This window comes from Streptomyces sp. NPDC051913 (assembly GCF_044593635.1).
In the GTDB taxonomy this organism is placed as follows: Bacteria; Actinomycetota; Actinomycetes; order Streptomycetales; family Streptomycetaceae; genus Streptomyces.
This window is the reverse complement of the sequence record NZ_JBIUCI010000011.1, coordinates 221259-278511: the sequence shown is the minus strand read 5'-3', so window position 1 is coordinate 278511 and position 57253 is coordinate 221259. Positions and strand designations below refer to the sequence as shown.

At 70.2% G+C, this 57253-nt stretch carries 48 protein-coding genes and 1 tRNA gene (2 of these 49 only partly in view); 31 read left to right on the top strand and 18 right to left on the bottom strand.

Features of this window, described 5'->3' with window-relative positions; genetic code table 11:
• The 3 genes from ACIHIX_RS31080 to ACIHIX_RS31070 form a co-directional block, all read left to right on the top strand.
• Positions 1-1672 carry the 3' portion of a glycoside hydrolase family 3 N-terminal domain-containing protein gene (locus ACIHIX_RS31080; protein ID WP_399961919.1) on the top strand. Its footprint begins 107 nt before the window's first position, so the window shows 1672 of its 1779 coding nt (coding positions 108-1779); its start codon lies beyond the left edge, outside the window; it ends in the stop codon at positions 1670-1672.
• A gap of 115 nt (positions 1673-1787) precedes the next feature.
• On the top strand, positions 1788-2423 hold the full coding sequence (locus ACIHIX_RS31075; protein WP_399961917.1) for a hypothetical protein: 636 nt from the start codon (positions 1788-1790) through the stop codon (positions 2421-2423).
• A gap of 95 nt (positions 2424-2518) precedes the next feature.
• Positions 2519-3946 carry a S28 family serine protease gene (locus ACIHIX_RS31070; RefSeq protein ID WP_399961915.1) on the top strand — a complete coding sequence of 476 codons (1428 nt, stop codon included), beginning with the start codon at positions 2519-2521 and terminating at the stop codon, positions 3944-3946.
• 45 nt (positions 3947-3991) lie between these two features.
• On the opposite strand, the gene ACIHIX_RS31065 is transcribed toward ACIHIX_RS31070, so the two are convergent.
• From ACIHIX_RS31065 to ACIHIX_RS31050, 4 genes are all read right to left on the bottom strand, one after another.
• Positions 3992-4393, bottom strand: a complete 402-nt coding sequence (locus ACIHIX_RS31065; protein ID WP_399961913.1) for a hypothetical protein — start codon at positions 4391-4393, stop codon at positions 3992-3994.
• A 93-nt stretch (positions 4394-4486) separates the two neighbouring features.
• Positions 4487-8215, bottom strand: coding sequence for an ABC transporter ATP-binding protein (locus ACIHIX_RS31060; RefSeq protein ID WP_399961911.1), 3729 nt, complete (start codon positions 8213-8215; stop codon positions 4487-4489).
• Between the two features lie 162 nt (positions 8216-8377).
• On the bottom strand, positions 8378-9181 hold the full coding sequence (locus tag ACIHIX_RS31055; protein ID WP_399961995.1) for an endonuclease I family protein: 804 nt from the start codon (positions 9179-9181) through the stop codon (positions 8378-8380).
• A gap of 187 nt (positions 9182-9368) precedes the next feature.
• The gene (locus tag ACIHIX_RS31050) at positions 9369-11591 is read right to left on the bottom strand and encodes a glycosyltransferase family 39 protein (protein ID WP_399961909.1); all 2223 of its coding nucleotides are present in this window, start codon (positions 11589-11591) and stop codon (positions 9369-9371) included.
• Positions 11592-11767: 176 nt separating this feature from the next.
• Between ACIHIX_RS31050 and ACIHIX_RS31045 the strand changes: the two genes are divergently transcribed.
• Both ACIHIX_RS31045 and ACIHIX_RS31040 read left to right on the top strand, forming a co-directional pair.
• Entirely contained in the window at positions 11768-12616 is an 849-nt protein-coding gene (locus ACIHIX_RS31045) for a serine hydrolase (RefSeq protein ID WP_399961907.1), read from the top strand.
• 48 nt (positions 12617-12664) lie between these two features.
• Entirely contained in the window at positions 12665-13702 is a 1038-nt protein-coding gene (locus ACIHIX_RS31040) for an esterase-like activity of phytase family protein (RefSeq protein ID WP_399961905.1), read from the top strand.
• 46 nt (positions 13703-13748) lie between these two features.
• On the opposite strand, the gene ACIHIX_RS31035 is transcribed toward ACIHIX_RS31040, so the two are convergent.
• Genes ACIHIX_RS31035 through ACIHIX_RS31025 form a run of 3 tightly spaced genes read right to left on the bottom strand, consistent with a single transcriptional unit; the run spans position 13749 to position 17920 of the window.
• Positions 13749-15437 (bottom strand): thiamine pyrophosphate-binding protein, encoded by a 1689-nt coding sequence (locus ACIHIX_RS31035; protein ID WP_399961903.1) that lies wholly within the window; start codon positions 15435-15437, stop codon positions 13749-13751.
• On the bottom strand, positions 15434-16405 hold the full coding sequence (gene speB / locus ACIHIX_RS31030) for an agmatinase (RefSeq protein ID WP_399961901.1): 972 nt from the start codon (positions 16403-16405) through the stop codon (positions 15434-15436). The genes ACIHIX_RS31035 and speB overlap by 4 nt, the downstream gene beginning before the upstream one ends.
• Before the next feature lie 57 nt (positions 16406-16462).
• The gene (locus ACIHIX_RS31025; RefSeq protein WP_399961899.1) at positions 16463-17920 is read right to left on the bottom strand and encodes a sodium:solute symporter; all 1458 of its coding nucleotides are present in this window, start codon (positions 17918-17920) and stop codon (positions 16463-16465) included.
• Positions 17921-18043: 123 nt separating this feature from the next.
• Here ACIHIX_RS31025 and ACIHIX_RS31020 point away from each other — a divergent pair, with 123 nt between their 5' ends.
• Both ACIHIX_RS31020 and ACIHIX_RS31015 read left to right on the top strand, forming a co-directional pair.
• On the top strand, positions 18044-19507 hold the full coding sequence (locus ACIHIX_RS31020) for a PucR family transcriptional regulator ligand-binding domain-containing protein (RefSeq protein WP_399961897.1): 1464 nt from the start codon (positions 18044-18046) through the stop codon (positions 19505-19507).
• A 62-nt stretch (positions 19508-19569) separates the two neighbouring features.
• Complete coding sequence (locus tag ACIHIX_RS31015; RefSeq protein ID WP_399961895.1) at positions 19570-20358, top strand: phosphatase; 789 nt, start codon at positions 19570-19572, stop codon at positions 20356-20358.
• Positions 20359-20375: 17 nt separating this feature from the next.
• On the opposite strand, the gene ACIHIX_RS31010 is transcribed toward ACIHIX_RS31015, so the two are convergent.
• From ACIHIX_RS31010 to ACIHIX_RS30995, 4 genes are all read right to left on the bottom strand, one after another.
• Positions 20376-21353 carry a cation diffusion facilitator family transporter gene (locus tag ACIHIX_RS31010; protein WP_399961893.1) on the bottom strand — a complete coding sequence of 326 codons (978 nt, stop codon included), beginning with the start codon at positions 21351-21353 and terminating at the stop codon, positions 20376-20378.
• A 5-nt stretch (positions 21354-21358) separates the two neighbouring features.
• Positions 21359-22231, bottom strand: coding sequence for an acyl-CoA thioesterase (locus ACIHIX_RS31005; protein WP_399961891.1), 873 nt, complete (start codon positions 22229-22231; stop codon positions 21359-21361).
• Positions 22232-22289: 58 nt separating this feature from the next.
• On the bottom strand, positions 22290-23447 hold the full coding sequence (locus tag ACIHIX_RS31000; protein ID WP_194075874.1) for an acyl-CoA dehydrogenase family protein: 1158 nt from the start codon (positions 23445-23447) through the stop codon (positions 22290-22292).
• A 110-nt stretch (positions 23448-23557) separates the two neighbouring features.
• Complete coding sequence (locus tag ACIHIX_RS30995; protein ID WP_399961889.1) at positions 23558-24151, bottom strand: TetR/AcrR family transcriptional regulator; 594 nt, start codon at positions 24149-24151, stop codon at positions 23558-23560.
• A 95-nt stretch (positions 24152-24246) separates the two neighbouring features.
• Between ACIHIX_RS30995 and ACIHIX_RS30990 the strand changes: the two genes are divergently transcribed.
• The 4 genes from ACIHIX_RS30990 to ACIHIX_RS30975 are packed head-to-tail and all read left to right on the top strand — an operon-like array spanning position 24247 to position 29888.
• Complete coding sequence (locus tag ACIHIX_RS30990; RefSeq protein ID WP_399961887.1) at positions 24247-25863, top strand: carboxyl transferase domain-containing protein; 1617 nt, start codon at positions 24247-24249, stop codon at positions 25861-25863.
• A 6-nt stretch (positions 25864-25869) separates the two neighbouring features.
• Positions 25870-27792 carry an acetyl/propionyl/methylcrotonyl-CoA carboxylase subunit alpha gene (locus tag ACIHIX_RS30985; RefSeq protein ID WP_399961885.1) on the top strand — a complete coding sequence of 641 codons (1923 nt, stop codon included), beginning with the start codon at positions 25870-25872 and terminating at the stop codon, positions 27790-27792.
• On the top strand, positions 27789-28721 hold the full coding sequence (locus ACIHIX_RS30980) for a hydroxymethylglutaryl-CoA lyase (RefSeq protein ID WP_399961883.1): 933 nt from the start codon (positions 27789-27791) through the stop codon (positions 28719-28721). The genes ACIHIX_RS30985 and ACIHIX_RS30980 overlap by 4 nt, the downstream gene beginning before the upstream one ends.
• Before the next feature lie 6 nt (positions 28722-28727).
• Complete coding sequence (locus tag ACIHIX_RS30975; RefSeq protein WP_399961881.1) at positions 28728-29888, top strand: acyl-CoA dehydrogenase family protein; 1161 nt, start codon at positions 28728-28730, stop codon at positions 29886-29888.
• Between the two features lie 55 nt (positions 29889-29943).
• Here ACIHIX_RS30975 and ACIHIX_RS30970 read toward each other — a convergent pair whose 3' ends face one another.
• Entirely contained in the window at positions 29944-30192 is a 249-nt protein-coding gene (locus ACIHIX_RS30970) for a hypothetical protein (RefSeq protein ID WP_399961879.1), read from the bottom strand.
• A gap of 337 nt (positions 30193-30529) precedes the next feature.
• Between ACIHIX_RS30970 and ACIHIX_RS30965 the strand changes: the two genes are divergently transcribed.
• The 6 genes from ACIHIX_RS30965 to ACIHIX_RS30940 all read left to right on the top strand — a co-directional run bounded on the left by ACIHIX_RS30965 (position 30530) and on the right by ACIHIX_RS30940 (position 37800).
• Positions 30530-31579 carry an ABC transporter substrate-binding protein gene (locus ACIHIX_RS30965; protein ID WP_399961877.1) on the top strand — a complete coding sequence of 350 codons (1050 nt, stop codon included), beginning with the start codon at positions 30530-30532 and terminating at the stop codon, positions 31577-31579.
• A 119-nt stretch (positions 31580-31698) separates the two neighbouring features.
• Positions 31699-32553, top strand: a complete 855-nt coding sequence (locus ACIHIX_RS30960) for a siderophore-interacting protein (RefSeq protein WP_399961875.1) — start codon at positions 31699-31701, stop codon at positions 32551-32553.
• Positions 32554-32785: 232 nt separating this feature from the next.
• Positions 32786-34228 carry a lysine decarboxylase DesA gene (gene desA, locus ACIHIX_RS30955; protein ID WP_399961873.1) on the top strand — a complete coding sequence of 481 codons (1443 nt, stop codon included), beginning with the start codon at positions 32786-32788 and terminating at the stop codon, positions 34226-34228.
• Entirely contained in the window at positions 34212-35489 is a 1278-nt protein-coding gene (locus tag ACIHIX_RS30950) for a lysine N(6)-hydroxylase/L-ornithine N(5)-oxygenase family protein (protein ID WP_399961871.1), read from the top strand. Before desA ends, ACIHIX_RS30950 begins: the two co-directional genes overlap by 17 nt.
• Positions 35486-36031 (top strand): GNAT family N-acetyltransferase, encoded by a 546-nt coding sequence (locus tag ACIHIX_RS30945; protein WP_399961869.1) that lies wholly within the window; start codon positions 35486-35488, stop codon positions 36029-36031. The genes ACIHIX_RS30950 and ACIHIX_RS30945 overlap by 4 nt, the downstream gene beginning before the upstream one ends.
• Complete coding sequence (locus ACIHIX_RS30940) at positions 36028-37800, top strand: IucA/IucC family protein (RefSeq protein WP_399961867.1); 1773 nt, start codon at positions 36028-36030, stop codon at positions 37798-37800. Before ACIHIX_RS30945 ends, ACIHIX_RS30940 begins: the two co-directional genes overlap by 4 nt.
• Before the next feature lie 138 nt (positions 37801-37938).
• Here ACIHIX_RS30940 and ACIHIX_RS30935 read toward each other — a convergent pair whose 3' ends face one another.
• A complete protein-coding gene (locus tag ACIHIX_RS30935; RefSeq protein ID WP_399961865.1) occupies positions 37939-39525 on the bottom strand; it encodes a beta-N-acetylhexosaminidase in 1587 nt (528 codons plus the stop codon).
• A gap of 144 nt (positions 39526-39669) precedes the next feature.
• Here ACIHIX_RS30935 and ACIHIX_RS30930 point away from each other — a divergent pair, with 144 nt between their 5' ends.
• Both ACIHIX_RS30930 and ACIHIX_RS30925 read left to right on the top strand, forming a co-directional pair.
• Entirely contained in the window at positions 39670-41127 is a 1458-nt protein-coding gene (locus tag ACIHIX_RS30930) for an RICIN domain-containing protein (RefSeq protein ID WP_399961863.1), read from the top strand.
• Between the two features lie 34 nt (positions 41128-41161).
• The gene (locus tag ACIHIX_RS30925) at positions 41162-42055 is read left to right on the top strand and encodes a DUF4429 domain-containing protein (RefSeq protein WP_399961861.1); all 894 of its coding nucleotides are present in this window, start codon (positions 41162-41164) and stop codon (positions 42053-42055) included.
• Positions 42056-42072: 17 nt separating this feature from the next.
• Here the strand turns inward: ACIHIX_RS30925 and ACIHIX_RS30920 are convergent, their stop codons facing one another.
• Positions 42073-43629 (bottom strand): fibronectin type III domain-containing protein, encoded by a 1557-nt coding sequence (locus ACIHIX_RS30920; RefSeq protein WP_399961859.1) that lies wholly within the window; start codon positions 43627-43629, stop codon positions 42073-42075.
• Positions 43630-43814: 185 nt separating this feature from the next.
• Here ACIHIX_RS30920 and ACIHIX_RS30915 point away from each other — a divergent pair, with 185 nt between their 5' ends.
• Positions 43815-44072 carry a hypothetical protein gene (locus ACIHIX_RS30915; RefSeq protein WP_399961857.1) on the top strand — a complete coding sequence of 86 codons (258 nt, stop codon included), beginning with the start codon at positions 43815-43817 and terminating at the stop codon, positions 44070-44072.
• A gap of 12 nt (positions 44073-44084) precedes the next feature.
• The gene (glmS, locus tag ACIHIX_RS30910) at positions 44085-45902 is read left to right on the top strand and encodes a glutamine--fructose-6-phosphate transaminase (isomerizing) (RefSeq protein ID WP_399961855.1); all 1818 of its coding nucleotides are present in this window, start codon (positions 44085-44087) and stop codon (positions 45900-45902) included.
• 115 nt (positions 45903-46017) lie between these two features.
• Here the strand turns inward: glmS and ACIHIX_RS30905 are convergent, their stop codons facing one another.
• Together ACIHIX_RS30905 and ACIHIX_RS30900 are read right to left on the bottom strand one after the other, a co-directional pair.
• Positions 46018-46575 carry a GPR1/FUN34/YaaH family transporter gene (locus ACIHIX_RS30905; RefSeq protein ID WP_399961853.1) on the bottom strand — a complete coding sequence of 186 codons (558 nt, stop codon included), beginning with the start codon at positions 46573-46575 and terminating at the stop codon, positions 46018-46020.
• A 151-nt stretch (positions 46576-46726) separates the two neighbouring features.
• Complete coding sequence (locus ACIHIX_RS30900) at positions 46727-47254, bottom strand: universal stress protein (RefSeq protein WP_250078890.1); 528 nt, start codon at positions 47252-47254, stop codon at positions 46727-46729.
• Positions 47255-47566: 312 nt separating this feature from the next.
• Here ACIHIX_RS30900 and ACIHIX_RS30895 point away from each other — a divergent pair, with 312 nt between their 5' ends.
• The 4 genes from ACIHIX_RS30895 (at position 47567) to ACIHIX_RS30880 (ending at position 50379) form a co-directional block, all read left to right on the top strand.
• Positions 47567-47872 (top strand): hypothetical protein, encoded by a 306-nt coding sequence (locus tag ACIHIX_RS30895; RefSeq protein ID WP_399961851.1) that lies wholly within the window; start codon positions 47567-47569, stop codon positions 47870-47872.
• 377 nt (positions 47873-48249) lie between these two features.
• The gene (locus ACIHIX_RS30890; RefSeq protein ID WP_399961849.1) at positions 48250-49443 is read left to right on the top strand and encodes a helix-turn-helix domain-containing protein; all 1194 of its coding nucleotides are present in this window, start codon (positions 48250-48252) and stop codon (positions 49441-49443) included.
• 145 nt (positions 49444-49588) lie between these two features.
• Positions 49589-50191 (top strand): oligoribonuclease, encoded by a 603-nt coding sequence (orn, locus tag ACIHIX_RS30885; protein ID WP_399961847.1) that lies wholly within the window; start codon positions 49589-49591, stop codon positions 50189-50191.
• A 115-nt stretch (positions 50192-50306) separates the two neighbouring features.
• Positions 50307-50379: transfer RNA gene (locus ACIHIX_RS30880), tRNA-His, on the top strand.
• 33 nt (positions 50380-50412) lie between these two features.
• Here ACIHIX_RS30880 and ACIHIX_RS30875 read toward each other — a convergent pair.
• Positions 50413-50817 carry a nuclear transport factor 2 family protein gene (locus tag ACIHIX_RS30875; RefSeq protein WP_399961845.1) on the bottom strand — a complete coding sequence of 135 codons (405 nt, stop codon included), beginning with the start codon at positions 50815-50817 and terminating at the stop codon, positions 50413-50415.
• Positions 50818-50927: 110 nt separating this feature from the next.
• On the opposite strand from ACIHIX_RS30875, the gene ACIHIX_RS30870 reads away from it, so the two are divergent.
• Positions 50928-51500 (top strand): TetR/AcrR family transcriptional regulator, encoded by a 573-nt coding sequence (locus ACIHIX_RS30870; protein WP_399961843.1) that lies wholly within the window; start codon positions 50928-50930, stop codon positions 51498-51500.
• A 13-nt stretch (positions 51501-51513) separates the two neighbouring features.
• Positions 51514-52020 carry a GNAT family N-acetyltransferase gene (locus ACIHIX_RS30865; RefSeq protein WP_399961841.1) on the top strand — a complete coding sequence of 169 codons (507 nt, stop codon included), beginning with the start codon at positions 51514-51516 and terminating at the stop codon, positions 52018-52020.
• 93 nt (positions 52021-52113) lie between these two features.
• Here the strand turns inward: ACIHIX_RS30865 and ACIHIX_RS30860 are convergent, their stop codons facing one another.
• On the bottom strand, positions 52114-53169 hold the full coding sequence (locus ACIHIX_RS30860; protein WP_399961839.1) for a LacI family DNA-binding transcriptional regulator: 1056 nt from the start codon (positions 53167-53169) through the stop codon (positions 52114-52116).
• Between the two features lie 509 nt (positions 53170-53678).
• Here ACIHIX_RS30860 and ACIHIX_RS30855 point away from each other — a divergent pair.
• From ACIHIX_RS30855 to ACIHIX_RS30840, 4 genes are all read left to right on the top strand, one after another.
• Entirely contained in the window at positions 53679-54995 is a 1317-nt protein-coding gene (locus ACIHIX_RS30855) for an ABC transporter substrate-binding protein (protein ID WP_399961837.1), read from the top strand.
• Positions 54996-55000: 5 nt separating this feature from the next.
• Positions 55001-56008 (top strand): carbohydrate ABC transporter permease, encoded by a 1008-nt coding sequence (locus tag ACIHIX_RS30850; RefSeq protein WP_399961834.1) that lies wholly within the window; start codon positions 55001-55003, stop codon positions 56006-56008.
• A gap of 11 nt (positions 56009-56019) precedes the next feature.
• Positions 56020-56916 (top strand): carbohydrate ABC transporter permease, encoded by an 897-nt coding sequence (locus ACIHIX_RS30845; protein ID WP_399961832.1) that lies wholly within the window; start codon positions 56020-56022, stop codon positions 56914-56916.
• Between the two features lie 99 nt (positions 56917-57015).
• On the top strand, positions 57016-57253 hold the 5' end (the start) of the coding sequence (locus ACIHIX_RS30840) for a GH1 family beta-glucosidase (RefSeq protein WP_399961830.1). The gene runs 1202 nt beyond the window's last position; 238 of the gene's 1440 nt are visible here — the first part of the coding sequence; the start codon lies at positions 57016-57018; the stop codon falls past the right edge of the window.

Below are 57253 nucleotides of genomic sequence, written 5' to 3'. Positions count from 1 at the left end.
CCGTATGACCCTGCCGGAGAAGGTCGGCCAGCTCTTCGTGATGCGGGTCTACGGCCACTCCGCCACCACCCCCGACCAGGCCGACATCGACGCCAACCTCAAGGAGATCGGCGTTCGCACGGCCGCCGAGCTCATCGCCAAGTACCGCGTGGGCGGCGTCATTTACTTCACCTGGGCGCACAACACCCGCGACCCGCACCAGATCGCCGACCTCTCCAACGGCATCCAGAAGGCGTCCCTCACCCAGCCCCGGGGTCTGCCCGTCCTGATCTCCACCGACCAGGAGCACGGCATCGTCTGCCGGGTCGGCGAGCCCGCCACGCTCTTCCCGGGCGCGATGGCGATCGGCGCGGGCGGCTCGCGCAAGGACGCCCGCACCCTCGGCCGTATCGCGGGGCGGGAGCTGCGGGCCCTCGGCATCCGGCAGAACTACTCCCCCGTCGCCGACGTCAACGTCAACCCCGCCAACCCGGTCATCGGCGTCCGTTCCTTCGGCGCCGACCCGCACGCGGTGGCCGGGCTCGTCGCCGCCGAGGTCGCCGGGTACCAGCACTCCCGGCAGGTCGCCGCCACCGCCAAGCACTTCCCCGGACACGGCGACACCGCCGTCGACAGCCACTACGGCTTCCCCGTCATCACCCACACCCGCGAGCAGTGGGAGCGGCTGGACGCGCCGTCGTTCCGGGCCGCGATCGCCGCCGGCATCGACTCGATCATGACCGCGCACCTCATGGTCCCGGCCCTCGACGACTCCGGCGACCCGGCCACCCTCTCCCGCCCGATCCTGAACGGCATCCTGCGCGAGGAACTGGGCTACGACGGGGTGATCGTCACCGACTCCCTCGGCATGGAGGGCGTCCGCACGAAGTACGGCGACGACCGCGTCCCCGTGCTCGCCCTGAAGGCCGGGGTGGACCAGCTCCTCAACCCGCCGGATCTCGACGTCGCCTGGAACGCCGTGCTGAAGGCCGTCCAGGGCGGAGAGCTGACCGAGGCGCGGCTCGACGAGTCGCTCCTGCGGGTACTGCGGCTGAAGGCGAAGCTGGGGCTGTTCAAGGAGCCCTACGTCAGCCAGGCGGGCGTCACCCGCACCGTGGGCGTCCCGGCGCACCTCGCCGAGGCCGACCGGATCGCCGAGCGGACGACGACCCTGCTGGTCAACAAAGGCGGTCTGCTGCCCCTGTCGCCCCGCAGGCTCCTGGTGTGCGGCGCCGATCCGGCCTCCCCGTCCGGGACCACCGGGCCGCCCACCGGGGTCCTCGCGACCGCGTTCACCGAGCTCGGCTTCACGGCCACGGCCCTGTCGACGGGTACGGCACCCGCCGCCGCCACCATCGCCAGGGCGGTCGCGGCAGCGCAGGAAGCGGACGCGGTCGTCGTGGGGACGTACAACCTGAGCGCCGCCCAGAAGACGCTCGTCGAGCAGCTGGTGGCGACCGGGAGGCCGGTGGTCGCGCTCGCGATCCGCAATCCGTACGACGTGGCCCAACTGCCCGGCGTCCCGGCCTACCTGGCGTCGTACTCATGGACCGACGTCGAACTGCGGGCCGCCGCGCGGGTGATCGCGGGTGCGGTGGCGCCGCGCGGGAAGCTGCCGGTGCCGGTGCAGAAGGCGGACGATCCGGCGAAGGTGCTCTATCCGATCGGGTACGGACTCTCGTATCCGGCGTAGCGCGGGTACGCCACGCCCCCGGCGCACGCCCGCCAAAGGGCGCAAAGCACCCCGCACGTCTGGCGTGTGCCCGCCACGGCGGGTCACGCTGGTCCGGGGTGTCCGGGGGGATGCGATGCGCGAGAGATGGTCGGTGGGGGCGGTGTGCGCACTGCTGGCTGCGCTGCTCGCGGCCCTGCTCACCGGGTGCCAGGGCACCCCGGACGACGGCACGGAGAGCGACGGCCGGATCAGCAACGAGGTGACACCGACCCGGCCCTCGGGGTACGGGACGGTGTTCCTCGGCGTCGACGAGTGCAGCTCCTTCGGCACCACCAGCTTCACCGAGGTGCCCTGCGCCGGTGAGCGGGCGGCGGCGCGGGTCGTGGCGCGCTTCGACGGCACGACCGAGGACGGTCCGCTCTGCCCGGGGACCACCGACTTCGTGCTGCACATCAGCGAACAGGCCAGGACCGCCGACGAGGACGGCGACGGGGAGGTCCCGCAGGGCTACGCCTGTATGCGCAACCTCACCGCCCCGCACCCCGGCGACCCGGGCGGCGGGGGCGGGCCGCGCACCATCGTCGGGGACTGCGTCTACAGCTCCGGCGACGGCCAGGTCCGCGAGACCGCCTGCGACGGGAAGGGCGCGAAGAAGCCGGAGTTCAAGGTGACCAAGGCCGTCGGCAAACGCAGCCGGTGCCCGCTGTCCACGGCTCTGTACGTCCAGCTCGGTGGCCAGGAACCGGTCGGCTGCGCCCGGCCGCTCTGACCTGTCCTGATCCACCTTTTCCTGATCTCCCCTGGTGCACACGGGAGTTGCTCCGATAGCTTCCGCTCGCACATCTGTCTCACAGGGGAGGGTGCATGCGCAAGGCGCTCAGATGGCTGCTGGCGCTCACGGTGCTCATAGGCACGTTGAGCACGGCAGGGGCGGCCACCGCCGCCGAGCCGGAGGCCACCACCACCGATATCAAGGAGCAACTGCTCTCCATACCGGGCATGAGCCTGATCGAGGAGAAGCCGTACACCGGGTACCGCTACTTCGTTCTCAACTACACCCAGCCGGTGGACCACCGGCACCCGTCCAAGGGCACCTTCCAGCAGCGGATCACCGTGCTGCACAAGGACGTGAGCCGCCCGACGGTGTTCTACACCGGCGGCTACAACGTCTCGACGACACCGAGCCGCCGCGAGCCGACCCAGATCGTGGACGGCAACCAGGTCTCCATGGAGTACCGCTTCTTCACGCCGTCCCGGCCCGACCCGGCCGACTGGAGCAAGCTGGACATCTGGCAGGCGGCCAGTGACCAGCACCGGATCTTCAAGGCGCTGAAGAAGATCTACGCGAAGAACTGGATCGCCACCGGCGGTTCGAAGGGCGGCATGACCGCCACCTACTACGAGCGCTTCTACCCGAAGGACATGGACGGCGTGGTGGCCTACGTGGCCCCGAACGACGTCGTCAACGACGAGGACTCGGCCTACGACCGCTTCTTCGCGTCCGTCGGCACCAAGGAGTGCCGTGACCGGCTCAACGCCGTGCAGCGCGAGGCGCTGGTGCGCCGGGAGCCGCTGGAGAAGAAGTACGCGGCCTACGCCGAGGCGGAGGGCTTCACCTTCGACACCATCGGCAGCCTCGACCGGGCGTACGAGGCGGTCGTCCTCGACTACGTGTGGGGCTTCTGGCAGTACAACCTGCTGGCCAACTGCGCCGACGACGAGCTGATCCCGCCGGACGCGAAGACCGCGACCGACGACCAGATCTGGAACTCGATCGACACGGTCTCCGGGTTCTCCTTCTACACCGACCAGGGCCTCACGCCGTACACGCCGTACTACTACCAGGCGGCCACCCAACTCGGCGCCCCGACCATCCACTTCCCGTACATCGAGAAGAAGTACGTCCGCTACGGCTACCAGCCGCCGCGCAACTTCGTCCCGCGCGACATCCCGACGAAGTTCCAGCCGTACGCGATGCGGGACGTCGACACCTGGATCCGGCACAACGCCCGGCACATGCTCTATGTCTACGGCCAGAACGACCCGTGGGGCGGCGAGCGGTTCCGGGTCGACAAGGGCGCGAAGGACTCCTACGTCCTCACCGCCCCCGGCATGAACCACGGCGCGAACGTGGCCGGTCTGGTCGCCGACCAGAAGGCCTTCGCGACGGCCCGCATCCTCGACTGGGCGGGCCTGTCGGCCACCGCGGTCGCGGAGGCGAAGCCGCTCGCGACGTTCGACCGGAAGCTGGACGTGCGTGACGTGGAGCGGGAGCCCACGCTGCGTCCCTGACACGGAGGCCGGCTCCGGTGCGCGCCGCGCGCCGGAGTCGGCCGGTCAGTACCGCTTCCAGCTGCTGGACTCGTAGGCCCCCCGGCCCACCTGGCCCTTGATCCACACCTTGCGGGTGCCGGCGTACGTCCGCACCGGCCCGGCGTGATGGGCGTACTTGCCCTTGTCGACGACGGCCCCGAAGCCGCGCGCCTGGATGCTGACCATCATGGTGCGCTTGGCGCCGCCGCTCTTCGGGAACGTCATCGCGCAGAGCCAGCCGCCGTCCTTGTAGAGCTTGACGGCGCCGGTGGAGAACGTGAACGTGCGGATCTTCCGGCCCTCGCAGGAGTCCGCCGAGAACGCCTGCGCCTGGCCCGGCACCGCGACCGCGAGCAGCCCGGAAGCGGTCAGCGCGGCGAGCACGACCGCGGCCCGCCGCCGTATCGCACCAGTCCCTCGGTCCACTGTGGTCCCTCCCGTACCCCGGCGATGAGCGTACTGGTGTACGGACGCACGACGTATGTCGGATGGTTGCACGACCGTCACGAGATCAGGCCATCACGCGACCACCGGCTCGTCCTCCCCCACGAACGTCCGCCACAACGTGGCGTAGAGGCCATCGCGTTCGATCAGCTCGTCGTGCGTCCCGTCCTCGGCGACGCGCCCGTGATCCATCACGACCACCCGGTCCGCGCGCGCCGCGGTCGTCAGCCGGTGGGCGACGACGAGGGTCGTGCGGCGGCCCGCGAGGCGGTCGGTGGCCTGGTTGACCTGGGCCTCGGTGGCCAGGTCGAGGGCGGCCGTCGCCTCGTCGAGGAGCAGGATGTCGGGGTCGACGAGTTCCGCGCGGGCCAGCGCGATCAGCTGGCGCTGGCCGGCCGAGAGGTTGCGGCCGCGTTCGGCGACCTCGTGGAGGTAGCCGCCGTCGAGGGTGGCGATCATCTCGTGCGCGCCGACCGCGCGGGCCGCCGCCTCCACCTCGGCGTCGGTGGCCTCGGGGCGGCCGTAGGCGATGGCGTCGCGGACGGTGCCCTGGAAGAGGTACGCCTCCTGCGGGACGACACCGAGCCGGTGCCGGTACGAGGTGAGGTCGAGGGCCCGCAGATCCGTGCCGTCGACCGTGACCCGGCCGCCGGTCGGGTCGTAGAACCGCGCCACCAGCTTCACCACGGTCGACTTGCCGGCGCCGGTCTCGCCGACGAACGCGACGGTCTGCCCGGCCGGGATGCGCAGGTCGATCCCGCCGATGGCCTCCTCCCCTTCTGCCTCTTCGGCGGAGCGGTACGCGAAGTGGACGCCCTCGAAGGCGACCTCGCCTCGGAGGGAGAGGACCTCAAGCGGCTCGTCCGCCGCCTTCGTCGACGTCGGCTCCTGGAGCAGTTCCTGGATGCGGCCAAGGGAGACGGTGGCCTGCTGGTAGCCGTCGAAGACCTGGGAGAGCTGCTGCACGGGCGCGAAGAACAGGTCGATGTAGAGGAGATACGCGACCAGCGCGCCGGTGGTGAGGGTCGCGTCGTCGATCCGCCCGGCGCCCGCGACGAGGACGGCCGCGGCGGCGACCGACGACAGCAGCTGCACGAAGGGGAAGTAGACCGAGATCAGCCACTGCCCCCGGATACGGGCCTGCCGGTAACTGTCGCTGCGCTCCGCGAACCGCGCCCCGCCGTCCCGCTCGCGCCGGAAGGCCTGCACGATCCTGAGCCCGGCGACGGACTCCTGAAGGTCGGCGTTGACCACCGAGACGCGCTCACGGGCGAGTTCGTACGCCTTCACGCTCGCCCGGCGGAAGAAGAACGTCGCGACGATCAGCGGCGGCAGCGTCACGAAGACGACCAGGGCCAGCCGCACGTCGAGGACGAGCAGGGCGCCCATGATGCCGAAGAAGGTGACGACGGAGACGAAAGCGGTGACGAGCCCGGTCTGGAGGAAGGTCGAGAGCGCGTCGACGTCCGTGGTCATCCGCGTCATGATCCGGCCGGTCAACTCGCGCTCGTAGTAGTCGAGTCCGAGCCGCTGGAGCTGCGCGAAGATCTTGAGCCGCAGCGAGTACAGCACCCGCTCGCCGGTCCGCCCGGTCATCCGCGTCTCACCGATCTGCGCGGCCCATTGCACCGCCACGGTGAGCAGCCCGAGCAGCGAGGCCGCCCACACCGCGCCGAGCGCCATCTCGCCGACGCCGCTGTCGATGCCGTGCCGGATCAGGATCGGCAGCAGCAGCCCCATGCCGGCGTCCACGGCGACGAGCCCGAGGCTGATGAGGAGGGGGGCGCCGAACCCGCGCAGCAGGCGCCGGAGCCCGTACGACTCCTCGGGCGTGACCGCCCGCGCCTCGTCGATGTCCGGGGTGTCGGTCGCCGGGGGCAGCGCCTCCACCTGGGCGAGCAGCTCGGGCGTGGCCGGGGTGCCGGAGAGCGCGGCGTCCTTCGGCTCCCGGTCGCCGGTCCACAGCCGCGGGGTGAGGCCGCGCTCGGCGTCGAACTCGGCGTCCAGTTCGTCGCGTACGGAGGTGTCCTCGGCCGGGGCGAGGGGCTGGGCGTGACCGGGTGAGACGCCGCCGAGCTCGTCGGGGTCGGTGAGCAGGCGCCGATAGAGGGCGGACCGCTTCTCCAGCTCGGCGTGGGTGCCGAGGTCGGCGAGCCGGCCCTGGTCGAGGACGGCGATGCGGTCGGCGAGGTTGAGGGTGGAGCGGCGGTGCGCGATGAGCAGCGTGGTCCGCCCCTCCATGACCTGCTTGAGCGCCTCGTGGATCTCGTGCTCGACGCGGGCGTCCACGGCGGAGGTGGCGTCGTCGAGGACGAGGAGGCGGGGGTCGGTGAGGATGGCGCGGGCGAGCGCGACGCGCTGGCGCTGGCCGCCGGAGAGGGTGAGGCCGTGTTCGCCGACCTTGGTGTCGTAGCCCTCGGGCAGCTCACTGATGAAGCGGTCCGCCTGGGCGGCGCGGGCGGCCTCCTCGATCTGTTCCCGGGTCGCCTCGGGGCGGCCGTACGCGATGTTGTTGCGCACGGTGTCCGAGAAGAGGAACGAGTCCTCGGGGACGAGCCCGATCGCGGCCCGCAGCGAGTCGAGGGTCAGCTCGCGGACGTCGTGGCCGCCGATGAGGACGGCACCGTGGGTGACGTCGTAGAAGCGCGGCAGGAGGAGGGAGACGGTGGACTTGCCGGAGCCGGAGGAGCCGACGACGGCGAGGGTCTCACCGGGCCGGATCTCGAAGGAGAGGCCGTCGAGAACCGGGCTGGTCTTGCCGGGGGCGCCCTCGTATCCGAAGGACACGTCGTCGAACTCGACGGTGGCCGGGGCGTCGGCGGGCAGCTCCTTGGGCCCGTCCTTCATCGACGGCTCGGTGTCGATCAGCTCCAGGACCCTCTCCGTACCGGCCCGCGCCTGCTGGGCCACGGTGAGGACCATGGCGAGCATGCGCACCGGCCCGACGAGCTGGGCGAGATAGGTGGAGAAGGCGACGAAGGTACCGAGGGTGATGTGCCCGCGCACGGCCAGCCAGCCGCCCAGCGCCAGCATGGCGACCTGCCCGAGAGCGGGGACGGCCTGGAGCGCCGGCGTGTACTTGCTGTTGAACCGGATGGTCCGCAGCCGCCCCGCGAAGAGCCGCCGCCCGACCTCCCTCAGCTTCCCGGTCTCCTGCTCCTCCTGCCCGAACCCCTTGACCACGCGTACGCCGCCCACCGCGCCGTCGACCACCCCGGCGACGGCGGCGGCCTGGGCCTGGGCGTACCAGGTGGCCGGGTGCAGCTTGCTGCGGGAGCGTTTCGCGATCCAGGCCAGGGCGGGCGCGACCGCGAGGGCGACCAGGGTCAGCGGGATGGACAGCCAGGCCATGACGACCAGGGAGATCAGGAACAGGGCGAAGTTGCCGATGGTCATCGGCAACATGAAGAGAAGCCCCTGGATCAGCTGGAGATCGCTGGTGGCCCGCCCCACGACCTGCCCGGTCGACAGCTCGTCCTGCCGCCGCCCGTCCAGCCGCGTGATCGTCCCGTACATCTCGGTCCGCAGGTCGTGCTGGACGTCGAGGGCGAGACGCCCGCCGTAGTAGCGGCGGATGTAGGTGAGGACGTACACCAGCACGGCGGAGGCGATGAGAAGACCGGCCCAGGGGGCCATGTCCCGGCTGTGGTCACCGATGACGTCGTCGATGATCACCTTCGTGATCAGCGGCACGAGCGCCATGACGGCCATGCCGGCGAGGCTGGACCCCAGGGCCAGGACGACGTCCTTCGGATACCGCCAGGCGTATCCGGCCAGCCGCCGTGCCCATCCCCGCTGTCTCACGTGCCCGTCCTCCGCTCTGCTGGTGTGCCGGAAGGGCACAACACGGAGGGGCGGGGATTTCATCCCGCTGCAACAATTCGGGCGGCCCGGTCACCGTGCGTGAACGACCGAACCCCCCGGCGCACGGCACGGGGGGTTCGGTGGGGCGCTGTGTGCCGGGTTCTACCAGATCGCCTCGACCCACTCCGGGTGGTCGATGAACGGGTTGCGGTTGTGCTGGTAGGTGTCGTAGATGACCTGGTTGCGGCGCTCCTCGAAGGCGCTCGGCGGGTCCGCCTCGTTCCACGCCTTGAGGACGGAGAGCTTGCCCATGTACGGGTTGGAGCCGTTGCCGACCTTCTCGTTCGGCTCCAGGTCGGCGAAGCCGTCGTCACCCTCGTAGCGCACGGCCATGTAGAGGATCATGCGGGCCACGTCGCCCCGGTCCGCGGCGCGCGGCGCGAAGGAGTCGGAGTCGACGGTGGAGCCGCCGCCGTTGGTGACCGCGCTGCCGCCGTTGTCGAAGTCCAGGTTGCCGCGGGTGCTGTTGACCTGGACGTCGCAGGCGCGCAGATGGTGCAGGTCGGTGCCCGGACCGGTGACCTCGCCGAAGTCGCCGTGCGACTTGGCCCAGGTGTGCTCACGGTTCCAGTCGCCGACGTCACCGCCGTTGAGGGACTTGCTGCGGGACACGCCGCTGTACAGCAGCAGCACGTTGCTGGTGTTGTTCGGGTCCTGGTCGGTGACCTTGAGCGCGTCCCACACCGCGGAGTACGAGATCTTCGACTGGCTGCTGATGATCGTGTGCAGGGACGACTTCAGGCTCGTGCCCGTCTTGCCGATCGCGTTCTTGTAGTACGTCGAGTCGTACGCGGTCGTCGTGGCGGCGGCCGGGCTCGCGGTCACCACCGGAGCGGTGAGTCCGGCCATGACCGCGGCGGTCGTCAGAGCCACTGTCTTCCAGCGGCGTATGCGTGTCGCCAGCATAAGCGGGGGTCCCATCTACGCGGGTTGAATGGAGGCGGCAAGCGAGAGAGTGGCATGGACATGCAGCCGTGTAAATGGAATCCGCGTGTCCATTGGGTGACCCGAAACGGCAATTCGGGCGTTGTCTACGCGAGTTGACATGACAAAACGGCCCCCGACCGAAGGGTCGGGGGCCGTTGAGTGATCGTCAGTCGACGTCGGAGGCGTCCAAGCGGTAGATCGTCGAGGTGCTGCTCGACGAGGAACCGCTCGTGCTGTAGTCGCTCGCCTTCACCGCCGTGCCGTTCTTCTGCACCCAGCTGGTGATCTCCTGGTTGAGGCTGCTGTTGCCGCCCATGCCGCCACCGCCGAGCTGGATGTAGTGCAGCTCGCCCTTCTTCACCAGCTCCTTGAGCCTGGCCAGGGTCATCGCCTTGTCGGAGCCGGTGAAGCCCCACATGGAGATGACGGGCTTGTGGGTGCTGAGGATCAGCTGGCCGGCGCTCTGCGAGTTGGAGACCGCGAGCAGCCACTTGGCGCCGTCCTGATGCTTCTCCAGGTACGCGACCAGCTCACTGTCGACGCTGCCGCCCATGCCGCCACCGCCACCACCGCCGAAGCCGCCGCTGGGCGCGCCGCCCGTACCGCCGTTGCCGCCGGGGGCCGTACCGCCGCCCGGGAGCTCCCCGTTCGTGCCGCCGGGTGCGCCGCCGCCCTGGGGAAGCTCGCCGTCGCCGCCGCCGGGCTGCGTCTGACCGCCACCGCCGGGGAACTCCCCTGCCTCCTGGCCGCCCTGCTGGGTGCCGTCCTGCCGACCACCCCCCGGGCCACCTCCGTCGCCGCCGCCGAAGCCGCCCCGGCCGCCACCGCCGCCGGGACCGCCCATGCCGTTGCCGGTCGAGGGGCCCGCGGTGGGGTTGGTGCCGCCCATGCCGCCGGTGGCCGAGGCGAAGGCCGGCGAGGCGGCGTACGCCGTGGGGCCGGCGAGGCCCGCCACGACCGCCGCGGCCACGGACGCGGCCAGCAGCCGTGCCCTGGTCCCGGAACCCGCCGTACGGAACACGAACAGGCCCACGACCGCGAGCGTCATGACCACGCCGACGACCGGCCACAACCAGGTGTTCCAGCCGGTGGCCCGGCGCAGCAGCACGATCGCCCAGACCCCGGTGACCACCAGGCCCACGGGCAGCACCCACGACCAGCGGGCGTCACCGGCGCGGAAGGCGCGCCACAGCAGCACACCACCGCCACCGCACAGCGCCGCGATGCCGGGGGCGAGCGCGGTCGTGTAGTACGGGTGCATGGTGCCCTCGGCCATCGCGAAGGTCAGGTAGTGCAGCACCAGCCAGCCGCCCCACAGGACGAGCGCGGCCCGCGTCAGGTCGGTGCGCGGGGCCCGGCCGCACCGCACCAGGCCGGCGACGAGCGCGAGGAGGGCGAAGGGGATCAGCCAGGAGATCTGGCCGCCGAGGACGTCGTTGAACATGCGTCCGATGCCCGCGGTGCCGGCGAAGGTGCCGCCCCCGCCGCCTCCGCCGCCCCCGCCGTTGCCCTCGCCGCCGAGGACCCGGCCCAGGCCGTTGTAGCCCATGATGAGGTCCCACGCGGAGCCGTCGGTCGAACCGCCGATGTAGGGCCGGTCGTCGGCCGGGACCAGGGAGACGGCGGTGGCCCACCAGAAGCTGGCGACGGCCAGCGCGACCGCGGCCAGGGCCAGGTTGACGGCCTTCCTCTTCCAGCCGAGCTTCGAGGCGTACACGTACACGGCGAAGACGGCGGGCAGGGCGATGTAGCCCTGGAGCATCTTGGTGTTGAAGGCCAGCCCGAACAGGACCGCCGAGCCGATGAGCGGCAGCAGCCTGTCGGTGCGCACCGCGCGCAGCGCCAGGGCCGCGCCACCGACCATCAGCAGGACGAGGATGGTGTCCGGGTTGTTGTCGCGGTTGATCGCGACGGTGATCGGGGTGAGCGCGAGGACCAGCGCGGCGATGGTGGCCGCCACATGCCCGAAGTGCCGCTTGACGGAGGAGTGCAGGATCCAGATCGTGCCGAGCGCGGCCGCGATCTCGGGCGCCATCATCTGCCAGGTGCCGAAGCCGAGGACCCGGCAGGACAGCCCCATGATCATCAGCGCGAAGGGTGGCTTGTCGACGGTGAGGAAGTTGCCCGCGTCCAGCGAGCCGAAGAACCACGCCTTCCAGCTCTGCGTGCCGCTGTAGATCGCCGCGCTGTAGAAACTGTTCAGGCTGCTCCCGGACAGGTTCCAGGCGTACAGAAGGCCCGCCAGGACCAGGATCGCGAGCAGCGCGGGCAGCGACCAGCGCGGCGCCTTGTCCGGCGTCTGCGTGGGTGGTGCCGGCGGCGGCCAGTCGGGAGAGACGGCCGCGGCCTCGGACTCGGTGTGGGGGTGTGGATCGGTGGCAGATGTCACCCGAGCATGGTGCGGACCCGGGGTGGGCGTGCGCTGTGCCGTACCTGGCCGCTGCCTGTGAATTGACCAAGGGGCGGGCAATGCCTCCCCCATAGCCGGCTCAAGGGGCGGCCCTTCGCCGGATTCTTATCGAACACGCATGCAACCTTTCACTCCCGTCCGTGAGTCAAGAGGGCATGACTCACGGCATATCCGTATCCACACGCGCCAGATGGGTGGCAGGGGCGGCGCTCGTGGCGTGCGTGGCCGCCGCCACACCCGCCACCGCCGCCACGACACCGACCGTCAGCTGTACGTCCGCGAAGGCCGGCCTCGCCGACAAGTTGAAGCGGGACATCACCTCGGCCCTCGCCAACCGCAAGGGCACGATCGCCGTCGGCCTCTACGACCGCAGCACCAAGACGACCTGCACACTGCGCCCTTCGACGGCCTACGACTCCGCGAGCGTCGTCAAGGTCACCGTCCTCGCCACGCTGCTGTGGGACGCGAAGAAGCACGACCGGTATCTCACCGACCGCGAGACGACCCTCGCCAAGGCCATGATCACCAAGTCGGACAACGCCGCGACCAGCACCCTGTGGAAGCAGTTGGGCCTGACGAAGATCAAGGGCTTCCTCACCGCGGCCGGCATGACCCAGACCAAGCCCGGCGCCGACGGCTACTGGGGCCTGACCCAGATCACCGTCACCGACGAGCAGAAGCTGCTCAAGCTGATCACCGCGTCGAACACCGTCCTGAGCGACAACTCCCGTACGTACATCCGGAAGTTGATGGGCCAGGTCATCTCCTCGCAGCGCTGGGGCACTCCCTACGGCGCCCCGTCCGGCGTCCTCGTGCACGTCAAGAACGGCTGGCTGCAACGCTCCACGCACGGCTGGCGCGTCCACAGCGTCGGCACCTTCAAGGGCGGCGGCCACGACTACATGATCACGGTGCTCACGCACGGCAACAGCACCATGAACTACGGCATCACGACCATCCAGGGCGTGGCGAAGGTGATCCACAAGGATCTCGCCGCCAGTTGACGCCCGCAGGTCTCCCGTTCGTCACCCACGCCTCCTACGGTGGCGCCCATGCGCCTGAGAACCGTACTCGCGACCGTCACCGCCGGCCTGGCGGCGGCCGCCACCGGCCTGTCCGCCGGGGGCCCCGCAGCCGCCGACACCCCCTCGGTGGAGGCCTGTTCACCCGCCGTCTCGATCGAGCGCTTCTCCGACGCGCTCGACAAGACGTCGTACGACGGGACCTTCGTCGGCAACTTCTCCGCGCTGGCGGTGGACCGGGACGGCTCGCTCGCGGCGCTCTCCGACCGTTCCTCGCTGTTCTCCCTGGACGCGAGGACGCTCGCCCCGCGAGGCATGGTGACGCTGTCCGACGAGAAGGGGGCCGCCCTCGACTCCGAGGGCCTGGTCATCGACCGGGACGGCACACGGCTGGTGACGTCGGAGACAGAGCCGTCCCTACGCCGGTACAGCGCGGACGGCCGGATCCTCGACCGCCTGCCGGTGCCGGACGCGCTGCGGGTGGCACCGGCGGGGCGGGCGGTCTCCAACGGCACGTTCGAGGGCCTGACGCGGTTCCGCGGAGGACTGCTGGCATCGATGGAGTACGCCCTGTCCGGTGACACCTCGGGCGCGGTCCGCTTCCAGACGTGGGACCGCGCAAGGGGCGGCGGCCTCGGGCTCGCCGCCCAGTACGCCTACCAGCCCGACCCCGGCCTCGGCGTCCCGGAGGTCCAGTCCCTCCCCGACGGCCGCCTCCTCGTCCTGGAGCGCGGCTTCACGTCCGGCGTCGGCAACACGGTCCGCCTCTACCTGGCCGACCCGCGCCACGCCACGGACACCAGCGGGGTGGAGTACCTCACCGGCCAGGACGGCATACGCCCGCTGCGCAAGACCCTCCTCACGGACATCGCCACCTGCCCCACCCTCGGCGCCACCGCCAAGCAGCCCCAGCCGAACCCGCTCCTCGACAACATCGAGGGCATGACGATCACGGGCCACGCCAAGGGCGCCTGGAAGGTCCTGCTCGTCAGCGACGACAACCAGAACGCGGTACAGACGACGCGGTTCTACTACCTGAGGGTCAAGACCTCGGGTACGACACCGTGAACCGGATCACCAGGGGCAGCGGCACAAGACACACGAACACGGCCCGTCAGTCCAGATGCGTAGCCGCGAACATCCGCAGCACCGCCGGCAGCACGACCACCGAAGGCCCCGGCGCGGCCAGCGCCTTCGCCAGGTCCGCCGCCAGCGTCTCCGGCGTCGTCCGCACCCCCGGTACCCCGAAGGACTCGGCGAGGGCCACATAGTCCGGCCGCGTCAGTTCCGTCGCCGTCGCCTCGCCGAACGCGTCCGTCATGTACTCGCGCAGGATGCCGTAGCCGCCGTCGTCGACGATCAGCCACGTCACGTTCAGGTCGTACTGGCGGGCGGTGGCCAACTCCGCGATCGAGTACAGCGCACCCCCGTCCCCCGACACCGCCAGCACCGGACGCGAACCGTCGGCCACCGCCGCGCCCAGCGCCGCCGGGAAGCCGTAGCCGAGGCCGCCGGCGCCCTGCGCGGAGTGAAGGAGGTTGGGGCCCTTGGCGTCGAAGGCGGACCAGGCCCAGTACGCGAGGATCGTCATGTCCCAGAAGGACGGGGAATCGGCGGGGAGCGCCTTGCGCACCGACGCCAACACGTCCTGTTCCAGGGTGAGTTCCTGGGCGGCGATGCGGTCGGCCACCCGGGCCAGCACCTCCCGCACCCGCTCCGCCGCGTAGGCGTCCTCCCGCTCCTGCCCCACCGTCTCCAGCAGCGCCTGCAACGCCAGTCGCGCGTCCGCGTGGATGCCCAAAGCCGGGTGGTTCGACTCCAGTTTGCCGAGGTCCGCCTCGATCTGGATGACCCGGCCCCGGGGCTTGAACGTGTGGTAGTTGGAGGACAGTTCACCCAGTCCCGAACCCACCACCAGCAGTACGTCCGCCTCCTCCAGGAAGTCCGTGACGTACCGGTCCTCGATCCAGGACTGGAGGGACAGGGGGTGGTTCCAGGGGAACGCCCCCTTGCCGCCCGGCGTCGTCACCACCGGGGCCTGGAGCAGCTCCGCCAGCTGGCGGAGCTTGCGTGAGGCGTCGGAGCGTACGACTCCGCCGCCCGCGACGATCGCCGGGCGGGCCGCCTTCGCGAGCAAGTCCGCCGCCAGCGCCGTCAGTTCCACCCGCGGCGGGAGCTCCTCCGGGAACGCGTCGCCGCCCGTCACCACGGGGATCCGCGTGGGAGCCAGCAGCACGTCCTGCGGGATCTCCACCCACACCGGGCCGTGCGGGGCGGTCAGCGCCGACTTCCAGGCCGCCTCGATCGCGGACGGGATCTGGGACTGGGTGCGGACGGGGTGGACCGACTTGACCACGCCGCGGAAGGAGGCGGACTGGTCCGGGAGTTCGTGCAAATAACCGTGGCGGCCGCCGCCCAGACCGGCGGAAGGGATCTGGCTGCTGATCGCCAGGACGGGGGCCGACGCCGCCGCCGCCTCCTGAAGCGCGGCCAGGGACGTCAGCGCGCCCGGACCCGTCGAGAGGAGCAGCGGGGCCGCCTCGCCCGTGACACGGCCGTACGCGTCCGCCGCGAACCCGGCGTTGTTCTCCACCCGCAGGCCCACATAGCGCAGATCGCTGCGCCGCAGTGCGTCGAACATGCCGAGCGCGTGCTGGCCCGGCAGGCCGAAGACCGTCGTCGTGCCGAGCGCGGCCAGCGTCTCCACGACCAGGTCTCCGCCGTTCCGGCCGGCGGGCGGGTTCAGGGCGGCGGCGGTCTGCGCTTCCGTCGGGCGGAGCACCAGGTCGTGGTCGTGGGTCACTTCGCTGCCTTCTCCTGGGCGATCTGGCGGGACATGATCGTGGTCAGTTCGTACGCCGTGTGGGACGCGGCCACCGACGTGATCTCCGCGTGATCGTACGCGGGGGCCACCTCGACGACGTCCGCCGAGACCAGGTTGCAGGAGGCCAGGCCACGCAGGATCTCCAGCAGCTCGCGCGAGGTCATGCCGCCCGCCTCGGGCGTGCCCGTGCCGGGGGCGTGAGCCGGGTCCAGGCAGTCGATGTCGATGGAGATGTAGAGGGGGCGGTCGCCGATGCGCCCGCGGAGCTGGTCGGCGACCTCGTCCGCGCCGCGGCGGTAGACGTCCGCCGACGTCACGATGCCGAAGCCAAGCTTCTCGTCGTCAGTGAGGTCCTGCTTGCCGTACAGGGGCCCGCGCGTGCCGACGTGGGAGAGCGCGGAGGTGTCGAGGATGCCCTCCTCCACCGCCCGCCGGAACGGCGTGCCGTGCGTGTACTCGGCGCCGAAGTAGGTGTCCCAGGTGTCGAGGTGGGCGTCGAAGTGGAGCAGGGCGACCGGGCCGTGCTTCTTGGCGACCGAGCGCAGCAGCGGCAGGGCGATGGTGTGGTCGCCGCCGAGGGTCATCAGCCGCGCGCCCGTCCCCAGCAGGTCGTCGGCCGCGGCCTCGATCGTCTCCACGGCCTCGTTGATGTTGAACGGGTTCACCGCGATGTCCCCGCCGTCCGCGACCTGGGCGAGGGCGAACGGGGACGCGTCCTGCGCGGGGTTGTAGGGGCGCAGCAGCCGGGACGCCTCGCGGATCGCGTTGCCGCCGAAGCGGGCGCCCGGCCGGTACGAGACGCCCGAGTCGAACGGCACGCCCACGACGGCGACGTCGGCGCGGCCGACCTCGTCGAGGCGGGGCAGCCGGGCGAAGGTCGCGGGGCCGGCGTACCGCGGGATGCGGGAGGAGTCGACGGGGCCGCGGGGCGTCTCGTTGCTGCTCATGAGGTAATGCCTTCTTTCCTACGCTTCATCACGTATGTGCGGAATACGCACTCGACTCTACTGGGGAGCCGGGACCGGTTCGGACACGAGTTCGGGAGCGCCACGGCCGGCCAGCCGCTCGCGCCAGGCGGTGAGGACCGCCTCGTCGGTCGCCGGGGTGGCCAGGGACACGACCACGTAGGCGGCGAGGGACGACAGCAGGCCGTAGTAGACGGGTTCGTTGGCGAGGATGCCGTAGCCCGCCATCAGGCCGATGACCGCGAGGCCGCCGACGATCACGGACGCGAGGGCGCCGTACACCGTGCCGCGCTTCCACAGCAGACCGCCGAGGATCGGCACGAGGAGGCCGCCGACGAGCAGGTTGTACGCCACGGTCAGCGCCTCGACGACGTTGTTGAGGGCGATGGCCGTGCCGATGACGCCGACGCCCATGATGAGGATGAAGGCGCGGTTGCCCGCCACCTCGTCCCGCTCGCCGCCCGTGACCTTTCCGCGCAGCCGCGACCAGATGTCGTTGTTGGCGACCGTCGCACAGGCGATCAGCGCTCCGGAGGACGTCGACATCACGGCGGCGAGCGCGGCGGCCAGCACCAGGCCCCGTACGCCGACCGGGAGTTCGTCCTTGACGATGGTGGCGAAGGCGTCGTCCGCATTGGCCAGGTTGGGGTAGAGGACCTTGGCAGCCGTGCCGATGACGGCGCCGGCGAGGGCGTAGACCAGGCAGTACGTACCCGCGACCGTGCCGCCCCACTTGGCGGTCGTGTCGCTGCGGGCGGTGAAGACGCGCTGCCAGATGTCCTGACCGATGAGCATGCCGAACGTATAGATCAGCACGTACGTGAAGATCGTCTCGCCGCCGATGCCCAGCGGGTCGAAGTACGAGGTCGGCAGCTTGGCCTTCATCTCGCCGAAGCCGCCCGCCTTGACGACCGCGATGGGGAGCAGCAGGAGCAGCACGCCGATCGTCTTGACGACGAACTGCACCATGTCCGTCAGGGTGATCGACCACATGCCGCCGAGCGTCGAGTACGCGACGACGATCGAGCCGCCGAGGACGATCGCGACGGTCCGGTTCATGTCGAAGAGGACGTCGAAGATCGTGGCGTAGGCGATGGTGGAGGTGACCGCGAGCATGAGGGTGTACGCCCACATGACGAGGCCGGAGATGACTCCGGCCCGGCCGCCGTACCGGAGATCCAGCATCTCGGAGACGGTGTAGACCTTGAGGCGGGCGATGCGGGCGGAGAAGAAGACGCTCAGCGCCAGCAGTCCGAGGCCGATGGTGAAGACCATCCAGGCGCCGGAGAGGCCGTACTGGTAGCCGAGGCCGACGCCACCGATGGTGGAGGCGCCGCCGAGGACGATGGCGGCCATGGTGCCGGAGTACATCGCGGGCCCGAGGCGGCGGCCCGCGACCAGGAACTCGCTCTTGGACCTGGCGCGGCGCATGCCCCACCAGCCCACGGCCAGCATGCCGAGCAGATAGACAACGATCACTGTGTAGTCGACGGCCACAGGGCCCTCCTTCGCTCGGGTCTCGCCGGCGGGTGACGAGCACCGACACTAGGTGGCCGGAAAGCGGCTGCGAAGTGTACGTTTCATCCATCGAGGCCGTTCGGAGTGAAGGAAACGCACATCATGCCGGACCCGGCCGTCCCGCCCACCCCACCCGTCCCGCTGGCCGCGCTCCTGGCCCGCGAGGACCTCGCGCTGCGGCAGATCGCCGGCCCCGTGGACCCGGCAGCCGTCATCCACTGGGCGCACACCTCGGAGATGGCCGACCCGTACCCGTATCTGCTGGGCGGCGAGCTGCTGCTGACCGCGGGCGTGCATGTGCCGGAGGCGGCCGGGTCGGGGGCGTACTTCGACGACTACGTCGCCCGGATCGTGGCGGCGGGCGGAGCGGCTCTCGGCTTCGGCGTCGCCCCGGTGCACGACACGGTGCCGCGCGCCCTGGTGGCGGCCTGCGACGCCTACGAACTCCCCCTGATCGAGGTCCCGCCCCAGACCACCTTCTCCGGCGTGGCCCGCGCGGTCTGGCAGCTCATGGCCCAGGCCCGCCTCGCCGAACTCCGCCGTGTGACGGAGGCCCAGCAGCGCCTCGCCGCGGCCGCGTCCCGCCCGGACCCGGTGCCGTCCGTCCTGCGCCAACTGGCCCAGCGGGTGGGGGGACGGGCGGTGCTGTACGGGCCCGAGGGGACGGAGATCGCGGCGGCGGGGCGGGGCGTGGAGGACGCCGCCCGGCTCGCGCTGGCCGACCTCGCCCAGGTCGTACGCCCCTCCGGTCCCGGCACCCCCACCTCCGCCACCCACAGCACCGCCGGCACCCACCTCGCCGCCTACGCCCTCGGCGCCGGTCAGGGCTTCGTCCTCGGGGTGGCCGCCCCCGCCCGCGAGCCCGGCGACCACACCATCGCCTCCGTCGCCGCCGTCCTGCTCTCCCTTCTCACCGGCGAGCACCAGAGCGGCTCGGGAGCGGCCCGTTCCTCGGCGCTGGTACGGCTGCTGCTGGGCGGCCGGCCTGAGGAGGTGGCGGTGCTGCTGGGGGCCGGGCGGTGGGTCGTGGTGCACGCCCGTCCCGATGCGCAGACGCCGGACGCCGTGGCGGCCTCCGCGCTCGGGGCCGCGCTCGGGTCGCCGCTGGTCGACGTCGCGAAGGACGTCGTACGCGTCCTCGTGCCGGCCGAGCGGGAGCCGGCCGTCCCGCAGCCCGGCTGGGCCCTGGGTGTGAGCGCCGCCGTCGAGCCCCGTGACTGGGCCGTCGCCGACACCCAGGCCGCCCGCGCCCTGGCCCGTGCCCGCGCCACGCGTGCCCCGCTCGTCCGGCACGACAGCCGCGCCCGCCTGGCCGCCCTGGTCGCACCCGACGCCGCCGAGGCGCACGCCCGTGCCCTCCTCGCGCCCCTCGCCGGCTCCCCCGCCCTGCTGGACACCCTGCGCACCTGGCTGTCCCTGCACGGCAGTTGGGACCGTACGGCCGTGGCGCTCGCCGTGCACCGCAACACCGTGCGGCAGCGGGTCGCCAAGTGCGCGGGGTTGCTCGACGCCGACCTCGACGACCCAGACGTACGCATGGAGCTGTGGTTCGCCCTGCGTGAGTGACCCGCGTCCCAGCGTCCGGGACACCCGGCATGTGCACAGTCGCCTGCCTCACAATGGACCCCATGCCGATACCCGGGACTCCCAGCCGCGCCGAGCTCGTCGACCACCTCCTACGGACCCGCATCGCGGGCGACGTCGCGACGCCCCGAGAGAACAACCTCTCCCACTACCGTCAGCTCGCCAACGGCAACCGCCACTACTGGCTCGGCCTGGAGCTCGGCGACCGCTGGAGCGACGAGCAGGACGTGCTCGCGGTGATGGCGGAGCGGGTGGGTGTCAACGACGACCCCGAGTACCGGTACGGCCAGGACACCATCGACCCCGAGCTGACGGTGGACGGGCTGGAGCGCATGGCGGCGCGGCTGCGCAAGGCGGCGGAGGGACAGCAGCGGGTGCTGTTCGCCACCGGTCACCCGGGCGGCCTGCTGGAGGTGCACCACTCCACGGCCGCCGCGCTGCGGGCGGCCGGCTGCGAGATCGTCGTCATCCCGGAGGGGCTCCAGACGGACGAGGGGTACGTCATGCAGTTCGCCGACGTGGCGATGCTGGAGCACGGCGCCTCGCTGTGGCACACCCACTCGGGCGAGCCGATGAAGGCCATCCTGACGGGCATGGAGCGCGAAGGGCGCCCGCTGCCGGACCTGGTCGTCGCCGACCACGGGTGGGCCGGGTACGCCGCCCAGCACGGCGTCGACTCCGTCGGATACGCCGACTGCAACGACCCCGCCCTCTTCCTCGGCGAGGCGGAGGGCACCGTCCAGGTGACGGTCCCCCTCGACGACCATGTCGTCAGCCCGCGCCACTACGACCCGATGACGGCGTATCTGCTGGCGGAGGCGGGCCTGAAGTGACCCGCCCTTAGAGTCCCTCAGGGCCAGGGGTTCAGCCCCTCCGTCCGCTGCTGCGCGTGCCCCGGCGTCGGGTCCAGGTAGACCCTCGTCACGCCGGGGAACTCCGCCCGCAGCCGGAGCTCGGCCTGTTCACAGGCCCACTCGATCTGGGCCGCCGTCGACACGTCCCGGAAGTCGACCTTGGCGGCGACCAGCGCCTCGCGCGGCCCCTGGACCAGGGTCGTCAGCTCCAGGACGGCCTCGATGTGCTCCACCGCCAGCAGCTCCGCCCTGATCCGCTCCCGCATGGACCGCGGCAGCGGACGGCCGATCAGCAGCTCGGCGTTGGACCGCCCGAGCACCCACGCCACGCACAGCAGCAACAGCCCGATGAGCAGCGAGGCGACCCCGTCCCACACGCCCGAACCGGTGAGCTGGCCGCCGAGCAGCCCGCCCGCGGCGAGCACGAGGCCGATCAGCGCGGCGGAGTCCTCCAGGACGACGGCCTTCACGGCGGTGTCCGGGGTGTGGCGCAGATAGCGCTTGAACGGCGTCCGGAAGCGGGCCGCCTCCCCGCGGGCCTGCTTCAGCCCCGTGCGCAGCGAGTAGCCCTCCAGAAGGAAGGCGACGCCGAGGACGATGTACGAGACGAGCGGGTCGCCGAGGTCCTCGCCCTCGACGAGGGTGTGGATGCCGTCGTACAGGGAGAAGACCGCGCCGCCGACGAAGGTGGCGACGGCGGCCAGCATGGCCCAGATGTAGCGCTCGGGGCCGTAGCCGAGGGGGTGTTCCTCGTCGGCGGGCTTCTCGCTGCGCTTCAGGGCGGTGAGCAGCAGCACCTCGGTGACGGTGTCGGCGACCGAGTGCGCGGCCTCGGAGAGCATCGCGCTGGAGCCGCTGATCACACCGGCGACCGCCTTGGCGAGGGCGATCCCGAGGTTGGCGACGGCGGCCACGATCACCGTGAAGGTGCTCTCGCCGCCGCCCGCTGCTGTCTCTGCTTCCGCTGCGGTCATGCCCCTCAGTGTTGCCGAGGTGCCCGGACCACGCCTTCCTGGATCACCGAGATGGCGAGCTGTCCGTCCTGGGTGTAGATGCGCGCCTGGCCGAGGCCTCGGCCGCCGTGCGCGGACGGGGACTCCTGGTCGTACAGGAGCCATTCGTCGGCGCGGAAGGGCCGGTGGAACCACATCGCGTGGTCGAGGGAGGCCCCGACGACGTCCCCGGTCGCCCAGCCGCCGCGCCCGTGCGCGAGCAGGATGGAGTCGAGGAGGGTCATGTCGGAGACGTAGGTGGCGAGGACGACGTGCAGCAGGGGGTCGTCGGCGAGCTTGCCGTTGGTGCGGAACCAGACCTGCGAGTGCGGCTCGCGCGGCTCGCCGAACCTCCCGTACGGCGGCTCGTCGACATGGCGCAGGTCGATCGCCTCGCGGGCCTCGATGAACCTCTCGACGACCTCGGGGGCGATGTGGTCGTATCCCCGCAGCCGCTCGGCGGAGGTGGGGAGCGTGGCGGGGTCGGGGGCGGCCGGCATCGGGGCCTGGTGGTCGAAGCCCTCCTCGTACGTCTGGAAGGACGCCGACAGCGCGAAGATCGGCTGGCCGTGCTGGACGGCGACGACGCGGCGGGCGGTGAAGGAGCGGCCGTCGTTCATGCGCTCGACCGTGTAGACGATCGGCGCGCCCGGGTCCCCGGGACGCAGGAAGTACGCGTGCAGGGAGTGGGCGAGGCGGTCCTCGGGGACCGTCCGCCCGGCGGCGACGAGCGCCTGGGCCGCGACCTGGCCGCCGAAGACGCGCGGGACGATGGCGGGCCGGGACTGGCCGCGGAAGATGTTCTCCTCGATCTGCTCCAGGTCGAGCAGATCGAGGAGACCCTGTAGTGCCTGACTCATGCAGTCATTTCTACTGGTCAGCAGTTGCAGGGGTCTTACAGACCCGTGTCCTGCGTTCTTACAGACCCATGTCCTTGGCGATGATCGTCTTCATGATCTCGTTCGTGCCGCCGTAGATCCGGTTGACGCGGTTGTCCGCGTACAGGCGGGCGATCGGGTACTCGTTCATGAAGCCGTAGCCGCCGTGCAGCTGGAGGCAGCGGTCGATCACGCGGTGCGCGACCTCGGTGCAGAACAGCTTCGCGGAGGCGGCCTCGGCCGGGGTCAGCTCGCCCGCGTCCAGCGCCTCGGTGGCACGGTCGGCGACCGCCTCGGCGGCGTCGACCTCGGCCTTGCAGGCGGCCAGCTCGAACTTGGTGTTCTGGAAGGTGGCGACCGGCTTGCCGAAGACCGTGCGGTCCGTGACGTACTGCTGGGCGAACCGGACGGCGGCCTTGGCCTGCGCGTAGGCGCCGAAGGCGATGCCCCAGCGCTCGGACGCCAGGTTGTGGCCGAGGTAGTAGAAGCCCTTGTTCTCCTCGCCGAGCAGGTCCTCGACGGGCACCTTGACGTCGACGAACGCGAGCTCGGCGGTGTCGGAGGTGCGCAGGCCCAGCTTGTCGAGCTTGCGGCCGATCGAGTAGCCCTCGGCCTTGGTGTCCACGGCGAAGAGGGAGATGCCGTGGCGGCGGTCCTCGGCGGTGGAGGCGGCGGTGCGGGCGGCCACGATCACACGGTCGGCGTGCACGCCACCGGTGATGAAGGTCTTGGCGCCGTTGAGGACGTAGTGCGTGCCGTCCTCGCTCAGCTTGGCGGTGGTCTTCATGCCCGCGAGGTCGGAACCGGTGCCCGGCTCGGTCATCGCCAGCGCCCACATCTCCTCGGCGGAGACGAACTTCGGCAGGTAGCGCTTCTTCTGCTCGTCGGTGGCGAGCATCTTGATGTAGGGCAGGGCGAGCAGCACGTGCACGCCGGAGCCGCCGAAGTGGACGCCCGCGCGGGCCGTCTCCTCGTACATCACGGCCTCGAACTTGTACGAGTCGATGCCGGCGCCGCCGAACTCCTCCGGCACGTTGATGCCGAAGAGGCCCAGCTCGGCGAGCTTGTAGTAGAACTCGCGCGGCGCCTGGCCGGCCGCGAACCACTCGTCGTAAACGGGGACGACCTCGGCCTCGATGAAGGCCCGGAGGGTCTCCCGGAACGCCTCGTGATCCTCGTTGAACACCGTACGGCGCACCGCCGCCACCTCCACCTGGCTCCAGGGTCACTTGCCTAAGCGCTTGCTCAGACCTTAAAGGTACCGGCCGGTAGGGAGGAGCGTCCAGGGGAACCCCTCCGTAACGCTCGTCACTCGCCCGCCGCCCCGAACGCCCCCCGGGCCATCCGGTGCAGCAGTACCGCCGTGACGCCGCGCCCCGGGAGCGCGCCCGGGCGTCCCAGATGCGGGGTCGAGTTCAGGAGGCCGAAGACCGAGTGGACGGCGGACCGCGCCGTGGGCTCCGTCAGCGCCGGGTACACCTCGCGGACGACCTCCACCCACAGCTCCACGTACTGCCGCTGGAGCTGGCGGACCAGCTTGCGGTCGCTGTCGCGCAGGCGGTCCAGCTCGCGGTCGTGGAGGGTGATGAGAGGGCGGTCGTCCAGGGCGAAGTCGATATGGCCCTCGATCAGGGAGTCGAGGACGTCCGCCGCCGAGGAGCCGTCCGCCTCGGCCAGCCGCCGCCGCGCACCCCGCAGCAGCTGCTCGCTGATCCCCACCAGCAGCTCCGCCAGCATCGCGTCCTTGCCCGCGAAGTGCCGGTAGAGGCCGGGGCCGCTGATGCCGACGGCGGCCCCTATCTCGTCCACGCCGACGCCGTGGAAGCCGCGCTCGGCGAAGAGGCGCGCGGCCTCCTTGAGGATCTGCTCGCGCCGGGTGGGGGCGTCGGTTCTGGTGGCCATGGAAGCAATTCTAGACAGGGAGGTTAGCGGTCGTTAACCTGAAGGAAATGGTTAACGCTCATTAACAGTCGACCACTGGGTGAGGGGACCGCAGGATGCACGAGGCACCGGAGCTGACGAGCGCGGCAGAACCCGCGTCGGAGGCCTGGCGGGCCAACGAGGAAGCGCACCTCGCACTCGTCGGGGAGCTGCGCGGCAAGCTGGCCGCCGCTCGGCTCGGCGGGGGTGAGAAGGCGCGTGCCCGGCACACCGCGCGCGGCAAGCTGCTGCCGCGCGACCGTGTGGACACCCTCCTCGACCCGGGCTCGCCCTTCCTTGAGCTGGCCCCGCTCGCCGCCGACGGGCTGTACGAAGGGCAGGCCCCGGCCGCCGGTGTGATCGCCGGGATCGGGCGGGTCAGCGGGCGCGAGTGCGTGATCGTCGCCAACGACGCGACCGTCAAGGGCGGCACGTACTACCCGATGACGGTGAAGAAGCATCTGCGCGCCCAGGAAGTCGCCCTGGAGAACCGGCTGCCCTGTCTGTATCTGGTGGACTCCGGCGGGGCCTTCCTGCCCATGCAGGACGAGGTCTTCCCCGACCGCGAGCACTTCGGGCGGATCTTCTACAACCAGGCCCGGATGTCGGGCGCCGGCATCCCCCAGATCGCCGCCGTCCTCGGCTCCTGCACGGCCGGCGGTGCCTATGTGCCCGCGATGAGCGACGAGGCCGTGATCGTCCGCAACCAGGGCACGATCTTCCTCGGCGGCCCGCCCCTGGTGAAGGCCGCCACCGGAGAGGTCGTCACCGCCGAGGAGCTGGGCGGCGGCGAGGTCCACTCCCGGGTCTCCGGCGTCACCGACCACCTCGCCGAGGACGACGCCCACGCCCTCAGGATCGTGCGGAACATCGTCGCCACGCTCCCCGCGCGCGGGACGCTCCCGTGGTCCGTGGAGCCGGCCGTGGAACCGAAGGTGGACCCGTACGGCCTTTACGGCGCCGTCCCGGTCGACTCCCGCACCCCCTATGACGTACGCGAGGTCATCGCGCGCGTGGTCGACGGCTCGCGCTTCGCGGAGTTCAAGTCCGAGTTCGGGCAGACCCTGGTCACCGGCTTCGCCCGGATCCACGGCCACCCGGTCGGCATCGTCGCCAACAACGGCATCCTGTTCTCCGAGTCCGCCCAGAAGGGCGCCCACTTCATCGAGCTGTGCGACCAGCGCGGCATCCCGCTGGTGTTCCTGCAGAACATCTCCGGGTTCATGGTGGGGCGTTCGTACGAGGCCGGTGGCATCGCCAAGCACGGCGCGAAGATGGTCACGGCCGTGGCCTGCACACGCGTGCCGAAACTGACGGTGGTGGTCGGCGGCTCGTACGGCGCCGGCAACTACTCCATGTGCGGCCGGGCCTACTCGCCCCGCTTCCTGTGGATGTGGCCCAACGCCAAGATCTCGGTGATGGGCGGCGAACAGGCCGCGTCGGTCCTCGCGACCGTCAAGCGGGACCAGCTGGAGTCCCGCGGCGAGAACTGGCCCGCGGAGGACGAGGATGCCTTCAAGGACCCGATCCGTGCGCAGTACGACCATCAGGGGAATGCCTACTACGCGACGGCCCGCCTGTGGGACGACGGGGTCATCGACCCCCTGGAGACCCGCCAGGTGCTGGGTCTCGCCCTGACCGCCTGCGCGAACGCCCCGCTGGGTGACCCCCAGTTCGGCGTCTTCCGGATGTGAGGACCCATGTTTGACACCGTTCTTGTGGCGAACCGCGGCGAGATCGCCGTCCGCGTCATCCGGACCCTGCGCGCGCTGGGCGTGCGCTCCGTCGCCGTCTTCTCCGACGCCGACGCGGACGCCCGGCACGTCCGGGAGGCCGACACGGCGGTACGACTGGGCCCGGCACCGGCCGCCGAGAGCTATCTGTCCATCGAGCGGCTGCTGGAGGCCGCCGTGGCGACGGGCGCCCAGGCCGTCCACCCCGGCTACGGCTTCCTCGCCGAGAACGCGGCCTTCGCGCGCGCGTGCGCCGACGCCGGGCTGGTCTTCATCGGCCCGCCCGCCGAGGCCATCTCCCTCATGGGCGACAAGATCCGCGCCAAGGAGACGGTGGACGCGGCGGGGGTGCCGGTGGTGCCCGGCGGCCGTGACCCCGAACTGGCGGCGGCTGCTCGCGACCTGGGCGCCCCGGTGCTGCTGAAGCCGAGCGCCGGCGGTGGCGGCAAGGGCATGCGGCTGGTGCGGGATCTGTCGGTGCTGGACGACGAGATCGCCGCCGCCCGCCGCGAGGCCCGCGCCTCCTTCGGTGACGACACGCTCCTGGTGGAGCGGTGGATCGACCGCCCCCGGCACATCGAGATCCAGGTCCTGGCCGACGGGCACGGCAACGTCGTGCATCTCGGCGAGCGCGAGTGCTCCCTCCAGCGCCGCCACCAGAAGATCATCGAGGAGGCCCCGTCGGTCCTCCTGGACGAGGCCACGCGTGCCGCCATGGGCGAGGCGGCGGTCCAGGCGGCGCGCTCCTGCGGCTACCGGGGCGCGGGCACGGTGGAGTTCATCGTCCCCGGCAACGACCCCGCCTCCTACTACTTCATGGAGATGAACACCCGTCTCCAGGTGGAACACCCGGTCACCGAACTCATCACCGGCCTGGACCTGGTGGAGTGGCAACTGCGGGCGGCGGCGGGCGAACGGCTGCCGTTCGGACAGGACGACGTACGGCTCACGGGCCACGCGATCGAGGCGCGCCTGTGCGCGGAGGACCCGGCCCGCGGCTTCCTCCCCTCCGGGGGCACGGTGCTGCGGTTGCGCGAACCCCAGGGCGACGGCGTCCGCACGGACTCCGGGCTCAGCGAGGGTGTGGAGGTCGGCAGCCTCTACGACCCGATGCTGTCCAAGGTGATCGCGTACGGCCCCGACCGTGCGACGGCGATCCGCAAGCTCCGCGCGGCCCTCGCGGACACGGTCACGCTGGGCGTGCAGACCAACGCGGGCTTCCTGCGCCGCCTCCTGGCCCATCCGGCGGTGGTGGCGGGCGAGTTGGACACGGGCCTGGTGGAGCGCGAGGTGGACGGCCTGGTCGCGACGGACGTACCGGAGGAGGTCTACGAGGCGGCGGCGGCCGTACGCCTGGAGGCCCTGAAGCCGGGCGGCACGGACGGCGACGGCTGGACGGACCCCTTCTCCGTGCCGAGCGGCTGGCGGCTGGGCGGCGCGCCCAAGCCGGTCGCCTTCCCTCTCCGCGTCCAGGACCCGGTGGAGTACACCCCGCGCGGCACCGCGACCGTCACGGACGACCGGGTGAGCGTGCTGCTGGACGGCGTCCGGCACACCTTCCACCGGGCCGCCGACTGGCTCGGTCGCGACGGCGACGCGTGGCACGTGCGGGACCACGACCCGGTGGCCGCGTCCCTGTCCGGGGCGGCCCACGCGGGCGCCGACTCGCTCACCGCGCCCATGCCGGGGACGGTGACGGTGGTGAAGGTCGCCGTGGGGGACGAAGTGGCGGCAGGCCAGAGCCTGTTGGTGGTGGAGGCGATGAAGATGGAGCACGTCATCTCCGCCCCGCACGCGGGCACGGTCGCCGAACTGGACGTCAAGCCGGGCACGACGGTCGCGATGGACCAGGTCCTGGCCGTCATCACCCCCGTGGAGGACGAGACATGACACTCCCCATGGTCGTACCGCAGGAAGGCCTGCCGTCGCGCGTCCGTATCCACGAGGTCGGCGCGCGCGACGGCCTTCAGAACGAGAAGGCGACCGTCCCGACCGACGTCAAGGCGGAGTTCGTCCACCGCCTCGCCGGCGCGGGCCTGACGACGATCGAGGCGACCAGCTTCGTCCACCCCAAGTGGGTGCCCCAACTGGCCGACGCGGAGGCGCTGTTCCCCCAGCTGTCCGACGTGAAGGCGGACCTGCCGGTCCTGGTCCCGAACGAACGCGGCCTGGAGCGCGCCCTGGCGCTGGGCGCGACCCGGATCGCCGTCTTCGCCAGCGCCAGCGAGTCGTTCGCGAAGGCCAACCTCAACCGGACGATGGACGAGGCGCTGGCCATGTTCGAGCCGACGGTGGCGCGCGGCAAGGAGGCGGGCGTCCATGTCCGCGGCTACCTCTCCATGTGCTTCGGCGACCCCTGGGAGGGCGCGGTACCGGTCCCGCAGGTCGTCCGGGTCTGCCGGGCGCTGCTCGACATGGGCTGCGACGAACTGAGCCTGGGCGACACGATCGGCGTGGCGACCCCGGGCCATGTGCGGGCGCTGCTGAGGGCGTTGAACGAGGAGGGAATCCCCACGTCCGCGCTGGGCGTGCACTTCCACGACACGTACGGCCAGGCGCTCGCCAACACCTACGCCGCCCTGGTGCACGGCGTCACCACGGTCGACGCCTCCGCCGGCGGTCTGGGCGGCTGCCCGTACGCCAGGTCCGCCACCGGCAACCTCGCCACCGAAGACCTCGTGTGGATGCTGCAAGGCCTCGGCATCGACACCGGGGTCGACCTCGACCGTCTTGTCGCCACCAGCGCCTGGATGGCCGACCACCTGGGCCGACCCAGCCCGTCCCGCACCGTTCGAGCCCTGTCCCACAAGGAGCAGTGACCCGCGATGGACCACCGACTCTCCCCCGAACTCGAAGAACTCCGCCGCACCGTCGAGGAGTTCGCACACGACGTAGTGGCGCCGAAGATCGCCGACTACTACGAACACCACGAGTTCCCGTACGACATCGTCCGCGAGATGGGCCGCATGGGCCTGTTCGGGCTGCCGTTCCCCGAGGAGTACGGCGGTATGGGCGGCGACTACATGGCGCTGGGCGTGGCCCTGGAGGAGTTGGCGCGCGTCGACTCGTCCGTGGCGATCACGCTGGAGGCGGGGGTGTCGCTGGGCGCGATGCCGCTGCATCTGTACGGCACGGAGGCCCAGAAGCAGGAGTGGCTGCCTCGGTTGTGTTCGGGCGAGATCCTGGGCGCGTTCGGCCTGACGGAGCCGGACGGCGGCAGCGACGCGGGAGCGACGCGTACGACGGCCCGTCTGGACCCCGAGACGAACGAATGGGTGATCAACGGCACGAAGTGCTTCATCACCAACTCCGGTACGGACATCACGGGTCTGGTGACGGTGACGGCGGTGACGGGCCGTAAGCCCGACGGCAAGCCGCTGATCTCCTCGATCATCGTCCCCTCGGGCACACCGGGCTTCACGGTGGCGGCGCCCTACTCGAAGGTGGGCTGGAACGCCTCGGACACCCGGGAGTTGTCGTTCGTCGACGTCCGCGTCCCGGCGGCGAACCTGCTCGGCGAGGAGGGCCGCGGCTACGCCCAGTTCCTTCGCATCCTGGACGAGGGCCGCATCGCCATCGCGGCACTCGCGACCGGCCTGGCGCAAGGCTGCGTGGACGAGTCGGTCAAGTACGCCAAGGAACGCCACGCCTTCGGCAAGCCGATCGGCGCCAACCAGGCCATCCAGTTCAAGATCGCCGACATGGAGATGAAGGCCCACACGGCACGCCTCGCCTGGCGCGACGCGGCCTCACGCCTGGTCTCGGGCGAGCCCTTCAAGAAGGAAGCGGCCCTCGCCAAGCTCTACTCCTCGACGATCGCGGTGGACAACGCCCGCGACGCCACCCAGGTGCACGGCGGCTACGGCTTCATGAACGAGTACCCGGTGGCCCGCATGTGGCGCGACTCCAAGATCCTGGAGATCGGGGAGGGCACGAGCGAGGTACAGCGGATGCTGATCGCTCGGGAGTTGGGGTTGGTGGGCTGAGTTCCGGGCCGGTTCGCCGCAGAAGTCCCCGGAGCCCCTAGCCGGGCCCGGGGGCTCAGAGCCAGGTGGGCCGGAAATCGGGCCCGTCAGGGGTGTCCACCCTTTCCCAGGCGAACGCTTCCAGCGTGATGTCCTCCCGGGCCCCGAACTCCCTGACCAGGGTTGCCATGCTGCCGTCCGGCAAACGGTCGGCGACCTTGGCGAAGAGAAACCCCGGATCGACACCGATCACCGTCGCCACCACGTGATGGAGGCTCATGCCGACCATCACATCGCGGCCATCCCTCGGCTCCGGTTTGCTCACCGCGCACGCGAGCAGCGCACTTTCCAGTCACTGAGGGAGGCCACGAACCTCGCGTCGACATTCCCCTGGACGCGGTCCAGGATCCTCATGGCCAGCCAGTCCTGGTCGCCCGGGATCCTACTGAGGTTCGGCCGCATTTCCCCCACCCTTACGTCGCCCACCAATGGGCGCAAATTTTAAGGGAGTTGAGGCAAGGCAACCAGTCGTTGGCTCGACACAGGCCGCGCACAGCTTCGAAACCAAGGCCCCCACCCCCTGGACAAGATCTGAGGTTAGGCTAACCTACCTTCGAACTTGTCCGGCGGGCGTTTCGCCCCGTTCGAAAGCAGCCACACACATGTCCAACGCCAGAGCCACCCACCTCACCCGTCGCGGCATCCTCGCCGCGGGCGGCGCCCTCGGCCTCGGTGCCGTGCTCGCGGCCTGCGGTGACGACGACGCGAAAAGCGGTGGCTCTGGCGAGGAGACCGCCGCCGCCGAGAAGTCCGGTCCCTGGACGTTCAAGGACGACCGCGGCACCGAGGTCAAGCTCGACAAGATCCCCGCGAACATCGTCGCCTTCACCGGCGTCGCCGCCGCGCTCCACGACTACGGCATCTCCGTGAAGGGCGTCTTCGGCCCGACCAAGACCGCCGACGGCAAGGCCGACGTCCAGGCCGGCGACATGGACATCTCCAAGGTCGAGATCCTCGGCAACGTCTGGGACCAGTTCAACGTCGAGAAGTACGCCGCCCTCGCCCCGGACGTCCTCATCACCACGATGTTCGACGACGCCGGCACCCTCTGGTACGTCCCGGCCGCCTCCAAGGACAAGATCGCCAAGCTCGCCCCGAGCGTCGGCATCTCCGTCTACGACCGCCAGATCACCGAGCCGCTCCAGCGCATGTGGGAGCTGGCCGAGTCCCTCGGCGCCGACATGACGGCCGCCACCGTCACCGACGCCAAGAAGAAGTTCGAGGCCGCCGCGACCCGGCTGCGCGCCGCCGCGAAGGCGAAGCCGAACATCAAGGTGATGGCCGGTTCCGCCAGCCAGGACATCTTCTACGTCTCCGGCACCAACCTCTCCATCGACCTGGAGTACTTCAAGGCCCTCGGCGTGAACTTCGTCGAGCCCTCCGAGAAGTCCAAGGCCGAGGGTGGCGGCTGGTACGAGTCGCTGAGCTGGGAGAACGTCGACAAGTACAAGGCCGACATCATCATGATGGACGACCGGTCGTCGACGATTCAGCCGGCCGACATCACCGAGGCGACCTGGAAGAAGCTGCCCGCCGTGAAGGCCGGGCAGGTCATCTCGCGGTCGCCGGAGCCGATCCTGTCGTACGACAAGTGCACGCCGCTGCTCGAGACCCTCGCCGAGGCTCTTGAGAACGCGAAGAAGGTCAGCTAGGCGCTCCGCTGGAAGAGCCGAGTTGACGCCGTGGGGAACTGCCGGTCCGTTGCGGCTGGTCGCGCAGTTCCCCGCGCCCCTTGGGACGTCACCCTGCCCCCTGATTCAGGAGCACCGAAATGACCACCGCCGTCGCCGCCCCGTTCCGCTTCTTCGCCCTGCACGTCGTGAGAACGCGGCAACTCGGGCCGTCTCTCGTCCGGGTCACCTTCGGCGGTGACGAGCTGCGGGAGTTCTGCTCCAACGGGTGCGATCAGTCGCTGTCGCTCTTCATCCCCGCCGAGGGGCAGACGGAGCCCTGTGTTCCGATCGAGCTCGGTGACGGCTGGTGGCAGGCGTGGCGCGAACTCCCCGATGAGGTACGGGCCGTGATGCGGTCGTACACGCTTCGCTCGCTGCGCCGCGACCCCGACGAGATCGACATCGACTTCGTGCTGCACGGCGTCGAGCCCGGTGCCGACACACAGGCCGGGCCCGCTTCCCGCTGGGCCTCGCGGGCCACCGCCGGGGACCGTGTGCTCCTCCTCGGTCCCGCCGTCGCCGACAACCGTGCCATCCGGTTCCGGCCGGCCGACGGCAGCGACCTCACCCTCGTCTGGGGCGACGAGACCGCCGTACCGGCCGTCTCCTCGATCCTGGAGTCCCTGCCGGCCGGCACCCGTGCCCGGGTGTGGCTGGAGGTGCAGCACGCCGGCGACATCCAGGACCTGGTGACCGAGGCCGACGCCGAGATCACCTGGTTCGTCCGGGACCACGAGGGTGCCGAGGGGTCCCCCATGGCCCTCGGCGCCATCCGTGACGCCCGACTGCCGGACGCCGAGCGGCCGTACGTCTGGATCGCGGGCGAGTCGAGCTGTGTGAAGCAGCTGCGCCGGCACTTCGTCGGCGAGCGCGGCATCGACCGCCGCAGCGTCACCTTCGTCGGCTACTGGCGGCAGGGAATGACCGAGGAACAGCTCCGCGCCGCCGAGTAGTCCACAGCGGAACGACAGCCGCCGTACACCCAACTCCCGGGCGTGCGGCGGTGACTGCTGTGCCCGCAGGGGCAACTGCGGTGCACGTGACCGTAGTCACGCACGAGGCCACGTTTTATTCTCGTTACTTAGGTTAGGCTAACCTAAGTAAGCGAGATCAGAGCAAAGCCAAGATCGCGTCCCCACCCCCGTCCGACCCGCACGGACTGCTCCCCACCGGAGGACCCCCACCATGCGCTCGCACCTGCTCAATGACACGACCGCGGAGCAGTACCGCCGCTCCGTGACCGAAGGTATCGAGCGGGTGGCAGCCAAACTCGCCGCCACCGACCGTCCGTTCACCGGTGTCACCGTCGACGCCCTCGCCCCGACCATCGACGCGATCGACCTCGACAAGCCGCTGCTCGACACCGGCGCGGTGCTCGACGAGCTGGAGGACGTCTACCTCCGCGACGCGGTCTACTTCCACCACCCCCGCTATCTCGCCCACCTCAACTGCCCGGTCGTCATCCCGGCCGTCGTCGGCGAGGCGATCCTGTCCGCGGTCAACTCCTCCCTGGACACCTGGGACCAGTCGGCCGGCGGCACCCTCATCGAGCGCAAGCTCATCGACTGGACGACGGCCCGAATCGGCCTCGGCCCGGCCGCCGACGGGGTGTTCACCTCCGGCGGCACCCAGTCCAACCTCCAGGCGCTGCTCCTCGCCCGTGAGGAGGCGAAGACGGACAGCACCGCCAAACTGCGTATCTTCGCCTCCGAGGTCAGCCACTTCAGCGTCAAGAAGTCCGCCAAACTCCTCGGCCTCTCCGCCGACTCCGTGGTCACCATCCCCGTCGACCACGACAAGCGGATGCAGACCGTCGCGCTCGCCCATGAGCTGGAGCGCTGCAAGGCCGCCGGTCTCGTCCCCATGGCCGTCGTCGCCACCGCCGGCACCACCGACTTCGGCTCCATCGACCCGCTGCCCGAGATCGCCGAGCTCTGCGCCCAGTACGGAACCTGGATGCATGTGGACGCCGCCTACGGCTGCGGACTGCTCGCGTCGGTGAAGTACCGCGGCCGCATCGACGGCATCGAGCGCGCCGACTCGGTCACCGTCGACTACCACAAGTCCTTCTTCCAGCCCGTGAGTTCGTCCGCCGTACTGGTCCGCGACGCGGCCACGCTCCGCCACGCGACCTACCACGCCGAGTACCTCAACCCGAAGCGCATGGTGCAGGAGCGCATCCCCAACCAGGTGGACAAGTCCCTCCAGACCACCCGCCGGTTCGACGCCCTCAAGCTGTGGGTGACACTGCGGACGATGGGCGCCGACGGCATCGGACAGCTCTTCGACGAGGTCTGCGACCTGGCCGTCGAGGGCTGGAAGATCCTCGCCGCCGACCCGCGCTACGACGTCGTCGTCGAGCCGACGCTCTCCACCCTCGTCTTCCGCTACATCCCGGCCGCCGTGACCGATCCCGCCGAGATCGACCGCGCCAACCTCTACGCCCGCAAGGCCCTGTTCGCCTCCGGCGACGCGGTGGTCGCGGGCACCAAGGTCCAGGGCCGCCACTACCTGAAGTTCACCCTGCTCAACCCCGAGACGACGACCGAAGACATCGCCGCCGTCCTCGACCTGATCGCCGGCCACGCCGAGCAGTACCTGGGAGAGTCCCTTGACCGCGCGTCCTGAAACCCCGACCAAAACCTACGATTTCGTAGGGATCGGGCTCGGCCCGTTCAACCTCGGCCTCGCCTGCCTCACCGAGCCCATCGACGAACTCGACGGTGTCTTCCTGGAGTCGAAGCCCGACTTCGAGTGGCACGCGGGCATGTTCCTCGACGGCGCCCACCTCCAGACGCCGTTCATGTCGGACCTGGTCACACTGGCCGACCCGACCTCGCCGTACTCCTTCCTGAACTACCTGAAGGAGAAGGGCCGGCTGTACTCGTTCTACATCCGGGAGAACTTCTACCCGCTGCGCGTCGAGTACGACGACTACTGCCGCTGGGCCGCGAACAAGCTGAGCAGCGTCCGCTTCGGCACGACGGTCGCGGACATCCGGTACGTGGCTGACGTGTACGTCGTGACGACCACGTCCGGCGACGTCTACCGCGCCCGCCACCTCGTCCTCGGCACCGGCACCTCCCCCCACTACCCGGAGGCCGTGCGCGGTCTCGGCGGGGACTTCTTCCACAACTCCCGCTATGTGCAGAACAAGGCGGAGCTGCAGAAGAAGGACTCGATCACGATCGTCGGCTCCGGGCAGTCCGCCGCCGAGATCTACTACGACCTCCTCGCCGAGATCGACGTGTACGGCTACCGGCTGAACTGGGTGACCCGCTCGCCCCGCTTCTTCCCCCTCGAATACACCAAGCTCACGCTGGAGATGACCTCCCCGGAGTACATCGACTACTACCGCGAGCTGCCCGAGGCCACCCGCTACCGGCTCACCGCCCAGCAGAAGGGCCTGTTCAAGGGCATCGACGGCGATCTCGTCAACGAGATCTTCGACCTGCTCTACCAGAAGAACCTCGCCGGGCCCGTCCCCACCCGGTTGCTCACCAACTCGGCGCTGAACGCGGCGACCTACGAGAACGGCACCTACACCCTCTCCTTCCGCCAGGAGGAGCAGGAGAAGGACTACGACCTCCAGACGCAGGGCCTGGTCCTCGCCACCGGATACAAGTACGCCGAGCCCGAGTTCCTGACCCCCGTCAAGGACCGGCTGCGCTACGACTCGCAGGGCAACTTCGACGTCGCCCGCAACTACTCGATCGACACCACCGGCCGCGGCGTCTTCCTCCAGAACGCCGGCGTGCACACCCACAGCATCACCTCACCCGACCTGGGCATGGGTGCGTACCGCAACAGCTACATCATCCGTGAGCTGCTCGGCACCGAGTACTACCCGGTCGAGAAGACGATCGCGTTCCAGGAGTTCTCCGTATGACCACCCCCCACACCTTCACCTTCCGCCCCCTCGACCCGCTCAAGGACGCCGAGCTGCTGCACGGCTGGGTCACCCATCCCAAGGCCGCGTTCTGGATGATGCAGGACGCCAAACTGGAGGACGTCGAGCGGGCGTACATGGACATAGCCGCCGACGAGCACCACCACGCGCTGCTGGGTCTCGACGAGTACGGCGTCCCCGTCTTCCTGATGGAGAAGTACGACCCCGCCCACCGTGAACTGGTGGGACTGTACGAGCCGTTGCCGGGTGACGTCGGCATGCACTTCCTCACCCCGGCGACCGACACGCCCGTCCACGGCTTCACCCGGTCCGTCATCACCGCCGTCATGGCCCACCTCTTCGAGGACCCGGCCGTCGAGCGGGTCGTCGTCGAGCCGGACGTCTCCAACAAGGCCGTCCACGCCCTCAACGAGGCCGTCGGATTCGTGCCCGAGCGGGAGATCGAGAAGCCGGAGAAGAGGGCGCTGCTCAGCTTCTGCACGCGAGAGCAGTTCCGCACCGCGACGGGGGTGCCCGCATGAGCCTCGCCGACTCCGTCGCCCACCTCTCCCCCGAGCGCTGGGAGAAGGCCAACCGCCTCCTCATCCGCAAGGGTCTCGCCGAGTTCGCGCACGAGCGGCTCATCACGCCGGAGGCCACCGCCGACGGCCGCTTCGAGGTCCGCAGCGACGACGGTCTGACCCGCTACGGGTTCACCGCCACCCGCCGCGCCCTCGACCACTGGCAGGTCGACGCCGACTCCCTCTCCCGTCGGCGAGACGGCGTCGACCTCCCCCTCGCCGCGCTGGACTTCTTCATCGAGCTGAAGACGGCGCTGGGCCTGAGCGACGAGATCCTGCCGGTCTACCTGGAGGAGATCTCCTCCACCCTCTCCGGCACCTGCTTCAAGCTCACCAAGCCGCAGATCCCGGTCGCGGAGCTGGTCGGCAGTGGCTTCCAGGCCATCGAGACCGGCATGACCGAGGGCCACCCCTGCTTCGTCGCCAACAACGGCCGGCTCGGCTTCGGCATCCACGAGTACCTGTCGTACGCCCCCGAGACGGCGAACCCGGTCCGCCTGGTCTGGCTGGCCGCACACCGCGACCGGGCCGCGTTCACGGCGGGTGTCGGCATCGAGTACGAGACCTTCGTGCGCGACGAGTTGGGCGCGGAGACGGTCGAGCGCTTCCACGACACCCTGCGCGCCCAGCAACTCGACCCGGCCGACTACCTCCTCATCCCGGTCCACCCCTGGCAGTGGTGGAACAAGCTCTCCGTCACCTTCGCCGCCGAGGTCGCCCGCCGCCACCTCGTCTGCCTCGGCGAGGGCGACGACGAGTACCTGGCCCAGCAGTCCATCCGGACCTTCTTCAACCGGTCGAACCCCCAAAAGCACTATGTGAAGACGGCCCTGTCCGTCATCAACATGGGCTTCATGCGCGGCCTTTCGGCGGCGTACATGGAGGCCACCCCGGCGATCAACGACTGGCTCGCGCAACTCATCGACAACGACCCGGTGCTGAAGTCGACCGGCCTGTCGATCATCCGCGAGCGCGCGGCCGTCGGCTACCGTCACCTGGAGTACGAGGCGGCGACGGACCGCTACTCGCCGTACCGCAAGATGCTGGCGGCGCTGTGGCGCGAGAGCCCGGTCGACTCCCTCCAGGACGGCGAGTCGTTGGCGACGATGGCCTCCCTGGTCCACGTCGACCATGAGGGCAGGTCCTTCGCCGGGGCCCTGATCGAGCAGTCGGGCCTGACCCCGGTGGAGTGGCTGCGCCGCTATCTGACGGCGTACTTCACCCCGCTCCTGCACAGCTTCTACGCCTACGACCTGGTCTACATGCCGCACGGCGAGAACGTGATCCTGGTCCTGAAGGACGGCGCGGTGACCCGCGCGATCTACAAGGACATCGCCGAGGAGATCGCCGTCATGGACGTCGACGCGGTGCTCCCGCCGACGGTGGAACGCCTGCGCGTGGACGTCCCGGAGGACAAGAAGCTCCTCTCCATCTTCACGGACGTCTTCGACTGCTTCTTCCGCTTCCTCGCCGCGAACCTCGCCGCTGAGGGAGTCCTGGAAGAGGACGACTTCTGGCGGACGGTCGCGGACATCACCCGCGAGTACCAGGCGTCGGTCCCCGAACTCGCCGAGAAGTTCGAGCGGTACGACATGTTCGCCCCGGAGTTCGCCCTCTCCTGCCTCAACCGCCTCCAACTGCGCAACAACCAGCAGATGGTGGACCTGGCGGACCCGGCGGGCGCGCTCCAGCTGGTGGGCAACTTGAGGAACCCGATAGCGGGGTTCTGATCCCAGGGACAGGCGGGCGCCTACGAGGTACGGTCCCTCGTAGGCGCCCGTCAGCTTTGACTCCCTAGGGGCGCGGGGCTGTGTCAATTTGCGGCTCCGCCGCGGGGCGCGACCAGCCCCCACAGACCCGCAGCCGAACTACGACCAAGGCACCTGAGGCGACCGGTAGTAGTTGATCCCCAACGCCTCCCACCGCTCAGCCTGCGCAGCAAGCCGCACCTTGTACCGCTCCCAGTCGTGCGACACAGCCGCCGACCACCCCAGCTCGGCCACCCCCGCCAACCTCGGAAACGCCATGTACTCGAGGTCCGCGGACGTCACGATCGTCTCCGTCCACAACGGCGCCTCAACCCCCCGCACAGCGGACCCCGGCACCCCCTCCAGATAGTCCCCCGGATCCCAGTCGTACGACCGCCGCACCTCCACCAGCCCGGCCCAGTCCTGACCCAACGGCGTGTCCGCGGTGTACTTCATGTCGAGGTACACCCGGTCGGCGGGCGACAGGACAATCCCCGTCCCGTTCTGCGCGGCCTTCGCCACCTGCGCCTTCTCCTCCGCACCGGTGTCGTCGAGCCCCCAGTACTGGGCGACGGCCCCCTTCGCCGGCGTCGCCCCGGTGAGCTGATGCCACCCCACCACGGTCTTTCCGTACTTGGCGACGATCGGCTGCACCCGGTCCATGAACTTCACATAGTCCTCGTGACTCGTGGAGTGCGCCTCGTCCCCGCCGATGTGGAGATACCGCCCCGGCGTGAGCGCGGCCAGCTCCCGGACCACGTCGTCCACGAAGTCGTACGTGCGGTCCTCGCCGACGCACAGCGAGCTGAACCCGACCTCGGTGCCGGTGTAGAGCGGCGGCGCCACACCGTCACAGTTCAGCTCGGCATACGAGGCGAGCGCGGCGTTGGTGTGCCCCGGCATGTCGATCTCGGGAACGACCTCCAGATAGCGCGCGGACGCGTACCGGACGATCTCCTTGTAGTCGGCCTTGGTGTAGAAGCCGCCGGGACCGCCCCCGACCTGCGTGGAACCGCCGTACGTGGTGAGGCGCGGCCAGGAGTCGACGGCGATGCGCCAGCCCTGGTCGTCGCTGAGATGCAGATGCAGCTTGTTGACCTTGTAGAGCGCCAACTGATCGATGTACCTCTTCACCTGGTCCACGGTGAAGAAGTGCCGGGACACGTCCAGCATGGCGCCGCGCCAGCCGTACCGCGGGCTGTCGGTGACGGTTCCGCCCGCGACCAGCCAGGGGCCGGACTGCACGGTGTCCTTCTCGACCTTCGCCGGCAGCAGCTGCCGCAGGGTCTGCACACCGTGGAAGAGACCGGCGGGCTGCGCGGCGGTGATCGTGACCCCCTTGGCCCCGCTGTCGAGCCGATAGCCCTCCGCGCCGAACGGGCCTTTGGTGAGCCGCAGTTGAATGTCCCCGCCGCGCCCCGCGCGTACCGGCAGCCGATAGCCGGTGGACGGTCGCAGCACCCCCGCGAGGTACTCGCCGACCCGGCGCACCTCCCGCGAGTCGTCCACGCCGATACGGGTCTTCGTCGTGATGCGGTACGGCGATCCGCCCGGCGTCACCTTCGTGGGTGCCGGAATCACCTGGTCGAGCGGTGCGGCCCCGGCGGGCGTCGGCGCCGCGCCCACGGTGAGCGAGCCCACCGCCACCAGCAGCAACGCACCCAGAACTCGGGTCGTACGGGGAGTCGTTCCGCGCTTCCGTCTCACCTGCGCCCCTTTCATGGTCCACCCAGGATTGGTGCAGACCACTCTGCCCGGTAACCGGCCCGGTGCGGAAGTGCACAGCCCCGTCACAGGCAGGGCCACTACGGTCCACACCTTGCCGTGACGGCTCCTTGGGGGGAGACGAAGATGTCCGAGCACACCGCACAGCAAGCCGGTACCGCCCACGCCCCGGCGCCGGGTGTCCCGTTGGAGGACGTGTCGGCGGTGCGCGCGTACGCGGGCGCGTTCTGCGGCAAGCAGCACGCCGCCGCAGAACTCGCCGCCGAGGTCCTCGCCCGTGCCGCGCACCGGCAAGGGCCCGCCGGCCGTCTGGAGTTGCTGACCGACGTGCGCCGCACCGCGGACACCTGGGTCCGCGACGAACGGGCGGCGCTGCTGCGCCCGGGGTTCCGGTCCTGGTCGCAGCGCGCGGCCGACACCTTCGGGCCGGTCGACACCCTGCGCCGGGTGGAGCACACCTCGCTGCTCCTGGCCGCCTTCGCCACCCTGGCCGACCAGCCGCGCGCCGCGCTGTGGCTGTGCCGGGCCGAACAGGGGGAGACGGCGTTCGCCGCGCAGGTCCTCGGTACCTCGGAGGAGTACGTCGAGGCGATGGCGGAGTCGGCCCGCGCCCGGCTGGCCGACGGGTTCCTGCGGCTGCGCGCCGAGCGCACGGCGGACGCCCGCTGTGTGCACTACGGCACCATGCTCGGCGCGATCGCCCGCGGCACCCACCGCGAGACCCCCGACGACCTCCAGCAGCACCTGGACGGCTGCCGGTTCTGCACCCACGACGTCACCGTCCTGCACACGCTCACCTCCGGCCCCCCGGAGGAGTTGCGGGCCCTGCTGGTCGACCAGGTGCTGGTATGGGGCGGTCCTGCCTACCGGGCGGCACAGCAGCCCCAGCCGACGCCTCCGCCACCCCCAGCACCCGACCCCGAGCCGGAGACCGCGCCTCCCCTGTCCGGGACCCCACGCCGCCGACGCCCCGTCCTCGCCGTGACGATCGCGGTCGTCGTCACCGCCATGGCCACCACGGCCGCCCTCAAACTGCTGACCGGCGAAGAACCCGCAGCACAGGCCGCGACCGCCGCCCCCACCCCCGTTGCCTCCTCCGCCCCCACCACGACCTCCCCGAGCACTGGCACGGCGATCGCCTCCATCACCCTCACCAACACCGCCACCGGACGCTGTGTCGCCGCCGACGCCGGCACCTCCTTCGACAACGCTCCGAAGACCGCCGCCTGTACGGAGGGACCGACCCAGCAGTGGAAGGTCGTCCCCTCCGGCAGGAACACGTACGCCCTGGAGCACGTCTCCTCGACGTTCTGCCTCGACATCGCGGGCGACCGCGTCACCGGCGACCCCATGCAACTGCGCCCCTGCGCCTACCAGCAGGGCGACGACGCCCCCTACCCCGAGGACCAGGCGTTCCTCCTCAGGACCCACGCGGACGGCACCTTCACCCTCGTGTGCCAGGACAACCAGGACATCGCCGTCGGCATCCGCGCCGGAGAGGTCCGCATGCTGGCGGCGACCGGGAGCGGCAGGGCGATCCGGTTCAAGGCCACCGCGAACCTGACGAAGGCACTCGGCGGCTGACCGTCACCCGCGACCCGAATGCCAGACTTGCCCCATGGCGGAAATCATCCAGCGGGACGGTACCTGGGCCTTCGACGGCGACGCCCTGCGCCTGACCCCGGGACGCGACAAGAACGTCAGCCTGTTCCGCACGTCGCTGGGTGAACTCGTCGTCCCGCTCGGTGCGTTGGCGGGCATCTCCTTCGAGCAGGGCCGCAAGGCAGGGCGGCTCAGGCTGCGGCTGCGCGACGGCGCCGATCCGCTGCTGCACGCGACCGGCGGCCGCCTCACCGAACCCAACGACCCCTATCAGCTGATCGTCGAGTCCGACCGCTACGGCGTCGCCGAGTACTTCGTGGACGAGGTCCGCGAGGCCCTCCTCCTCGACCAGGTGCCGGTGACCCCGGTGACCGAGTATCTGCTCCCCGGCCCCGCCGTCCCGCTGTCGTTCTCCGCCGGGGACGGCACCGCGTCCTTCGACGGCGAGCGGGTCCGCCTGGAGTGGAACTGGAAGACGGAGGACGCCAAGGCCGCCGCCGGCATCCGTACCCTCCCCCTCGGCGAGCTCGCCGCCGTGGAGTGGCTCCCGGCGGCGGGTCTGGACAACGGCCATCTGCGCTTCACGGTGAAGCACGCGCCGACGAAGGCACCGCCGAAGTACGACCCCCACTCGGTGGAGCTGTGGGGCTTCAAGAAGGACCCGCTGATGGCCCTGATCGCGGCGGCCGTCCAGGCCAGGCTCCCCCACCCGGCCCGGGCGGCCACCGTCGACGTACGCAGGACCCTGGACCCACGACCGGAAACGCCTTCCCTCCCGGTCGCCCCCGTCGAGGACGGCCACGACGCCCTCCTGCGCCGTCTGCGCGAGCTCGGCGAGCTGCGCCGCACGGGCGTGCTGACGGACGAGGAGTTCACGATGGCCAAGCAGGCGATCCTCAAACGGATGTAAGTCCCCTGTCGGTGCGGCTACTTGGCCTTGCGCGCCACCGTGAAGTGGTCGATCCGGTCACCGGTCTCGGCGATGCCGGACACCTTCAGCTTGGCGTAGTGCCCGCGCGGCGCCGGTTCCACGTCCACCCGCAGGAACGAGTAGTTGAGATACCGCACCCGGGACCAGGCCACGGTCTCGTTGACCTTGCCGTCCTTGGTGTTGACGAAGGAGGCGACGGAGTCGACCTCGTTCAGGTGGCCCTCGTAGGAGTCGGGCGCGGTGAACGCGTAGAGGCTGCGCCCCGCCGCACCGGCCGTCACATAGACGACGCCCTCGGTCTCCGGGTAGGCCGTCTCGCCGATCGGCAGCTTCTTGACGACCTTGTCGCCCTTGATGACGTCCGTCCGCTCGTACTGGTGGTTGTGGCCGTTGATGACCAGGTCCACCGTGTACTTCTCGAACAGCGGCACCCACTCCTGCCGTACACCGCCCTCGGAGGCGTGCGCGGTGGAGGTGCAGTAGGCGCAGTGGTGGAAGAAGACGACGACGAAGTCGATGTCGGGCCGGGCCCGGAACTTCCTCAACTGCCCCTCGAACCACGTGGTCTGCGTCCCGCCGGAGATGCCGAGGTTGGCGGGGATCTCGTACGACACGTCGTTCGGGTCGAGGGAGATGATCGCGGTGTTGCCGTGGACGAAGGAGTAGACGCCCGGGAGGTTCTTCTTGTCCGGCCCGTTGTCGGGGAGCGTGAAGCGGGCCTCCTCGCCGCCGTAGCCGTTGGGCGAGTACCAGGCCTCCATGTCGTGGTTGCCGTAACTCACCATCCAGGGCACGGACTTGGCGACCGACTCGGTCTGGGCGAGGAACTGGTCCCAGACCCGCGAGTCGAAGCCGGTGTCGGCGGACTTGCCCTGCCCGGCCGGGTCGGCGTAGGCGATGTCGCCGGCGTGCAGGTGGAAGGCCGGGTTCTGGCCGAGGAGCAGGCTGTCGTTGGCGAGGCCGTGGTAACTGACGCCCTGGTCGCCGAAGGCGGTGAAGGTGAAGGGCGCCTTGTGGGCGGGGGCGGTGGTGAAGGTGCCGAGGGTGCCGGCGAGGTGCGGGGTGGCGGGGTCGAAGCCCTGGTGGCCGGCGCCGTAGTAGTACGTCTTGCCGGGCTTGAGGTGGGTCAGCTTGGCGTGGATGTAGTACTGGGTGTGGTCGGCGCTCGTCCCCACACCCGCCGGGGTGTAGAGGGTGCGGACCTCGGCCTCGATCTTGCGGGAGAGGTCCCAGGGGTGGGCGCCGATGCGGATGAAGGGCTTCTTCACGGCGACCGGAACCTGCCACGAGACGGTCATCTCGGTGCGCGGGTCGTTGCCGTAGGCGAGGTGGCGACCGAAGGGGGCGACGAGTGCCCCGTCGACGGTCTCGGTGCGCGGAGCGGCCATGGGCGTGGCCTGGGCCGTGGCGCCGGGCACGAACGCGCCGCCCGCGACGGCGCCCAGCGTGACCGCGCCGCCCCTGATCATCGTGCGCCGGGAGAATCTGGCGCGCAGGTACTCGTGCTGCTCGGCCATGCTCATGCGCTCGGCGAGCTGCTCCGGTACTCCCATGCGAGGAATGTCCATGACGACCGAAACTCGTCCCCTCAGGCAACGAGATGCAAGACGCCGGGTGGCCAGGTCACGAACACGGCCTCATAAGAGATTCAATGTTGTTCTAAGAGTTTCTACAGCGCCCTGCCCGATATCGGGCAGGATTCTTGCGAGGTGGCCGCCGATACCCCAGGATCTACCGAGTGCACGACGACCTTGTTGATCACCTGACCCGCACCACGCCCCTCCAGCGGGGCGAGGCGCTGCGGGTGGTCCAGGACGTGCTCGCCTACTTCGACGAGACGACCGAGGTGTACGTCCGTCGCCGCCACCGCGAGCTCCAGGCCCAGGGCCTGGTGAACGCGGAGATCTTCGACCGGATCGAGGCGGACCTGAAATACCGGGCGGTGGCCCCGCCGGAGCTCACGCTCCGCCAGCTGCGCCGGATCGTCTACGGCTAGGAATACGTATATATGTGCGGAATCGTCGGATACATCGGCAAGCGTGATGTGGCCCCTCTCCTCCTGGAGGGCCTCCAGCGCCTGGAGTACCGGGGCTACGACTCGGCGGGCATCGCCATCACCGCGCCGAAGACGGCCGGTCTGAGGACCGTCAAGGCCAAGGGCCGCGTCCGCGACCTGGAGGCCAAGGTCCCGGCCCGCTTCAAGGGCACGACCGGCATCGCCCACACCCGCTGGGCCACCCACGGCGCCCCCTCCGACGCCAACGCCCACCCGCACCTCGACGCCGAGGGCCGGGTCGCCGTCGTCCACAACGGCATCATCGACAACGCCTCCGACCTGCGCCGCAAGCTGGAGGCCGACGGCGTCGAGTTCCTCTCCGAGACCGACACCGAGGTCCTCGTCCACCTGATCTCCCGCTCCACCGCGGAGAAGCTGGAGGACAAGGTCCGCGAGACCCTCCGCCTCATCGAGGGCACCTACGGCATCGCCGTCCTGCACGCCGACTTCCCGGACCGCATCGTCGTCGCCCGCAACGGCTCCCCGGTCGTCCTCGGCATCGGCGAGAAGGAGATGTTCGTCGCCTCGGACATCGCGGCGCTGGTCGCCCACACGCGGCAGATAGTGACGTTGGACGACGGCGAGATGGCCACCCTGAAGGCCGACGACTTCCGCACGTACACGACCGAGGGCACCCGTACGACGTCCGAGCCGACCACGGTCGAGTGGGAGGCGGCCTCCTACGACATGGGCGGCCACGACACGTACATGCACAAGGAGGTCCACGAGCAGGCCGACGCCGTCGACCGCGTCCTGCGCGGCCGCATCGACGACCGCTTCTCCACGGTCCACCTCGGCGGCCTGAACCTGGACGCCCGCGAGGCCCGCCAGATCCGCCGGGTGAAGATCCTCGGCTGCGGCACCTCGTACCACGCCGGCATGATCGGCGCGCAGATGATCGAGGAGCTGGCCCGCATCCCCGCGGACGCCGAGCCGGCCTCCGAGTTCCGCTACCGCAACGCGGTCGTGGACCCCGACACCCTCTACATCGCGGTCTCCCAGTCCGGTGAGACCTACGACGTCCTCGCTGCCGTCCAGGAGCTGAAGCGCAAGGGCGCGAGGGTCCTGGGCGTGGTCAACGTGGTCGGCTCCGCGATCGCCCGTGAGGCGGACGGCGGCATCTACGTCCACGCGGGTCCCGAGGTCTGCGTGGTCTCCACGAAGTGCTTCACCAACACCACGGTCGCCTTCGCGCTGCTCGCCCTGCACCTGGGCCGCACCCGCGACCTCTCGGTCCGCGACGGCAAGCGCATCATCGAGGGCCTGCGCAAGCTGCCCGCCCAGATCTCCGAGATCCTCGACCAGGAGGAGGAGATCAAGAAGCTGGCCGAGCAGTACACCGACGCCCGCTCGATGCTCTTCATCGGCCGCGTCCGGGGCTACCCGGTGGCCCGTGAGGCCTCCCTGAAGCTCAAGGAGGTCTCCTACATCCACGCCGAGGCCTACCCGGCCTCCGAGCTCAAGCACGGCCCGCTGGCCCTGATCGAGCCCGCCCTCCCCACGGTCGCGATCGTCCCCGACGACGACCTGCTGGAGAAGAACCGCGCCGCGATGGAGGAGATCAAGGCCCGCAGCGGCAAGATCCTCGCGGTCGCCCACCAGCACCAGGAAAAGGCCGACCACACCATCGTCGTCCCGAAGAACGAGGACGAACTCGACCCCATCCTCCTGGGCATTCCCCTCCAACTCCTGGCGTATCACACGGCATTGGCCCTGGGGCGGGACATCGACAAGCCCAGGAACCTCGCCAAGTCGGTGACGGTCGAGTAAAGGCTTTGCCTTTTAGCTCAACGCAACGGAACGGACCCCCACGTGATGCCACCCATCACGGGGGGTCCGCTCTCATAACGCCGGGGCCGCCCAATACCCCGGCGTCGGCTGCCGGTTAGCCGGTTGCCGTCACGCCCCGACCAGCAGCACGCCTCGGAAGCACCGTGGGCCAATGAGCGAGCGCAGCAGTAGCCGCGTACCAGGCCACCGCCCCCGCCCCGACGGCGAACCAACCGCCCACCTTGCCGAGCCCCCCGTTGTCGGCGAAGGCCGCGATGGCCATCAGCACGAGGGACACGAAGAGCAACCCGTAGGTGCCCTGCCCGAGTTGGTCCCCACCGGCGAGGGTGAGGGACAGCGCCACGAGGGCGAAGAGCAGGAAGAACAGCCCGGCCGCGTTGGCGGATCCGGCGTCCGAGACGGCCCACGTGAACCACAGCGCACCCAGCGCCGCGAACGCGGTCCCGTTGGCGGTGTCGCGGTCGCGGAAGGCCATGAGCCCGGCGACGAAGAGGGCGATTCCGCCCACGTAATGGGCGATTGACACGGCGTCAGCGGCTGTCACGCCGTCGATCACGTCGGTGTGGCCGAGCCCGAACGCCAGGAGGGTGATCCCGAGGGCGAGTCGGCCGACGATGGTGGTGGTTGCTCCCGCGGAGACGTCGTTGTCCACGGCGGGCTCCCTTCATGCTGTGCAGTTGTGCGGTGTGTGCGATATATGCCCTTCACAAAGGCACAAACACCTCTACGCGCCAGTAGATTCGGGCGTCGCACAAAGGGGAGGGGGCGTTCCCGGCTCGCATCCCACCTGGGAGAACGACGAGTTACGGAATGACGACGACGGGGCGCTTGGCGCGCTTGGCGAGCCGTCCCGCGACGGAGCCGAAGATGCGGCCCACGATGCCGTGCGTGGAGCCGACGACGATCGCGTCCGCCTCGTACTCCCGCCCGACCTCTTCGAGTTCATGGCAGATGTCGCCGCCGCGCTCGACGAGGATCCAGGGCACTTCGGCCAGGTAGTCCGCACAGGCCAGCTCAAGACCGAGAACCTCGGTGCGGTGGTCCGGGACGTCCACGAAGACCGGCGGCTCGCAGCCCGCCCACACGGTGGTGGGCAGCCGGTTGGCCACATGGACGATGATCAGGGCCGAGCCGGAGCGGTGGGCCATGCCGATGGCGTACGCGAGGGCGCGCTCGCTGGAGGTGGAGCCGTCGAAGCCCACGACGACGCCGTGCTTGAAGGCGGGGTCGCAGGAATGGCGTGGCTCTTCCGCCGCCAGGGGCTCGGCCGCCGTGGGATCGGCGACGGGCCGCTTGCGGTCCGCGGGTTCGAAGAATTCGTGACCGGCCATGGCTGTCTCGGCGTTGTGATCCTTAGTGGGAGGGACGACAGTGTGCGGCGGAGCTGTGTCCGGGAATCATCTTCCCAACCCCATACCCCCAAGGGTACGGCGGCACGCCTCCTTCGCCCATATCCCGCTCACCGTCAGTGAGAGGTTCCAGGGAGCATGCACGAGGGTGCGCCCGTAACGCAATGGTTGCTGCGCTGTACAGGCGGTTTGCACAGGCTTCAAGCACCCGAGGCCCCCCGAAGGGCCCTGCGGGCAGTGACCGACCCGTCGAACGGGCGTTGAACCCCGCGACCCACCCCCAGGGAGCACGCCATGTCCGGACACCGACCGCCCTCCGACGAATCCGCCACGGACGTGGTCCGCTGGGCGGCCTTCAGTTGCGTCCTCGTGCCGGTGGTCCTTGTCTGGTACGGCTCCTCGCTCGCCGGCGCCGCGGGCACCGCCCTGGGGCTCGCCGCCGTCACGGCGGTCTGCCGGGTGCTGCTGCGGCAGTCGGAGCGCGGCGCGGCGCGCTTGCTCGCCGAGGAACACGCACCCCATCGTGGCCGTCGTCACAGGACCGGATCGGGCTCTCGTCGAGGCGGTCGTCACACTGGGGGAAACTCACCGGTCGCGTGACCGGTTTCCATGCACGGACCCGTATCTTTTCAGCCAACTTCTCGGCCCCGCACATCCGTTGCCCCCAGCACCCCCCACCCCCCGTTCGACCTGCACGGAAAGGGTCCCGGGGCCCCTTCGCACCCCTCGTGGATTGGCCACTACGACGAGGCGCACTTCCCTGCACGGCCCGTGAGTGCAACGCTTCGTGATCGAATGCTTCACGCCAAGTTGCCATGTCGACAATGTGCCGGTTGCCGAACTGGTCACCCCGGCACCACGGGACACAGTAGATTCGATCTTGACGTCTTACGGCGGGGGACTCGTGCAGGACCGAGGGGAAACGTGCAGGAGCGACACAACCGAGGAGCCGCGACCACCGAGGGGGGCTTAGCAGTATGAGCCACGACTCCACTGCCGCGCCGGAAGCCGCGGCCCGGAAGCTTTCCGGGCGACGCCGCAAGGAGATCGTCGCGGTGCTGCTGTTCAGCGGCGGCCCCATCTTCGAGAGTTCCATACCGCTGTCGGTGTTCGGGATCGACCGCCAGGACGCCGGCGTGCCGCGCTACCGCTTGCTGGTGTGCGGCGGCGAGGAAGGCCCGCTGCGGACCACAGGGGGCCTGGAACTCACCGCGCCACATGGCCTGGAGGCGATCTCGCGGGCGGGCACGGTCGTCGTGCCGGCCTGGCGTTCGATCACTTCGCCACCGCCCGAGGAAGCACTCGACGCACTGCGTCGGGCGCACGAGGAAGGCGCCCGTATCGTCGGGCTGTGCACGGGTGCCTTCGTCCTCGCCGCGGCGGGCCTGCTGGACGGCCGCCCCGCGACCACACACTGGATGTACGCGCCGACGCTGGCCAAGCGCTACCCGTCGGTGCACGTCGATCCACGAGAACTCTTCGTGGACGACGGCGACGTGCTGACCTCCGCCGGCACGGCGGCCGGCATCGATCTCTGCCTCCACATCGTGCGCACGGACCACGGCAACGAGGCGGCGGGCGCACTGGCCCGGCGTCTGGTCGTGCCCCCGCGCCGCTCGGGCGGTCAGGAGCGCTACCTCGACAGGTCTTTACCTGAGGAGATCGGCGCCGACCCGCTGGCCGAGGTCGTCGCCTGGGCGCTGGAGCACCTCCACGAACAGTTCGACGTGGAGACGCTGGCGGCGAGGGCGTACATGTCGCGACGCACCTTCGACCGCCGCTTCCGCTCGCTGACGGGATCGGCCCCTCTCCAGTGGCTGATCACCCAGCGGGTGTTGCAGGCCCAGCGTCTGCTGGAGACATCGGACTACTCGGTGGACGAGGTCGCGGGCCGCTGCGGCTTCCGGTCGCCGGTGGCGCTGCGCGGGCACTTCCGCCGCCAGCTGGGCTCGTCGCCCGCCGCGTACCGGGCCGCGTACCGGGCCCGGCGTCCGCAGGGCGACCGGCCGCCGACGGACACCGACGGCCCCACGGGCCCTTCGGGGCCGCCGCTCCTCCACCCGGAGGCCGGTCCGGTCCCGCTCCAGACCCGCCGTACGGCGGCGGCGAGCGCGATGGGTCCGGCGGCGCAGCTGTCGGCGAGCCTGCCGGGGCAGCGCAGCGGCTCGTGAGGCGCTGAGGCGTTGACGCCGGACGGGGTGATCCACTCATCCCGTCCGGCGTTCCGCCATGCCGTGCCGCGACCATGGCCACTGCCGGGAGACTGGCTGCACCACCGGTCCTCCCAAACCGCGACACCAGCTTTAGGGTGTTCGCATGAACGATCGCATGGTGTGGATCGACTGCGAGATGACCGGCCTCTCGCTGTCCGACGACGCTCTCATCGAGGTAGCCGCCCTCGTCACCGACTCCGAGCTGAACGTACTCGGCGAAGGAGTGGACATCGTCATCCGCCCGCCGGCCCGGGCGCTGGAGACGATGCCGGAGGTGGTGCGTCAGATGCACACCGCGTCCGGACTGCTCGACGAGCTGGCGGGCGGCACCACGCTCGCCGAGGCCGAGGAACAGGTCCTCGCCTACATCCGGGAGCACGTCAAGGAAGCCGGCAAGGCTCCCCTGTGCGGCAACTCGGTGGGCACCGACCGCGGTTTCCTGGCCCGGGACATGGCGGCGCTGGAGGGCTACCTCCACTACCGCATCGTCGATGTCTCCTCGGTGAAGGAACTGGCCCGCCGCTGGTACCCGCGCGCCTACTTCAACAGCCCCGAGAAGAACGGCAACCACCGCGCCCTCGCCGACATCCGCGAGTCCATCGCGGAGCTGCGCTACTACCGCGAGGCCATCTTCGTGCCGCAGCCCGGCCCCGACTCGGACACCGCGCGCACGATCGCGGCCAAGCACGTACTGCCTGCTCAGTAGGCGGATGAGGGTCCTCCGGAGGGGCGCCGAAAAAGCCGTGCGCGAGCACCCCTTCGGACCCTGTACACTTTTTCTCGGCCGGTAGGGAACACCACAAAGTCCCTCGCCGGTCGTGGTGGGTGTAGCTCAGCTGGTAGAGCACCTGGTTGTGGTCCAGGATGCCGCGGGTTCGAGTCCCGTCACTCACCCTGAACAGTCGGCCGGTGACCTTGGCAACAAGGTCACCGGCCGACTGCGTTGCGCACCCCCAACCCGTCCATGTAGTCGCGGACTTGAACCAGCCGGCCGTCCCGTACGCGCAGCACCAGCAGACCCGGTACGTCGACGGTCCCCGTCCGCCCGGGCAGGGACGCCACCACGGTGTGCTCGGCGACGACCACCTCCGGGTCGCCGGTGTCATGGACGGCCGCCACCTCGATCCGCTCCACCCGCACGGGACTGCGCCCCCACGCCCCCCGGTATCCCGCCCGCACCGCCTCCCTCCCCTGGAACCGCGGCGGGAAGCCGGGACTCGCGAACGGGAACTCGTGCACCGCGTCCTCGGCGTAGAGATCCGCGAGATCGTCGGCCGACTTGTCGCGCATGGCCTGGTAGTAGCGAGCGAGCACATCCCGAGGATCACTCATACCCCCACCCCTTTCGCTCAACAGTTGTTGAGCCACCGACTCTACGGCCGCTCCACCGCACCGGTCAACGCTTGTAGAGTGAACGGGTGAGTGAAGGAGTGAGTGAACGGGTGAGCGAACCTGCCATGACCCGCGCCGAGCGGCGCCTCGCCAGCAGGGCCCGGATCCTGGAGAGCGCGCGCGGGCTGTTCGCCGAGCGGGGCTTCGAGCGGACGACGATCCGTGCGGTGGCGGCGGGGGCCGGGGTGGACCCGGCGCTGGTGATGCAGCACTTCGGCAGCAAGCGGGACCTGTTCACGGAAGCGGTCGTGGCACCCCCGGACCCCTTGGCGGTCGAAGACCCGGACGGCGTCGTCGACCAGCTCCTCACCACCCTCGGCGTCAAACTCGGCGGGCTCCCCGACGGCACCCTGGCCACCCTGCGCTCGATGCTCACCGACCCGGCGGCGGCGGAGCACGCCCGTACGGCGATGACGCGGCAGATCGACGGTCTGGCCGCCACTCTCCCGAGCGCCGCCCAGGACGACGCCGAGCTGCGCGCCGCGCTGGCCGTCACCGCCCTGGTCGGCATCACCATCGGCCACCAGCTCCTGGGCCTGCCCGCCCTTCGCGAGGTCCCCGCGGACCGGGTGGCCGCACTGCTCCGTCCCGCCCTCAAGGCCCTGACGGATCCGCCCGCTTGAGAGAGGAGCCCCCGTGCTGACCGAGCCCATCCGCGCGGCCCGCCTGGACCTCGTCCCGCTGGCGGTGGAGCACGCGGCGGAGATGTCGGGCGTCCTGGCCGACCCCGCCCTGCACACGTACATCGGCGGCGAGCCCCTCTCCCCGGAGGCCCTGCGCGCCCGCTACGAACGCCTGACCGCCGGCTCACCGGACCCGGCCGTCTCCTGGCACAACTGGGTCCTGCGCCTGCGCACGGCCGACTGCCTGATCGGCACCGTCCAGGCGACGGTCACCCCGGCCCGCCGCACGGCGGAGATCGCCTGGATCACCGGCACTCCCTGGCAGGGCCAGGGCCTCGCCACGGAAGCGGCCCGCGCCCTGACCACCTGGCTCGTCCGCCACTACATCCGCACGATCACGGCCCACATCCACCCCGCCCACCAGGCCTCGGCGGCGGTGGCGAGGGCGGCGGGGTTGTCGCCGACTGAGGAGGTGGACGACGAGGGAGAGGTGGTGTGGCGGTTGTCGCTCGGAGGCTGAGAGGGCGTGGCTCCGGACAACTCCGGCCGTCGTTCAGGTGCGGGCGTCCCGCCGGTCGGCGTCCTTCAACGCCTCCCACCAGCATTCCGGACGCTACGACGAAGCCCGTGCCACCAGTTCCGTCACCAGTTCCACCTGGCGTCGGTCCAGTCCCCTCGACGCGGCCGGTCTGCGGTCCGCGATCTCGGTCAGGAGGAGGTTGATCATCTGGCGGCCCATCTCGGCGATGGGCTGGCGGACGCTGGTGAGGGGCGGCTCCATGTGGCGGGCTATGGCGGAGTCGTCGTAGCCGACCAGCGCCACGTCGTCGGGGATGCGGCGGCCCGCCTCCCTGAGGGCCTGACGGGCGCCGGCCGCGGTGACGTCGGAGGCGGCGAAGACCGCGTCCAGGTCGGGCCGGCGGGACAGCAGCGCCGTCATCGCCCGGCTACCGCCCTCCTCCGTGAAGTCACCCGCCTCGATCAGCGCCTCGTCCGAGCCGAGGCCCGCGTCCAGCAGGGCGTCACGGTAGCCGTCGACACGGCGCTGAGCGCCGTACACGTCGAGGCGGCCGGTGATGTGGGCGATACGGCGATGGCCGCGGGACAGCAGATGCTCGACCGCCTGGCGGGCACCGCCGTAGTTGTCGGAGTCGACCGACGGCAGCGTCTCCAGCGCCGAGCGCGGGCCGCTGATCACCGCCGGGATCTCCAGCTGGGACAGCAGGTCGGGCAGCGGGTCGTCGGCGTGGACCGAGACCAGCAGCACGCCGTCGACCCGGTGGGCGGCGAGGTACTGGGCCAGCCGGCGGCGCTCCTTGTCGTTGCCCGCGAAGATCAGCAGCAACTGCATCTCGGTGTCGGACAGTTCCGCCGCGACACCCTTCAGCATGTCCGAGAAGTACGGCTCCGCGAAGAACCGGGTCTCCGGCTCGGGGACGACGAGCGCGATCGCGTCCGTGCGGTTCGCCGCGAGGGCGCGGGCCGCCGTGTTCGGGACGTACCCCAGCTCCGCGACCGCCGCCTCCACCGCGGCACGCGTCGCGTCACTGACCCGCGGCGAGCCGTTGATGACCCGGGAGACCGTGCCACGCCCCACGCCGGCGCGTGCGGCCACCTCTTCGAGGGTGGGCCGGCCACCGCTCCGAGCTCGCGCCCCGTGGCTTGCCATGTGGCTCCGCCTCCCGCCGTTCTCACCTACGTTGGCCTGGAATCTAACAGTCGTGATCGGACCGGGATCCCGCGACAACGCCTCGCATCCGGTACGACGGGACCCGCCCATCGATTCCGCTTCGGTTCCGCTTGCCGGAGCACTGTGCGTTCAGACTTGCACGCAACACTGGTACGCAGGTTCGCGAAGGCAACCTCGAACGCCCTCACGGCCTCCCCGACGGGCCTCGCACCAAGGAAGGCGTCCGCGCACCCGACACATCGCATACGAACAGATCAGCCTCCCCCCTTCAGCGAAAGAAACATCTCGAAGCGATATCGCACTGTCCGTGCCCTTGACACCCCCGCCGAGACCGACGACTCTTCAACTCATCACTGGTGGGAGCGCTCCCACAGTACCTGACACATACACATCCCGCACGTTCCCCGCCCGAGCCGCCGCGAGAAACTAACGGGCCCAACAATGCAGTTGGCCGGGGGGTCGGCACGTCAGGGCAACAGGAGGACTCAATGCGAGCACGTACCCGAACCGCCCGTCGCAGGGTGGTCGTCCTCGCGGCCGTAGCGTCGCTGGGCGCCGGGCTGCTGGCCGGCTGTGCCGACGACGGCAACGACGACAGCAACGAGTCGTCGGGCGGTGGCGGCGGTAAGACCACGATCACCCTCGGCCTCTTCGGCACCGCCGGCTTCAAGGAGTCGGGCCTGTACAAGGAGTACGAGAAGCTCCACCCGAACATCCACATCGAGCAGACCGTCGTCGAGCGCAACGAGAACTACTACCCGGCGCTGCTGAACCACCTCACCACCAACAGTGGTCTCCAGGACATCCAGATGGTCGAGGTCGGCAACATCGCCGAGATCGTCCAGACCCAGTCCGCCAAGCTGCTCGACCTGTCGAAGTACGGCAAGGAGAGCGACTACCTGGGCTGGAAGTGGAAGCAGGCCACCACCTCCGGCGGCCAGACCGTCGCGCTCGGCACGGACGTCGGCCCGATGGCCATCTGCTACCGCAAGGACCTGTTCAAGGCGGCCGGTCTGCCGACCGACCGCGAGGAGGTCAGCAAGCTGTGGGCGGGCAGCTGGGACAAGTTCGTCGACGTCGGCAAGCAGTACCAGAAGAAGGCCAAGGGCACGACCTTCCTGGACTCCCCCGGCGGTCTGCTGCAGGCCATCGTCAGCAGTGAGGAGGAGCGCTTCTACGACGCCTCCGGCAAGGTCATCTACAAGACCAACCCGGCCGTGAAGTCCGCCTTCGACCTCACCGCCAAGGCCGCCGAGGCCGGACTGATCGGCAACCAGACGCAGTTCCAGCCCGCCTGGGACACGACGATCGCCAACAGCAAGTTCGCCGCGATGTCCTGCCCGCCGTGGATGCTCGGCTACATCAAGGGCAAGTCGAAGGCCGACGCCAAGGGCAAGTGGGACGTCGCCCAGGCGCCGAAGTCCGGTAACTGGGGCGGTTCCTTCCTGTCCGTGCCCAAGTCCGGCAAGAACACCGAGGAGGCCGCCAAGCTCGCCGCCTGGCTGACCGCCCCGGAGCAGCAGGCCAAGCTCTTCGCCGTCCAGGGCAGCTTCCCGAGCACCCCGGCCGCGTACGACTCGGACGCGGTGAAGAACGCCAAGAACGACATGACGGGTGACGCGCCGATCGGCACGATCTTCGCCGAGGCCGCCAAGAACATCCCCGTGCAGTCGATCGGTCCGAAGGACCAGATCATCCAGCAGGGTCTCACCGACAACGGCGTGATCCTCGTGACCCAGGGCAAGTCCGCCAAGGAAGCCTGGGAGACGGCCACCAAGACCATCGACAACAACCTGGACCAGTGACCCGTATGACCACTGGGCACGACACCGCCGCCGCGTCCCCCGTCAAGGGGGGCGCGGCCCCGGCCCGCCCGACGGCGGGACCTCCGGACGACGAGCGCCGCCGGGCGCGGCTCTCCCGCCGCTGGCAGCGGGACATGCGCTGGAGCCCGTACGCCTTCGTCTCGCCGTTCTTCCTGCTGTTCCTGGCGTTCGGCCTGTTCCCGCTGATCTACACCGGGTGGGCCTCGCTGCACCAGGTGGAGCTGACCGCGCCCACCGACATGCACTGGGTGGGCTTCAGGAACTACACGCGGATCTTCGACGACGACTTCTTCTGGAACGCGGCGAAGAACACGCTGACCATCGGGATCATCGCGACGGTCCCGCAGCTGCTGATGGCGATGGGCCTCGCGCACATCCTCAACTACAAGCTGCGTGGCTCGACCTTCTACCGGGTCGCGATGCTCGCCCCGTACGCGACGTCGATCGCCGCCGCCTCGCTCGTCTTCGTCCTGCTGTTCGGCCGTGACTACGGCATGATCAACTGGGTTCTCGACCAGGTCGGCATCGGCAAGATCGACTGGCAGAACGACAAGTGGCCGTCGCAGATCGCGGTGTCCTCGATCGTCATCTGGCGGTGGACGGGGTACAACGCGCTGATCTACCTGGCCGCGATGCAGGCGATCCCGCAGGACCTGTACGAGTCCGCGGCGCTCGACGGCGCCAGCCGCTGGCAGCAGTTCTTCCATGTGACGCTGCCGTCGCTGCGGCCGACGATCCTGTTCACCGTGGTCGTCTCGACCATCGGCGCCTCCCAGCTCTTCGGTGAGCCGCTGCTGTTCGACGCGAACAAGGGTGCGTCCGGCGGCTCCACCCACCAGTTCCAGACGCTCGGCCTGTATCTGTACGAGCAGGGCTGGGTCAACCAGCACCTGGGCCGTGCCTCCGCGATCGCCTGGACGATGTTCCTGATCCTCATCGTGGTCGGAATCGTCAACTACGTCATCTCGCGCCGGCTGCGCGCCAGTAGTTAGGAGAACCGGCCGTGACGACGACACTCACCAAACCGCCGGCCGACGAGGCGAAGCGTCCCCGGCGCCCCAAGTCGGCCCGTGCGGGCGGCACCCTGCACGCCGGTCCGATCGCGTATCTGATCCTGATCCTGTTCACCCTCGGCTCGCTGTTCCCGCTGGTGTGGACGGCGATCGCCGCCTCCCGCGACAACCAGCGGCTGGCGGAGAACCCGCCGCCGCTGTGGTTCGGCGGGGGCCTGTTCGACAAGCTGGAGATCGCCTGGAACGACGCCAACCTGGGCGAGGCGTTCATCAACACCACGTTCGTGGCGGGCATCTCGGCCGTGACCATCGTCTTCCTGTCGACGATCGCCGGCTTCGCCTTCGCCAAACTGCGGTTCAAGGGCCGCGGTGCCCTGATGCTGATCGTGATCGGCACGATGATGGTGCCGCCGCAGCTGAGCGTGATCCCGCTGTACATGATGGTCGCCAAGCTCGACTGGTCCGACCAGCTGCAGGCGGTGATCCTGCCCTCGCTGGTCAGCGCGTTCGGCGTGTTCTTCATGCGGCAGTACCTGCTCCAGGCGCTGCCCGACGAGATCATCGAGGCCGCCCGGGTGGACGGCGCGAACAGCTGGCGGGTCATCTGGCACGTGGTGTTCCCGGCCGCCCGCCCCGCGATGGCCGTGCTCGGCATGCTGATGTTCGTGCAGACCTGGAACGACTTCCTGTGGCCGTTCCTGGTGCTCACCCAGAACGGCAGCCCGACCGTGCAGGTCGCGGTCGCGGGCCTGGGTCGCGGCTACACGCCCGACCAGTCCCTGATCATGGCGGGCGCGCTGCTCGGCACGCTGCCGCTGCTGGTGGTCTTCGCGATCTTCGGCAAGCAGATCGTCGGCGGCATCATGCAGGGCGCCGTCAAGGGCTGACCTCCCGCTTTCCCGGGGGCCGGGTCACCGCCGCCTCGGCCCCTTCTCCTTCCCCCCATCTACCCGTCGGTCTCCACGACCTCCAATGGGAGCGCTTCCATGCCTGAACCCGCAACGCCGGCGACCCCGGTGACCTTTCCTCCCGCCTTCCTCTGGGGCGCCGCGACCTCCGCGTACCAGATCGAGGGGGCGGCGCGGGAGGACGGCCGTACGCCCTCGATCTGGGACACCTTCAGCCATACGCCCGGCAAGACCGCGGGCGGCGAGCACGGTGACATCGCTGTCGACCACTACCACCGCTACCGCGACGACGTGGCGATGATGGCGGACATCGGGC

What these genes read in the sequence shown, in the direction of transcription:
- ACIHIX_RS31075 (WP_399961917.1), top strand. Translation starts at nt 1,788, where the DNA reads ATGCGCGAGAGATGGTCGGTGGGGGCGGTGTGCGCACTGCTGGCTGCG.
- ACIHIX_RS31070 (WP_399961915.1), top strand. Translation starts at nt 2,519, where the DNA reads ATGCGCAAGGCGCTCAGATGGCTGCTGGCGCTCACGGTGCTCATAGGC.
- ACIHIX_RS31055 (WP_399961995.1), bottom strand. Translation starts at nt 9,181, where the DNA reads ATGCTGGCGACACGCATACGCCGCTGGAAGACAGTGGCTCTGACGACC.
- ACIHIX_RS31045 (WP_399961907.1), top strand. Translation starts at nt 11,768, where the DNA reads ATGACTCACGGCATATCCGTATCCACACGCGCCAGATGGGTGGCAGGG.
- ACIHIX_RS31040 (WP_399961905.1), top strand. Translation starts at nt 12,665, where the DNA reads ATGCGCCTGAGAACCGTACTCGCGACCGTCACCGCCGGCCTGGCGGCG.
- speB (WP_399961901.1), bottom strand. Translation starts at nt 16,405, where the DNA reads ATGAGCAGCAACGAGACGCCCCGCGGCCCCGTCGACTCCTCCCGCATC.
- ACIHIX_RS31020 (WP_399961897.1), top strand. Translation starts at nt 18,044, where the DNA reads ATGCCGGACCCGGCCGTCCCGCCCACCCCACCCGTCCCGCTGGCCGCG.
- ACIHIX_RS31015 (WP_399961895.1), top strand. Translation starts at nt 19,570, where the DNA reads ATGCCGATACCCGGGACTCCCAGCCGCGCCGAGCTCGTCGACCACCTC.
- ACIHIX_RS31010 (WP_399961893.1), bottom strand. Translation starts at nt 21,353, where the DNA reads ATGACCGCAGCGGAAGCAGAGACAGCAGCGGGCGGCGGCGAGAGCACC.
- ACIHIX_RS31005 (WP_399961891.1), bottom strand. Translation starts at nt 22,231, where the DNA reads ATGAGTCAGGCACTACAGGGTCTCCTCGATCTGCTCGACCTGGAGCAG.
- ACIHIX_RS30995 (WP_399961889.1), bottom strand. Translation starts at nt 24,151, where the DNA reads ATGGCCACCAGAACCGACGCCCCCACCCGGCGCGAGCAGATCCTCAAG.
- ACIHIX_RS30990 (WP_399961887.1), top strand. Translation starts at nt 24,247, where the DNA reads ATGCACGAGGCACCGGAGCTGACGAGCGCGGCAGAACCCGCGTCGGAG.
- ACIHIX_RS30985 (WP_399961885.1), top strand. Translation starts at nt 25,870, where the DNA reads ATGTTTGACACCGTTCTTGTGGCGAACCGCGGCGAGATCGCCGTCCGC.
- ACIHIX_RS30980 (WP_399961883.1), top strand. Translation starts at nt 27,789, where the DNA reads ATGACACTCCCCATGGTCGTACCGCAGGAAGGCCTGCCGTCGCGCGTC.
- ACIHIX_RS30975 (WP_399961881.1), top strand. Translation starts at nt 28,728, where the DNA reads ATGGACCACCGACTCTCCCCCGAACTCGAAGAACTCCGCCGCACCGTC.
- ACIHIX_RS30965 (WP_399961877.1), top strand. Translation starts at nt 30,530, where the DNA reads ATGTCCAACGCCAGAGCCACCCACCTCACCCGTCGCGGCATCCTCGCC.
- ACIHIX_RS30960 (WP_399961875.1), top strand. Translation starts at nt 31,699, where the DNA reads ATGACCACCGCCGTCGCCGCCCCGTTCCGCTTCTTCGCCCTGCACGTC.
- desA (WP_399961873.1), top strand. Translation starts at nt 32,786, where the DNA reads ATGCGCTCGCACCTGCTCAATGACACGACCGCGGAGCAGTACCGCCGC.
- ACIHIX_RS30945 (WP_399961869.1), top strand. Translation starts at nt 35,486, where the DNA reads ATGACCACCCCCCACACCTTCACCTTCCGCCCCCTCGACCCGCTCAAG.
- ACIHIX_RS30940 (WP_399961867.1), top strand. Translation starts at nt 36,028, where the DNA reads ATGAGCCTCGCCGACTCCGTCGCCCACCTCTCCCCCGAGCGCTGGGAG.
- ACIHIX_RS30930 (WP_399961863.1), top strand. Translation starts at nt 39,670, where the DNA reads ATGTCCGAGCACACCGCACAGCAAGCCGGTACCGCCCACGCCCCGGCG.
- ACIHIX_RS30925 (WP_399961861.1), top strand. Translation starts at nt 41,162, where the DNA reads ATGGCGGAAATCATCCAGCGGGACGGTACCTGGGCCTTCGACGGCGAC.
- ACIHIX_RS30920 (WP_399961859.1), bottom strand. Translation starts at nt 43,629, where the DNA reads ATGGGAGTACCGGAGCAGCTCGCCGAGCGCATGAGCATGGCCGAGCAG.
- glmS (WP_399961855.1), top strand. Translation starts at nt 44,085, where the DNA reads ATGTGCGGAATCGTCGGATACATCGGCAAGCGTGATGTGGCCCCTCTC.
- ACIHIX_RS30900 (WP_250078890.1), bottom strand. Translation starts at nt 47,254, where the DNA reads ATGGCCGGTCACGAATTCTTCGAACCCGCGGACCGCAAGCGGCCCGTC.
- ACIHIX_RS30895 (WP_399961851.1), top strand. Translation starts at nt 47,567, where the DNA reads ATGTCCGGACACCGACCGCCCTCCGACGAATCCGCCACGGACGTGGTC.
- ACIHIX_RS30890 (WP_399961849.1), top strand. Translation starts at nt 48,250, where the DNA reads ATGAGCCACGACTCCACTGCCGCGCCGGAAGCCGCGGCCCGGAAGCTT.
- orn (WP_399961847.1), top strand. Translation starts at nt 49,589, where the DNA reads ATGAACGATCGCATGGTGTGGATCGACTGCGAGATGACCGGCCTCTCG.
- ACIHIX_RS30875 (WP_399961845.1), bottom strand. Translation starts at nt 50,817, where the DNA reads ATGAGTGATCCTCGGGATGTGCTCGCTCGCTACTACCAGGCCATGCGC.
- ACIHIX_RS30860 (WP_399961839.1), bottom strand. Translation starts at nt 53,169, where the DNA reads ATGGCAAGCCACGGGGCGCGAGCTCGGAGCGGTGGCCGGCCCACCCTC.
- ACIHIX_RS30855 (WP_399961837.1), top strand. Translation starts at nt 53,679, where the DNA reads ATGCGAGCACGTACCCGAACCGCCCGTCGCAGGGTGGTCGTCCTCGCG.
- ACIHIX_RS30850 (WP_399961834.1), top strand. Translation starts at nt 55,001, where the DNA reads ATGACCACTGGGCACGACACCGCCGCCGCGTCCCCCGTCAAGGGGGGC.